The sequence below is a fragment of the Variovorax sp. 01T432 genome (assembly GCF_056398605.1).
Window position 1 is genome coordinate 1 of record NZ_JBFTPS010000007.1, and the last position, 54,066, is coordinate 54,066.

Consider the following 54,066-nt stretch of genomic DNA (forward strand, 5'->3'; position numbering starts at 1 on the left):
GCGCCCGATGCGCCGACCTTCGACATCGTCACCACCGCGCAGCCTCTGCATCAGCGCGCCCTCGCGCTCGCGCAGGCCATCACGCCGTAGACAGAAACCAGCCCCGCAAATTCAGGCAAGTGCTTGAATCACAAGGGAATCTCGTCTGATATGAAGGGGCGTGGAACTTCAGTCTAGCCGCCCGCCGCCAGCAGCTTGCGCACGGGAGCAGGCAGGCCCAGCGCAGACCATTCAGCGGCCGCGTACCAACCGCCGGACTCGGAGAGAACTCGCGTCATGTCGCAGACAAGGGAAACCGGATGCAGGTGAAGGTCCTTGTGCGTCAAGACATGCACGAAGGCTGCGTCATCGCGTGCCCTCAGGCGGTCCTCTGGCGTCAATGTGTGCAGAAGCAGAGCCCGGCTTTCGAAGATCGGCAGGCAGTAGAGGCCGGCCCAGATCCCTCGCGGTGGCCGCTTGCCAAGCCATACCCGGCCTTGTGGATCGCGCGCTTGCAGAAGCCAGAGCGACTGGGCGCTACGGCGCAGCTTGCGTGTCTTGACGGGGTACTTCTCCGGGGCTCCCTCGCGCATCGCCGCACACACGTCATTGAGCGGACAGATCATGCAACTGGGCTTTCGTGGAAGGCACACCGTGGCGCCCAGATCCATCAGGCCTTGCGTATAGCCTGCAATGGCGCCTCGCTGCGTTGTCGATGGCAACAGAGCCGTCGCCTCACTCCAAAGCACTCGTTCCTGCCGTGTCGACGACAAATCGCCCTCGAAGCCCAACGCCCGCGTGAGCACCCGCTTGACGTTGCCGTCGAGGATCGCGACCCGTTCGCCAAAGCAGAAGGCCGCGATGGCAGCGGCTGTGGAGCGGCCGATGCCCGGCAAGGTCTCGAGTTCGGCAGCCGTACACGGAAAGGCGCCGTCAAATCGCGCCACCACCTCCTGCGCGCAACGGTGCATGTTGCGCGCCCGGCTGTAATAGCCCAGTCCACTCCACAGCCCGAATACTTCGTCCTCGGTACCTGCCGCGAGCGCCTGCACGGAAGGAAACCGATCCAGGAAGCGAGCGAAATAGGCCAGCACGGTCGACACCTGGGTCTGCTGGAGCATCACCTCGGACAGCCAGACGCGATACGGGTCCTGCGTGTTCTGCCAAGGCAATTCGCTGCGGCCATGACTGCGTTGCCAGCCGACAACGCGCTCTGCGAAGGTCGGCGCGAGTTCCCTCGCTGCCGACCGCAGCTCTTTAGACGGCACTGAGTTCTGTGCGCGGCGCCGGGGCGTTGGGCGCTTCGTTGCTCGCAAGCAGCATGGTGAGTTCGCCCAGCCGACGATGCAGCTCCGCGAGGCCGCTCTCCTGGGCGGCAAGCTCGGCAAGCCGCTCGTCAAGGTTTCCCGTCGCGCTCTGGATGCGCTCGACCGCCTCGATCCGCTTCGTGAAGTTGCGTCGGCGCTCCTTGAGCTGGGCGTCGAGTTGGGCGCCGGCGCCCTTGCTCCAGCGCTCCACCTCGGTCATGGCGGCTTCATTCACAACGCGCAGCCGACTCGCAAGCGCGCGCACGAGCTTGTCGCAGAAATCGGGCTGCGCGAGCTTAAGCATGTTGCCGACGCCGAGATAATGAATGTGGCTGCGTTCGATCTGGCTCAACTGCTGCTCGAAGCCCAGCAGATCGGGTTCCGCGGGCGCCTGCAGCGTAAATCCATGTTCGGCGTTGAGTTGCCGAAAAGTCGCGTGCAGCATCGACTGGATCTCGGCAGTGGTCGCTTGCACCTCGTGCAGGTTGTTGCGCAGCGAATCGAAGGTTTCGGCATAAACCTTGCGCACGTTGAACTTGATGCCCCGACGCTTCAGCGCCGCAGACAGCCGACCCATGTCCGCCTTGAGAGCGGTGCTCCCAAGCACCGCATACACCTCGCGCAGCAGCTTGCCCTGCACCGAGCGCAAGGCAAGAATGCGGGTGTTGCTACCCTCGAACTCCGCCTGCTCCTGCTCGATGCGAGCGCGCATGTGGCGGATCACCGAGCCGTTCTTGCCCCGCAAACCCTGGAGCTCCAGCGCTTGTTCCGACAGGTCGCGCTGACGCACACTGAGGATGCGCGCCGCCTCGACGCGCAATGAAGCAATGCCCGAGTCCACTGCAAGGCGCAGCATCTTCTCGCGCTTGCCGAGCAAGCCCTCGCCCAATACGGCCTCCAAGGCAGGGAGCTTGCTCGCCTGCAAGAGCGGCGCGTCACGACGGATCTTGGCCTGCAGGCCCTTTTGGGCAGACACCGGTAGTACTTGCGCCAGCGGAACCCCCAGGAGTTCCGCCGCACCCTTGCGCTGGCGCTGGATCTGCAAGTCGATCTGCGCGGGCGTGCTCAGGATGTCCCACATGGTGTCGATCTTGTTGAGCACCACGATCCGGGTATCGCCAGCGTCGCTTTCCGTGATCAGATGCTCGCGCCAGATGGCGAGGTCGGAACGGGTCACGCCCGTATCGGCCCCCAGAATAAACACGACCGCGTGAGCCTGCGGGATGAGGCTCACGGTCAATTCAGGCTCCGCGCCGATCGCGTTCAACCCGGGGGTATCCAGGATCACGAGCCCCTGCTCAAGAAGCGGGTGAGGCATGTTCAGCAACGCATGCCGCCAGCGGGGAATCTCCACGCGCCCTTCGGCATCAGGCACGGGGTTGTCATCGGGCGTGTCGTCGCTCCAGAACCCGAGCGAGCGGGCTTCGTCCAGAGAAACCCAGCGGACTTCGGCCACCTTGCCCATCACCTGGGCCAATTGCTCGGCGTTCTCGACGTCGATCGTGTGTTCGGTCCAACGGTCCGGCTCGTCGCGCCAGTGCGCAAGCGAATGCGGCTCCAGCCGCGTTTCGATCGGCAGCAGCCGCAGGCTGGGCGGGAATGCGGCGTCATACCCCAGTTCAGTCGGGCACATGGTCGTACGCCCGGCACTCGCCGGCATGATCCGACGGCCGTAGCCGGCAAAAAAGATCGCATTGATCAGCTCGGACTTGCCGCGCGAGAACTCTGCGACGAAAGCGACCATCACCTTGCTCGTCCGCATCTGCGATTCAAGATCGCGCAGCCGCTCTCCCACGGCCTGATTCAACAGTTCGTTTTCATTCAGCCAGCGCGAAAGCCACTTCAGGCGATGCGCGAAGTTGCGCCGCCAAGCGCCGTGCTGGTCGAATTGCTGATTAAAGGAGCGCGTCAAGGGGAATGTAAGGATGATTTACAAAATATAGCATTGGGCTGGCATCGCGACGTCATCTGATTTCGGCCTTTCAGCACTTTTGGCAGTTCGGGCAGAAATATGTGGAACGTTGGCCCTGACGCAGCTGTCGTATGGGTGTCGCGCACACCCTGCATGGTTCCCCGGCGCGACCATAGACCGTCGCCTCCAACTGGAAATACCCGCTTTGCCCATCGATATTCGAGAAGTCGCGCAGCGTGCTTCCGCCGCGCTCGACCGCCCGAGCCAGGATGTCGCGGACCGCAGCGCGCAAGCGTCCGGCGCGCGGACGGCTGATGCGGTAGGCCGCCAGCGTGGGCCGGATGCCGGCAAGAAAGAGCGCTTCGGAAGCGTAGATATTGCCAACCCCCACAACGACGTCGCCTGCGAGCAACACCTGCTTGATTGGGGCGCGTCGGCGCCGCAGTCCCGCATGAAATTCATCGAGATCGAAGGCGTCGCCCAGCGGCTCCATGCCGAGCCCCCCCAGAAGCTTGACAGCCAACGGAGCGTCCTCGCTCTCGGCATAGACCACGGCGCCGAAGCGCCGAGGGTCGTTGAGACGAAGCGTGCCACGGCTCGTGACCAAATCGAAGTGATCGTGCGTGCCAGGCGAAGGCAATGCGGAACTGAAGCGCAAGCTGCCCGACATTCCCAGGTGCACCAACAGCAAGCCGGCATCCAGGTCGACAAGCAGGTACTTTCCACGCCGACGCACGGCCCTCACCATTCGCCCGATCAACTCGGCGGGCTCAACCGCCAACGCCCAGCGCAGCGGCTTGCCTACGCGGACTGCGTCAATGCGCGCGCCGGCAATGCGATCGGCGAAGCCGAGGCGGGTCACTTCAACTTCGGGTAGTTCTGGCATGAAAGAAGACGGACATGAAGAGAGTCGGCATTGAAGCCCCACGACGCAGTCGTTCGAAAGCCTTGGATTATTATGGTCCGATGACCTTTCCGCCCCGCCGAACCCGCCTTGCGGCGGCCGCGTTCCTGGCCCTAATCGCACTCGCCGCGCAGGCCCAGACTGACCCACCAGCGGCCGCGCCCACCAGCCCGGCCCCCATCATCGAGTCCGCGCCGCCGACGGAGACAAGCCCTCCGGCCGCTGCTCCGAACGCCGAGCAAGCCCCTGCTCCACGAGCTTCCGCCATGACGGCGGAGCTGTTCTACGAGGTGCTGATGGGCGAACTGACCGCTCGATCCGGAGACCCGGGGGCCGGCTATGCACTGGTCCTCGATGCGGCACGCCGGACCCGTGATGACGCGCTCTTCCAGCGCGCGATCGAAATTGCGCTGCAATCGCGTTCCGGCGATGCCGCGTTGGCTGCGGCCCGTGCCTGGAAGGACACATTGCCGCAGTCGCGCGAAGCGAGGCGGTTCGAACTCCAGATCCTGATCGCGCTCAACCGCATTGGCGAGACGGCCGAGCCGCTGCGAGCGGAGGTCGCCGCCACGCCGCCGGTTGAACGCCCGCTCCTGATGGCGACGATCGCGCGCACCTATGCCAGGGCGACCGACAAGAAGCTCGCAGCATCGGTCGTTGAACAAGCGCTTGCGGAGGATCTGAAGAACCCCGCGACCAGCGCCCCGGCCTGGACCACGGTCGGCCGCCTGCGGCTGGCGGCGGGCGACACCTCGGGGGCGCTCGATGCGGCACTCAAGGGCCAGGAAGCAGACCCGTCGGCCGACGGCCCCGCCATCCTCGCGTTGGAGTTGATCGATCCCAGCCAGCCCCTGGCCGAGCCTATCGTGAAACGCTACCTCGCCGGCTCCAAGGCCCAGCCGGAATTTCGCATTGCCTATGCGCGGGTGCTGGTCGAGGGGCACCGCTACGCGGATGCAAGCGCGGAACTCGCTGCCCTCACGGCGGCTCGTCCCGAGTTGCCCGAACCCTGGCTGTTGCTGGGCAGCCTGCAATCGCAGGCACGTCAGGACGCGGCAGCCGAGGCCTCGCTGAAGCGCTATCTCTTGCTCGCCGGCGCAGAAAAGGACGCCGACGGCGGCAATCGCGGGCCCACGCAAGCCTACCTGTTGCTCTCCCAACTGGCCGAACGCCGCAAGGATTTCGTGGGGGCCGATACATGGCTATCCCGCATCGACAACACCGAGGACTTGGTCGCCGCACAGACACGCAGAGCAGCACTACTCGCGCGCCAGGGCAAGCTGCCGCAAGCCCGGGAGCTCGTCCGCGCCCTGCCGGAACGCAACGAAGAGGAAAAGAAGCAGAAGTTTCTGGCCGAGGTTCAGTTGCTGCGCGATGCGAAGCAGTACCAACCCGCTTATGACATGTTGGCGCAGGCCAGCGCAGCAACGCCATCCGACACCGACCTGATCTACGACCAGGCGATGGTCGCCGAGAAGCTCAACCGCCTGGACGAAATGGAGCGCCTTCTACGCCGCCTGATCGAGCTCAAGCCCGACAACCAGAACGCATACAACGCACTCGGCTACTCCTTCGCCGACCGGAAGATCCGGCTGGACGAGGCCCGCACCCTGATTCAGAAGGCGGTGCAACTGGCGCCCGAAGACCCATTCATTGCCGACAGCCTGGGTTGGGTCGAGTTTCGGCTCGGCAATCTGGATGAAGCGAAGCGGATTCTGGAGGACGCCTACAAGCGCCGACCGGACCCCGAAATCGGCGCCCATCTGGGCGAGGTTCTGTGGGCCCAGGGCCAGCGCGACCGCGCGCTTTCCGTCTGGAAGGAAGCATCCCTGGCCGATGCTGACAACGAGACGTTGCAGGAAACGCTCAAGCGTCTGCGGGTCAAACTTTGACAAACCAGTCTTGGGGAACATCAAACGCGGAAGTGTCCCGCCGCAGTGCGGCGATGCTTCTTGGGGGGATCGCCCTCGTTCTGGCATCAGGTTGTGCGACGCCGACGGCTCCGAGCTCCCAGACAGGCACGGGCAACTTCGATCTCTGGAGTGGCCGCTTGTCGCTGCGAGTGGATAGCGACCCGGTGCAGACCTTCTCCGCGCTGTTCGATCTGCGCGGAAATCCTCAGGCGGGCGATCTAACGCTGACCAGTCCGCTCGGCAACACGCTGGCGCAGCTCCATTGGGCGCCTGGCACGGCGCTACTCAGGAACGGAGGCGAGACCAGACGCTTCGACTCGGTCGAAGCGTTGGCCGAGGCGGCAACAGGCGCGGCCATTCCCGTAGGCGCTCTTTTTGCGTGGCTGGCGGGTAGAGACGAACACGTGCCCGGATGGCGTCCGAACCTGACCCAAGTGAGCACCGGGCGGCTGCAGGCCACGCGCGAATCACCCCAGCCCCGCGCCGACCTGCGCATCGTGTTTGAACGCGCATGAAGGCGATCTACGATCTTCCCGCACCGGCCAAGCTCAATCTCTTTCTTCATATCAACGGCCGGCGTGTGGACGGCTACCACCTGCTGCAATCTGTGTTCATGCTCATCGACTGGTGCGATACGCTGCACGTGGAGCGCCGCGGCGATGGAGCGATCACCCGCGAAGACTTGACGACCGAGCTGCCGCCCGACGATCTTGTGCTGCGCGCCGCCAAGGCGCTGCAGGCTGTGGCGCAAACGCCCATGGGCGCACACATCGGGATCGCCAAACAGGTACCCGTCCAGGCGGGCATGGGTGGCGGCTCCTCGGACGCGGCGACCTGCCTCCTGGCGCTCAATCGCCTATGGGATCTGAACTTGCCGCTGGCAAGACTCGAGCAGATCGGACTCCAACTGGGCGCGGACGTGCCGTTCTTCCTGCGCGGGCGAAACGCCTGGGTCGAAGGCATCGGGGAAAAGATCACCCCTGTCACCCTGCCGCCCGCGCGCTTCGCGGTGGTCAAACCGCCCGACGGACTCGATACTCGTCTCATTTTTGCAGCACCCGACCTCCAGCGCGCCACGCCCGCTGCTATAATCTCGGGCTTTGCTGCACATAGCGAAGTTGAGGTCGATGACTTCAACTTTGACTTCGGTCATAACGACCTGCAGCCGGTTGCGCAACGGCTCTGCCCCGCGGTCACCGATGCCATTGAATGGCTCGGTCATCAAGGACTCAAGGCTCGCATGACCGGCTCGGGAAGTTCGGTATTCGCAGTGATGCCGCACGAAGCGGAACTCGCCAAGGCACCTCGGGGTTGGCAGGTTCGCAAGTGCAGCAACTTGGCCATTCATCCCCTCGTGGGCTGGGCGGCCTAGATTGTCAGATTGCTCTGCGATCTGATGCGACGTATATCGGTTGGAGGCATGAGCCGCCGACCCGTGTAGGGGAGTCGCCAAGCTGGTTAAGGCACTGGATTTTGATTCCAGCATGCAAAGGTTCGAATCCTTTCTCCCCTGCCAAATCTTTATTCACGAGATTTTTGGCGGCTCCTCAAAGAGCCATTTCGCATTGCCGGATGCATTTTGCCGGGACGCTCATGCAGGCTCACCACCCTGATTTCATGGTTTTCACCGGCAATGCCAATCCCGGCCTTGCTGCGGAAATCGCGCAACACCTGGGGACATCGCTGGGTGCCGCCCGCGTCGGCCGCTTCTCGGATGGCGAAGTCACAGTCGAGATCAACCAGAACGTCCGGGCGCGCGACGTGTTTGTCGTCCAGTCGACCTGCGCGCCGACCAACGAGAACCTGATGGAACTGCTCATCATGGTCGACGCGCTCAAGCGTGCGTCCGCCGAGCGCATCAGTGCCGTGATCCCTTACTTTGGGTACGCGCGCCAGGACCGCCGCCCGCGCTCCAGCCGGGTGCCCATCTCGGCCAAGGTCGTGGCCAATCTGCTTGAAACCGTGGGCGTCGCGCGCGTGCTGACCATGGACCTGCATGCCGACCAGATCCAAGGCTTCTTCGACATTCCGGTCGACAACATCTACGCATCTCCGGTTCTTCTGGGCGATCTGCGCCAGAAGAATTACGAAGACTTGATCGTGGTCTCGCCAGACGTGGGTGGCGTGGTCCGTGCCCGCGCCCTGGCCAAGCAACTGAATTGCGACCTCGCGATCATCGACAAGCGACGCCCGCGCGCCAATGTGAGCGAGGTCATGCACGTGATCGGCGAGATCGACGGCCGCAACTGCGTGATCATGGACGACATGATCGACACGGCCGGCACGCTGGTCAAAGCGGCCGAAGTCCTCAAGGAACGCGGCGCCAAGAAGGTCTATGCCTATTGCACCCATCCGATCTTCTCGGGCCCCGCGATCGAGCGGATCGCCCAAGGATCCGCGCTCGACGAGGTGGTCGTGACCAATACGATCCCCCTCACAGACGGCGCCACGGGTTGCACCAAGATTCGCCAGCTCTCCGTGGCCCCGCTGATCGCCGAGACGATCCAGCGCATCGCCAAGGGTGAGTCGGTCATGAGTTTGTTCTCGGATCAGGAGAATCTCTTCTAAGAGATTTCGACAAGAGCTCTTCGGGGTTCAATGACCCTTCGGGCTCGACGAGCCTGTTCCGAGCAAAAAGCCGGGCTTTCTCCAGAGAGTCCATGTTGAAACCGGAGTCGCACTGGTCGCGGTCGACTTCCACAGGAGCCAGTTATGAAATTCGTCGCCTTTGAGCGCGCAAAGCAGGGTACGGGTGCGAGCCGCCGTCTCCGCATCTCGGGCAAGACGCCCGGTATCGTCTACGGTGGTGAAGGCAAGCCCCAGCTGATCGAGCTCGATCACAACGCGCTTTGGCATGCCCTCAAGAAGGAAGCCTTCCACTCGTCGATCCTCGAAATGGATCTTGCCGGCACAACCAGCAAGGTGCTTTTGCGCGACGTGCAATACCACCCGTTCCGCCAATTGGTGCAGCACATCGACTTCCAGCGTGTGGATGCCCGCACCCGCATGACCATGAAGGTGCCGCTGCACTACAAGGGTGAAGAAGAGTCCACGGCCGTCAAGCTGGACCACAACCTCGTCAACCACGTCATGACGGAAATCCAGATCAGCTGCCTGCCTGGCGATCTGCCCGAGTTCATCGAGGTCGACCTTTCCGGCCTGACGAAGAACGCCACGGTGCACGTCAATGACATCAAGCTGCCGAAGGGCGTGAAATTCGTGAGCCACGGCAAGCTCAACCCGGTACTGGTGTCGGCTGTGCCGCCGCTGGTGGCCGAAGAGCCCGTTGCGGGCGCCGAAGGCGCTGCTGCGGCTGAAGCTGCTGCCGCCCCCGCCGCTGGCAAGGCTGCCGGCAAGGGCGCACCCGCCGCCAAGACCCCTGCCGCCAAGGCACCGGCTGCGAAGAAGTAATTCGTCGCCTCCAGTCCGCAAACGGCCCGCCTTGTGCGGGCCGTTTTTCTTTTCAGAGGCCACGGATAATCCCGCCCCATGATCAAGTTGTTCGTCGGCCTGGGTAACCCGGGCCCGGAGTATGAAGCCACGCGGCACAACGCGGGCTTCTGGTGGATCGACGCGCTTGCGCGGGACCTGAAGCTCAACCTCGTGCCGGAACGCAGCTACCACGGCCTGGTCGCCCGCACGCATGTCAACGGGCATCCCGTCTGGCTGCTCGAGCCTCAGACCTTCATGAACCTGTCCGGCAAATCTGTAGCGGCGCTCGCGCGCTTTTTCAAGATCGACCCGGGCGAGATCCTGGTGGTGCACGACGAGCTCGACGTGGTGCCAGGACAAGCCAAGTTGAAATTGGGCGGCAGCCATGCCGGCCACAACGGCCTGCGCGACATCCATGCGCAGCTCGGCACCCCCGACTACTGGCGCCTGCGTCTGGGCATCGGCCATCCGGGAGTGAAGTCGGAAGTGGTCAGCTGGGTGCTGAAGAAGCCTCTCAAGGAGCAGCGCGAGGCGATCGAGGATGCGATCGTGCGCACCCTGCACGCCGTGCCTGCGCTGGTGGCCGGTGAAATGGAAAAGGCGACCATGCTCATTCATACGAGCAAGCCGCCGCGCCCCAAGCCAACGCGGCGAGAGCCGGGCGAGGGGGGCGCACCCGCCGCGGGTTAGCGGAGAGAAGAAGGGGAGCTAGAAAACAATGCAGCTATCACGTTCATCCATCGCCCGGCGGGCCGCCATCGTTCTGGCGGCAGCCTATGTCCAGCCGGCCGCGGTTGCGGTCGAGTCCGCTCCCGGCACATGGCGCTGCGGCAACACGTACACCGACCAACCCTGCAAGGGCGGAAAGGTCCTGAGCGTCGACGATGCCCGCCACGCCACGCCACGCCACGCAGAAGCATGAAGCCGACAATACAACACGAGAAGCCCAGGCGAGCGCGGACCGGATGGAGCGCGATCGCATGCGCCTGGAGTCCACTTTGGGGCAACGGCACGCGACGTTGATCGACAACAAGCCGCGCCCGGTGGGTTCGTCATCCGGGTCAGGCAGCGCCCTGAAAAAGAAGAAGGGGTCGAAGAGGCCCGAGGAATTCAGCGCGCACAGCCCGGCGTCAACGCCGAAGAAAGCGGTCCGAACCAGCAGCAAGCGCGCCGCAAGAAGCTAGGGGGCCGGCGCAGTGGCCGGCGGGCCGCCCTCTCCACCGGGCATGCTCCCGGTCTTCGACGCCTTCGCTGCCGTGAGTCGCTCGAACTTCTGCCACAAGGTCTCCCGCGTCTCGACATGTGCGGGATTCGTGGGGATGCAGGCAACAGGACACACCTGCACGCACTGCGGCTCGTCGAAGTGGCCCACGCATTCGGTGCACTTGTGAGGGTCGATCTCGTAGATCTCCACACCCATGTAGATCGCGTCATTCGGGCACTCGGGCTCGCACACGTCGCAGTTGATGCATTCGTCCGTGATCATGAGGGCCATGGGTGGCATTATCGGCCGGCCGACACACAAGCGCCGCGTGTGGGGGCAAACGCTAGGCATGGTCGTTGCGTCTGTCGGGTTATGCTGCGCCCCGCCCTATGAGTCTGTTTCTATTCAAGCGTTTTGCAACGCTGGTCGCCACCCTGATCGGCGCCTCCATCATCGTGTTCCTCGTGCTCGAGATCTTGCCCGGCAATGCCGCGCAGATGCTACTGGGGCCCGACGCAGCACCCGACGCCGTGGCCGCGCTGGCCGCCAAGCTCGGACTCGACCAACCGGCCTGGGCCCGCTACTGGCACTGGATCGGCGGCCTCCTGACCGGCAACCTGGGCGATAGCTACGCCTACAGCTCACCGGTGCTCGACCTCATCCTCGAGCGCCTTGCGCTCACTGTGCCGCTGGCGCTGCTGGCGATGACGTTCACCACCGTGCTCGCGCTCGCGGTGGGCGTGACCGCCGCTGCCCGCCACAACAAGCTCGGCGACGTCGGCCTGATGGGCCTGACGCAGGTAGGCATCGCGATCCCCAACTTCTGGTTCGCGATCCTCCTGATCCTCGTCTTCTCCGTGCAGCTGCAGTGGTTCTCGGCCGGAGGATTCGAGGGCTGGGGCGAAGGGGTCTTCGCCGGGCTCAAGGCACTGCTCCTGCCTGCCCTGTCGCTGGCGGTCGTGCAGGCCGCGATCCTGGCGCGCATCACGCGCTCGGCCGTGCTGGAGGTGATGCGCGAGGATTTCGTGCGCACCGCGCGCGCCAAGGGCGTGTCGCAGCGCGCCGTGCTCTGGAGCCATGTACTGCGCAACGCGCTTATTCCCGTCATCACCGTGATGGGCATGCAGTTCTCCGAACTGCTGGCCGGCACCATTGTGGTCGAGAACGTGTTCTACCTGCCGGGCCTCGGCCGGCTCATCTTCCAGGCCATCAGCAACCGAGACCTGATCGTGGTGCGCAATTGCGTGATGCTCCTGGCCGCGATGGTGGTCATCGTCAACTTCGTGGTCGACGTGCTCTATGCCGTCATCGACCCGCGCATCAAGGCCTCGGACATATGAGCGCAATCCCCGCAGTACCCAGCGCAGCCGCCTTCACGGTGCCTGGCTTCTGGCGCCGTGCGTTGCACCATCGCAGTTTCGCCATCGGAGCCGTGCTGACGCTGCTGCTGCTCCTGGCAGCCGCCGTCTCGCTGGTCTGGACACCCTGGTCACCCTACGAAATGGACATGGCGAACAAGCTGCAGGCTCCCAGCGCTTCGCACTGGCTGGGCACCGACACCTTCGGGCGCGACGTCGCTTCCCTGTTGCTGGTCGGCGCGCGCGCTTCGATCCTGGTCGGCGTGATCGCCGTCGGCATCGGCCTGACCGCCGGCACCGCGCTCGGCCTGCTCGCGGCAGCGCGGCGCGGCTGGATCGAGGAGGCGATCATGCGTTTCACGGATTTCTCGATGGCCTTTCCCGCGATCCTGTCGGCCATCATGATGACGGCGGTCTTCGGCGCCGGCATCGTCAACGCGATCGTCGCGATCGGCATCTACAACATCCCGACCTTTGCGCGCATCACGCGCGCCTCGGCCAACGCGATCTGGTCGCGCGAGTACGTGGCGGCCGCGCGCGCCTGCGGCAAGGGGGCTTTCGCCATCACCATGCAGCATGTGCTGCCCAATATCTCGGCGGTGCTGATCGTGCAGATCACGATCCGCTTCGCGGTCGCGATCCTCGCGGAAGCCGCCCTCTCCTACCTGGGCCTCGGAACGCAGCCACCCCAGCCCTCCTGGGGCCGGATGCTCAGCGAAGCGCAGACCATCATGTTCCAGGCGCCCCTGCTCGCGGTGTTCCCCGGCATGGCGATCGCGCTCGCCGTGCTCGGCCTCAACCTGCTCGGCGACGGCCTGCGGGACCTACTCGATCCGCGCCTCGCGCGTGCCCGTTGAACCCGACATGTCTCTTCTCGAAGTCAACAATCTCCACGTCCAGCTGCGGACCCAGCGCGGCCCGGCCGAAGCCGTGCGCGGCATCGGCTTTACGCTGGGGCGCGGCGAAACGCTCGGCATCGTGGGCGAATCCGGCTGCGGCAAGTCGATCACCGTTCAATCGCTGATGGGCCTGCTGCCGTCGAGCGCGAAGGTGACCGGCAGCATCCGATTCGACGGCACCGAACTCGTGGGGCTGCCCGAGCGCGACATGTGCGAGATCCGCGGCAACCGCATCGGCATGATCTTCCAGGAGCCGATGACAGCACTGAACCCGGTCCACACCATCGCGCGCCAGGTCGGCGAGCCGCTGCGGCTGCACCGCGGCCTGTCGAAGAGCGACACGCGCAAGGAAGTCCTCGCGCTGCTCGAACGCGTCGGCATCCCCGATCCTGCTTCGCGGCTCGATGCCTACCCGCACCAGTTCTCGGGCGGCCAGCGCCAACGCATCGGCATCGCGATGGCGCTCGCCTGCGGACCCGACCTCCTGATCGCCGACGAGCCGACGACCGCGCTCGACGTCACGATCCAGAAGCAGATCCTCGAACTCATCCGCGGCATCGTCGCGGAACGCGGCATGGCCTTGATCCTGATTTCGCACGACCTCGGCGTCATCGCGCAGAGCGTCTCGAAGATGCTCGTGATGTACGGCGGCAGCGTGGTCGAAAGCGGCCCGACGGCGGCCGTCTTCGCAGAGCGCGCCCACCCCTACACACAAGGGCTGTTCGCGGCCAGGCCGGCCCTGGGTGCGCCGCGCGGCGTGAGGCTCGCCACCATCAGGGGGAGCGTGCCCGAACTGGTTGACCTTCCAGCCGGGTGCCCGTTCGCGGGCCGTTGCGCCTTCACGATCGACGCCTGCCACACGGTGCGTCCGCCGGCCACCCTGCTGCCGCACGACCATCAGGTGCGCTGCCTTCGGCTCGACGAAATCGCCGAGCAAGGGCTGGCCGCATGACCGATCGCTTCGACCCCGATCCGCAATCCGCCCCGCTTCTCGAAGTGACGGAGCTCGTGCGCCACTACACGCTCCCGCGCGAGCGCCTGTTCGGCGCGCCACCCTGCGTCAAGGCGCTCAATGGTGTGAGCTTCAGCATCCGTCCCGGGCAGAGCCTGGGCATCGTTGGCGAATCGGGCTCCGGCAAGTCGACCATCGCGCGCCTGGTGATGGCGCTCGACAGGCCCAGCTCGGGCAGCGTGAAGCTGCTCGGACGCGATCTTCATGCGTTGCCCAAGGACGAGCTGCGCGCCGCGCGACGAGACGTGCAGATGGTGTTCCAGGACCCCTACGGCTCCCTCGACCCCCGACAGACGGTGGCGCGCATCGTCGCCGAGCCGCTCGAAGCGCTGGCCGAAACCAGCCGCGCGGCACAACGGGAACGCGCCGGCGAATCGCTCGCCGCCGTGGGTCTGCGCGCCAGCGACCTCGACAAGTATCCGCACGAGTTCTCCGGCGGTCAGCGCCAGCGCATCGCCATCGCCCGTGCACTCATCACACGGCCGAGGCTGATCGTGGCCGACGAGCCCGTGAGCGCGCTTGACGTCTCGGTGCAGGCCCAGGTGCTGAACCTGATGCAGGACCTGCAGCAGCAGTTCGGCATCAGCTACCTGCTGATCAGCCACGACCTCGCGGTGGTGAACCACCTCTGCGACGAGGTCTGCGTTCTGCACCGCGGCCTTGTCGTCGAGCGCGGGGTTCCGCAACAGCTCTTCGCACATGCGCAGCATCCCTATACGCAGGCCCTGCTCGCGGCGGTGCCGCGCGCGGAGCCCGCGACGACGCCATAAGCAAATGCTTGCAGCGAACCGACCGGCTCGCGCATGATGTAACGTTGTATTTCTTTCTTACAGCTTTCCCTGGAGCCCTGACCATGTTGAAACGCCGCACCCTTTTGACCACCGCCGCACTCGCCACGATGCCGCTCGCGCTGCCGCAAGGCGCGTTCGCCCAGGGCCGCAAGGATTCCATGGTGCTCGGGATGACGCTGGAGCCCACCGGCCTCGACCCGACGACCAGCGCTGCGGCCTCGATCGCGGAAGTCACGCTCTACAACATCTTCGAGACGCTGACCAAGATCAACGTCGACGGCAGCGTGACTCCTCTGCTGGCGGAAAGCTGGGACGTTTCGCCCGACCTCAAGACCTACACATTCCGCCTGCGCAAGGGCGTCAAGTTCCAGAACGGCGAGCCCTTCAATGCGCAGACCGTCAAGTTCAGCTTCGAGCGCGCGGGCGGAGAGAAGAGCACCAACAAGGACAAGCGCACCTTCGCCAACATCGGCGTGCAGGTCATCGACGACTACACGGTCGTCATCCTCAACAAGGAGATCGATCCGGATTTTCCCTTCGTGATCGGACAGGCGACGGCGATCATCGTCGAGCCGAAGAGCGCCGAAACCAACGCGGCCAAGCCGATCGGGACCGGCCCCTACAAGCTCGATGCCTACAACAAGGGCTCTTCGATCATCCTGAGCAAATGGGACGGCTTCCGCAATCCCGGCGCGGCCAAGCTCCAGAAGATCACCTTCCGCTTTATTTCCGATCCGGCCGCTCAGGCGGCCTCGCTGCTTGCCGGCGATGTCGACGCGTTCCCGCGCATCGCCACGCGGGTCGTGGCGCAGTTCAAGAACAACCCGCAGTTCCAGGTGATCCTGGCCGGCTCGCGCGCCAAGACCATCCTCTCGATCAACAACAAGAAGAAGCCGCTCGACGACGTGCGCGTGCGTCGCGCAATCCTCGCCGCCATCGACCGCAAGGCCGTGATCGAAGGCGCCGCCGACGGCTTCGGCACGCCGATCGGCAGCCACTACGTGCCGGGCGCCCTGGGTTATGTCGACACCACGAACATCAACCCCTTCGACATCGAGAAGGCCAAGAGGCTGCTCGCCGAAGCGGGTGTGAAGACGCCGCTCGAACTCACCATGACGCTGCCGCCGCCCCCCTATGCCCGGCAGGGTGGAGAGGTTATCGTCGCGGAACTCGCCAAGATCGGCATCGTGGTGAAGGTGCAGAACGTCGAATGGGCACAGTGGCTGAGCGGCACCTACGGCAACAAGAACTACGACCTGTCGATCATTTCCCACGTCGAGCCCTTCGATCTCGCCAACTACGCCAAGCCCGATTACTACTGGGGCTACGACTCCAAGGCCTTCGATACCTTGTTCGACAAGATCAAGAACACGTCCAACGCCAGCGAGCGAGCCAAGCTGCTCGGCGACGCTCAACGAATGCTCGCGCAGGACGCGGCCAATGGCTTCCTGTATCAGCCCCAGTTTCCGACCATCGCCAAGAAGAACGTCAAGGGCTTGTGGAAGGAACTGCCGATCTTCGCCAACGACCTGTCGGCGCTGTCTTGGTCGTGAGCCGCACCCTTCACGAGTTGTCGGCGCAGGAACTCGTCACCGCCTACCGCGCAAAAGAGCTCTCGCCGGTCGAAGTCACGCAATCCGTGCTCGATCACATCGCGCGATGGGAGCCCCACCTGCAGGCCACCTGGCTGTTGCGCCCCGATGCCGCGCTCGATCAGGCGCGCGCCTCGGAAGCGCGCTGGCGGCGCGACGCTCCGATCGGGCCGCTCGACGGCGTGCCCACCACGATCAAGGAAAACATCGCAACACGCGGCGACCCGATGCCGGCCGGTACGGCGGCCGTCGAACTCCGGCCCGCCGCAGTCGACGCGCCGCCGGCCGCGCGGCTCAAGGAAGCCGGCGTCGTGATCGTCAGCAAGACCACCATGCCCGACTACGGCATGCTGTCCTCCGGGCTGTCGAGCTTTCACAAGCTCGCCCGCAACCCCTGGGATCTCTCGAAGACGCCCGGCGGCTCGAGCGCCGGCGCCGGTGCAGCCGCAGCGGCCGGCTATGGTCCCCTGCACATCGGCACGGACATCGGCGGTTCTCTGCGGCTGCCGGCTGCCTGGTGCGGCATCTTCACCCTGAAACCCAGCCTGGGCCGCATCCCCATCGATCCGCCCTACATGGGCCGGGCGGCGGGGCCGATGACGCGCACCGTCGGCGACGCCGCTCTGATGATGGCGACGCTGGCGCGAGCCGACGCGCGAGACAGCATGAGCCTGCCGCCGCAGGACATCGCATGGTCGACCTTCGATGTGGCCGGCGAGCATCTGCGCGGCCTGCGCATCGGGCTCCTGCTGGATGCTGGGTGCGGTCTCGCCGTCGAGCCGGAGATCCGGTCGGCGGTCGAGCACGCGGCGCGCGTGTTCGAACGCGCGGGCGCCATCGTCGAGCCGATGCAGCCCTTCATGTCGCAGGCGATGCTGGACGGCATGGACCACCTCTGGCGCATGCGCTCGCTCGTGGACATGAACGCCCTGAAGGCCGAGCAGCGTGCCAAGGTATTGCCCTATATCCGGGCATGGGCCGAAAGCGCGGCCGGCTTCAGCGGCGAGCAAGTCTTCCGCGCATTCAGCCAGTTCCATGCCACGCGCGTGGCGACGGTGGCCGCCTGCGCGAGATACGACTACGTGATCTCGCCGACCTCGCCCAACATGCCGGCGGCCGCGGAGCTGCCTTCTCCCACGAACGATCCGCTGCGCCCGCTCGAACACATCGGCTTCACGGTGCCGTACAACATGTCCGAGCAACCGGCGGCATCGATCAACTGCGGCTACAGCACCAGCGGCATGCCGATCGGACTGCAGATCGCGGGACAGCGCTTCGACGACCTGGGCGTGCTGAAGGTCTCGCGTGCCTTCGAGCTGATCCGGGAAGCGCAGCGGCCCTGGCCCGAGCCTCCCGGCGCCTGACGCGGCATCCCGGCGCTCGCATCTCAGACGAGATGCGATGCCAACAAGTCGCGAGCACGCGTCACGAATTCAGGCTCGCCGCGACGTGCCGGCAGGAAGTGGAAGGCTACGCGCGGCAGCGCCGGCAGGCCATGCGGCGGAGCCAGGCGTGCCACACCCTCGCACAATGCCGATTCATTGAGACAGGCCACGCCCAGGCCGGCCGCCAACGCCGACTGCAGGCCCGCCACGCCCGACGCCACATGTGCCACCGCATAGGCCACGCCCCGCTCGCGCAACAGCTTGACGGCGAACTGGTGCAGGGAGCAGGTGTCGGGCAACACCACCAGCCTCAAGGTCTCCCCGCGAGCGACGCGCATGCCCGGCGCACCCATCCAGCCCAGTGACTCGCGCCGCAGTACCGGCGCATGGGCGGCCCCATCGGCCGAGCCGGCAATGCGCATCGACAAGCCCACGTCGAAATCGCCCTGCGCATAGCCTGCTTCGATCGCACCGCTCTTGAGCACGCTCACGTTCAGGCGCACCTGCGGATAGCCTTCACCAAGGCGCGCCAGAAGCCGCGCAAGGTCGCCAGGCCTGAAGTAGTCGGTGACCGCGAGACGCAACTCGCCCTGCAAAGCCTCGCCGCGCAGGTCGCGAAATGCCTCGTCGGACAGCGCAAGCATCCGGCGCGCATAGGCGATGAGCCGAAGGCCCGCGGGCGTCGGCGACACGCCCGCCTTGCTGCGCGTCAGAAGCGCCTGGCCTGCCTTTTCCTCGAGCTTGCGCATCTGCTCGCTGACGGCGGACTGGGACAGGAAGACCAGTGGCGCCGCCGCCGTGAGACTGCCGGACTCCACGACCGTGACGAAAGTCCTCAGCTGCTCCAGATTGAAGGCCTGCATCGGTTATCCATTCCTTAATCCGATGGTTTCCATCATATCTTCCCGCTTTTTAGATGGATTTCCAATTTCCACAATGCCACCTCATTCATCGCAGGAAAGGAACGAACCATGCCTCACATCGTCATTCACCTCTCGGGCCAGCCCGATTCGCAGCTCACCAGGAAGACTGTCGACACGGTCGCAGAACTGACGCAGAGCGTGCTTGGCAAGACGCTGCCGGTGATCGCCATCACGGTCCAGTACATCGCGGACGAAGCCTGGTTCATCGGCGGGCAGTCGCTGTCGGAACTCGGCCAATCGGCCTTCCACCTCGACATCAGCATCACGGACGAGACCAACACCAAGGCGGAAAAGGCGCGCTATCTGCGCGAGATTCATGCGGCCATGGCGGCGTTGCGAAAGAACCTCCATGAGGTGTCCTATGTCCACCTGATCGATGCGCGCGCGGCGGCGTACGGATACGGCGGCCTGAGCCAGGAGTACCGCCACCAAAAGGCTGGCGTTTGAATATGCCGTGACTCAGGCGTGGCAACATAGGGGCTTGCGCCTGCCCCGGCCCCGACCCCGCGCGGAAATCTACTTGAGTTCATCGCCTTCATTCACTGACAGCCTCGGCAACCCGATCAGCCTCACCGAGGCTGCCAGCCAGCGTGCGGTCAACGAGTTCGTCGAGGGCTTCATCTCCTGCGAAGCGCGCGCGGTCGACATCCTTTCAGCCGCTCACGATGACAGCCCCATCGTGCAGGCCTATTGCGCCACGCTGCACATGTTCGCCGAGTCGCGCGATGCGGCGCCCCATGCGCGGCCGTTCATCGAGCGGGCCCAAACCGGGGCTCGGCGCGCCACTGCGCGTGAGCGACGCTACATTGCCGCGGTCGCAGCCTGGGTGGACGGCGACATCGCCCGCGCGATCTCGCTGCACCAGGAGCAGGCGCGTGAGCATCCGCGCGACCTGGCGTCGCTCAAGCTCGGGCAATACCACTGCTTCAACACCGGCGACTGCCCGGGCATGCTCCGGCTCGCCCTGGCAGGACTGCCGGCTGCCGCCGACGTGCCTTACCTGCACGGGATGGCGGCTTTCGGCTACGAGCAATGCCATTTGATGCGCCAGGCCGAGGACAGCGCGCGACGGGCCATCGCCATGGTGCGCAAGGAGCCGTGGGCACACCATGCGCTCGGCCACGTGATGCTGACCGAGGGCCGGCTGCGCGAGGGCCTGAGCTTCATGCGCGAGGTGAGCGACACCTGGGTGGGGCTCAACTCCTTCATGGTCACGCACAACTGGTGGCACGTCGCGCTGTTCCTGATCGATCTGGGGCGGGACACCGAAGCGCTGGAGGTCTACGACCGGCACGTGTGGGGTGTGGCGAAGGAATACTCGCAAGACCAGATCGGCGCGGGCTCGCTGCTGGCGCGCTTCGAGCTTGCCGGCATCGATGTCGGCGACCGCTGGCAGGACCTGGCCGGCCGTCTGGCGCTTCGGCTCGACGACCATGTGCTGCCCTTCCTGGATCTGCAGTACCTCTATGGCCTCGCGCGCGCCAGCCGACCCGAAGCCGGCGCACTTCTGCGCAACATCGAGGATTTCGCGCCGTCCGCGCCGCCCTCGACGCGCATGGCGTGGCAGCGTGTCTGCGTGCCGGCCGCGCAAGCCTTGCTCGCTCACGCGCGCAGCGATTTCGCGGCCGCGATCGACGGCCTCGGCCTCGCATTGCCGAGGCTCATGGAAATCGGGGGCAGCCATGCGCAGCGCGACCTGTTCGAGCAGGTGTACCTCGACGCCCTTATTCGCAGCGGCAGCGAGGCAACGCTCGCCAGCGCGCAGGGTATCCTGCAGCAACATCTCAACCAGCAGCCGGAATCGCTGCGTCTGCGCCGCCAGGCCAATGCCGTCTATGCAGCCCTGGCCCTGAGCGTCTGACGCCTCTTCACTTCTTCAGATGACGGCTCTGGTCGTAGGTGGGTTGGGCCGGCAGGTCCGCCAGGTGGCGCGTGTCGGCCCAATCGAGAATCTCGATCTGCTCGGGCATCGCAGGATCGGCGATCCGGATGCGGTTGAAGCCGGCGTTGGGGATCTCGCTCTGCCGCGGACCGTTCAGACCCAGGCCGCGCGCGGTGCGCCAGACCATGTCCAGCACGCCGCCGTGCGTGACCACCAGCAGCTTCTGCCCCGCGTGTTGCGTCGCGATACGGCCCAGTGCCGCGATGATGCGGCCATGGAACTCCCGCGCCGACTCGCCCTCGGGCATGGCATGGTCCTCGCGGAACTGGAGCCAGTCTTCCCAGGCGCGCGGATGCAGCGCCTGGATCTCGTCGGCGCGCATGCCTTCGACCACGCCGAAGTGCTGCTCCCGCAGCGCTGCCGAGGTGACGATGTCGAGTTCGAGCTGCACCGCCGCGGGTGCCGCCGTCTGCTGCGCGCGCATCAGGTCGCTGCTAATCAGGTGCTGGACGGTCTCGCCCGCCAGCCGCAGGCCCAGGCGCCGCGCCTGCTCGTGACCGATGTCGTTGAGGGGAACGTCGACGTGGCCCTGGAAACGGAGTTCGCGGTTCCAGTCGGTTTCGCCATGGCGAATCAGGATGAGGTCAGTGATGGTTGGCATAGGCACCCCTATTGTGTGCGCAGGACAAGTCAGCCGTCCGGCGCCGCCGATCACGGAGAATTCACCCATGCCAAGTCTTGTCCTGCTCCCTGGTCTTGCCTGCGATGAGCGCCTTTGGGCGGCCCAACTGCTTGCCCTGCCCCCAAACCTCGACGTACGGGTGACCGATGTCCACATGCGCCATGACCGCATCGAAACCATGGCCGAGGCCCTGCTACGCGAGCACGAGGGGGATCTGATCCTCTGCGGCGCCTCGATGGGCGGCATGATCGCGATGGAGGCCGCGCGCCAGGCACCCCAGCGCGTTGCCGGCCTGGCACTGCTAGGCACCAACGCGCGTGCGGAGACGCCCGACATGCTCAAGCTGCGCGAGTCGGCCATCGAGCTCTTCGAGCGCGGCGAGGCGCGCGACGTGATCGAATTCAATGCCGGCTTCGCCTTTCACCCGGATCAGGCTGGCGATGCGGCGCTGGTGCGCCGCTACGTCGATCTCGTGATGGACGCGGGCGCCGCGCAGCTGATTCGCCAGAACCGGGCCCTGATGCAGCGGCCCGACGCGCGTGCCCACCTGCCCGAACTGCGTTGCCCCGTGCTCGTCGTCTGCGGCGACGGCGACCGACTGACGCCGCCCGACTGCTCGCGTGAAATCGCGACGCTGGTGCCCCACGCCGAACTCGTGTGGGTCGCCCACTGCGGCCACATGCTGACGATGGAAAAGCCTGCCTTCGTCAATGCGACGCTCGGCCCCTGGCTGCGGCGCCTGCTGTAATTCGCGCAGGCTTCAGGCCGTCGCCATCACGGCGATTCCCTCCATCACCAGACGCTCGCGGATGCGGCGCGCGAAAGCAAGCGCATGTGCCCCATCGCCGTGGAGGCAGACGGTCTGCGCGTTGACAGCCACCACGCTGCCGTCGATCGCCGTCACCTGGTGGTCGCGCACCAGCGACAGGGTCTGCGCCAGCGACTGTTCCTCGTCCTCGATCAAGGCACCAGGTCGGCTGCGCGGCACCAGGCTGCCGTCGGGTTGGTAGCCCCGGTCCGCGAACACTTCCTCGACCGGCCTGAGCCCGGCGCGCTCGGCGGCGGTGATCATGCCGCTGCCAGCGAGCCCGAAAAAGAGCAGACCTGGATCGAAGTGCCGCACAGCCTCGCAGAGGGCCTCGGCCAGCGCCGGGTCTTTCACGGCCTGGTTGTAGAGCGCGCCGTGCGCCTTGATGTGGGCCAGCCGTCCGCCTTCGGCCTTCACGATCGCCGCGAGCGCGCCGATCTGATAAAGCACGCCGGCGATGACGTCCTCGCGCGGAAGGTTCATCTCGCTGCGGCCGAAGTTCTCCCGATCCGGAAAGCTCGGGTGCGCGCCGATGGCGACGCCTTTGTCGATGGCCCAGCGCACGCACTGCCGCATGGTCCGGGCGTCGCCCGCATGCCAGCCGCAAGCGATATTGGCCGAACTCACCAGACCGAGCAGCGCTTCGTCGTTGCCGCAGCCTTCGCCGAGGTCGGCGTTGAGGTCAATCTGCATGGTTTTCTCCTTCGACGGAATTCTGCGCCGGCGTGACCCAGCCTGCGGATGCAAGGCCTTGCCCAACATGCGCGAGATAGGCTTGCTGCTCATCCCACGCGGAGAGCGCCGCGGCCACGTCCACCTGCACGAGCCGCAACCGACCGTTGAGCGGCGCCCGCGCCAGCTTCCATAGATCGGCGCGGATCACGACACCGATGCGCGGGTAGCCGCCTGTCGTCTGGGCATCTCCCATGAGGATGATCGGTTGCCCCGACGGGGGGACCTGGATCGTGCCGGGGATCACGCCTGACGAGAGCATGTCACCGCTGCGCTTGCGTTTGAGTTCAGGCCCCGCCAGACGGCTGCCCATGCGGTTGCTCTGCGGCGTGAGCCGCCAGGACTCGCCCCACAGCAGCTCGCGCGAAGCGATCGTGAATTGTTCGAACTCGGGGCCGGACATGACACGCAGCACGGTCGCACGCTCCTGCGCCCCACCGCCTTGCAGATCCCAATCGGGCATTCGCACGCCGAAAGGACGGCGCGCCAGCTGGTCGGCGGCCAGCGCCGGCATGCCGAGCGCCAGCTTGTCGCCCTTCTTCAGCGCCCGGCCCTGGTAGCCCCCGAAGCCTGCCTTGAGATCGGTGCTGCGCGAACCGAGGATCACGGGTACGTCGATGCCTCCCGCAACCGCGAGCCAACTGCGCAAGCCTTCCTTCGCGGTCCAGCGATTGCCGCGCTCCAGCTTGAGAACCTGGCCCGCGGCCACCGGAAAGCTCCATCCCGGCCACAACGGTTCGCCATCGAGCCGGGCGCCGAAGTCATCGCCCGTGAGGGCGATTCGCGTTGGCCGCTCGAAGCGGAACTCGCAGGCGCCCATCGTGAGTTCGAGACCAGCGGCGCCCTCCGCGTTGCCCACGAGCCGGTTGGCCAGCGTCAGCGCCAGGGCATCGAGCGCCCCGCCCGGGCAGATGCCCCGCTGGCGGTACCCGTAGCGGCCCAGGTCCTGGACCGAGGCCATCATGCCCGGCCGCAAGACAGTGATGCCGGCATTCGACACCGTCATGTCTTCAGGCTTTCCACGACGAAGCGCACGCGATCGCCCGGGCGCAGCAGCGTCGGTTCGGCGGCGCTCGGATCGAAGAGCGTGAGGGAGGTCCGGCCGATCAGTTGCCAGCCGCCGGGGGACACCAGCGGATAGACACCGGTCTGCTCGCCGCCGATGCCGACAGAGCCGGCAGGCACCGCCGTGCGGGGCTCCGGGCGCCGTGGGGTTGCCAGCTCGGGCGGCAGGCCGCCCATGAAAGCGAAACCGGGCAGGAAGCCGAGCAGATAGACCACGTACTCGCCGCTGCTATGGCGCCGCACGACCTCGGCGGGCGTAAGCCCGGCGTGCGCGGCGACGTCGGCCAGGTCGGGGCCGGCCTCGCCGCCATAGACCACGGGAATCTCTATCTCCCGACCCTGGATCGACGCGGCGGACAGTTGCGGCCAGGCGGAGAGCACTTGCATCTCGAGTTCAGTGGCATCGATCTGCGCGGGGTCGAAAAGCAGGCTCAGGTTGTTCATTCCGGACAGCACCTCATGGACGCCGCGCCACTGCAGCGCTTCCGTCGCCAGCGCCCAGATCCGCTGCTGCTGGGCCAGGGTGGCCGGCGGGGGCAGCTCACACAGGAGCGCCGCATCGCCGAGGGCATGCAGCCGAAGCGACGCAGACGCACTCATTCGCGGCCGAGACTGCGGACCTTGGCCATCAGGCTGTCCTGCACATTGGGCGAGACGAACTTGTCGACTTCGCCGCCGAGCATCGCGATCTCGCGTACGAAGGTGCTGGAGATGAACTGGTACTTGTCGCTCGGCGTGAGAAACACGGTCTCGACCTCGGGCATCAGCGAGCGGTTCATGCCGGCGAGCTGGAACTCGTAGTCGAAGTCTGTCACGGCGCGCAGGCCGCGCACCATGGCCTTGCCGCCGCGCGCGACGACGAAGTCGCGAAGAAGGCCCGAGAAACTCTCGACCGTCACCTGGTCGCTATAGGGGCGCACGGCCTCGCGGGCCATGTCGATGCGCTCCTGGAGCGTGAACAACGCCTTCTTGTGGTGGCCCGCCGCGACCGCGACGATGACCTTCGAGAACAGCTGGGTCGCCCGCCGCACCACGTCTTCGTGGCCGAGCGTCATGGGATCGAAAGTGCCGGGATAGACCGCGATGACGGTGCTGGACATGGTTGCTTCCTCCTGTGCAGCCGATGCGGCTTGATTCGGCGGATTATGCAGCCCCGTCCGATGCGCGCTGCAACAGGTGTGCATGCACGGCCCCTGCCTTCAGGTAGCGATAGGCCGCGAGCCCCAGCGCGGCCAGCTCGTCGTCGCTCCATCGGCGCGCCGCTTCGAGATAGACCACGCCGTCGGGCCGCAGGGCGCGCGCGGAGGCGCGCAATGCGGGCTCATACAGGGTCGCGTTCTCGAAGGGCGGATCGAGAAAGACCACGTGCAGGCTGCCGGCCGGTGTGCGTTCCAGCATGGTGACGCCATTGCCGCGCTCGATGCGAACAGTGTCGGCGCCAAGCTTCGTCTTTTGCGCCTGCAGCTGCGCGACCAGCGCGGCGTCCTGCTCGCAAAGCAGGACCGAGGCCGCGCCGCGCGACGCTGCTTCGAGGCCGAGTGCGCCGGTGCCGGAAAAGGCATCGACGCAATGCCAGCCGGGCAGCTCGCCGCCGCCGACGCCCGCCATGCTGGCCAGCCAGTTGAAGAGGGTCTCACGCACGCGGTCGGGTGTGGGCCGCAGGCCGACCTTGTCGGCGACCGCGAGGCGCGTTCGCTTCCACCGGCCGCCGATGATGCGCACGAAATGCGGCACCTTGGCGAGATTGACCGGCTTGGACGGTTTGGCCGCCTTGGTTGCGGCGGAGGGCGTGGGGGTTCGGGACGTTGGTTTCACGCGCAGAGCTTAACGGCACCCACGCCTTTCCGACGAGGCCTCAGGGCTGCTTGCCGCCCACGACAACAGTCACCATCCGGTCCGGATGCAGCTTGCGCGCAAAAGCCGCCTTGACTTCGGCCGCGGTAATCGCGTTCACGCGCGCGGTCCAGGTGTTGAGATAGTCGAGGGGCAGATCGTTCCAGGCGATGTTCGCCACATTGCCGAGCAGCTTGCGATTGCTGTCGATCAGAAGCGGGAAGCCGCCGATCAGATTGTCTTTCGCGGCCTTCAGTTCGGCAGCGGTCGGGCCTTCGGCGACGAATTTCGCGAGCACGTCGCGCGAGACCTTCACAGCCTCGTCCGCCTGGTCAGGCCGCGTCTGGAAGCCGATGCGGAATGCGCCGGCATGAAGACCGGGCGAAAAATAGCTGTAGACGCTGTAGGCCAGACCGCGCTTCTCACGCACCTCCTCGGTCAGCCGCGAGACGAATCCCCCGCCCCCCAGCACATAGTTGCCGAGCGTGAGCGCGAAATGGTCCGGATCGGCGCGGCGGTAGCCCGGCTCGCCGATGAACACATGCGCCTGGGCGGAATCGAAGGGAACGCGCTCATCCTTGGCTGCGTCGAGCGGCGACACCTCAGGCACTGCCGGGAGATCGGCACATGCGGTCGATGACGGCAGGCGAGACAACAAGGTGCTGGCGATCGACTCGGCCTGCTGGCGCGTGACGGCCCCGACGATGCTGAGCTTGGCGCGGCAGGGCACGATGAACTGCTCATAGCGCTTGCGCATCGCGGCGACGTCGATTCTGGCCAGGGTCGCCTCGGTCGCCTCCTGGCCGTAAGGATGCGTTCCATAGACGGCATGGGCGAAGGCGCGTCCCGCGACGGTGGCAGGCTTGGTGTTGGCCTCCTTGATGGCGGCATTCAAGCGCTCGCGGTCGCGGGTCCATACGTCTTCGGGGAAGGCGGGCTCGCCGATCTCGCGCGCCGCGAGTTGCACCGCCTTGCCGAGCAGCGCCGGATCGGACAGCGAGCGCAAGGTGAAGCTGGTGCGATCGACGCCGGCGCTGACGTCGAAGTTCGCACCCAGATCAGCCCAGGCTTCGCCGAGGGCGTTCTCGTCCATCGCGGGGTCCTTGCCGCTCGCGCGGATGCCCTTTTCGACGATGTCGGCGGTCACGTCGGCAAGTCCGGCCTGGTCGGCCGGGTCGCGCCGGCTGCCGGCGTCGAAATCGACCTCGACATCGACGATCGGGAGCGCATTGGTCGAAACGAGATAAACCTTCGCCCCGCTCGGCAGCGTCCAGTGCTCGATCGGAATGGCGGCTTGGGCGCTCGCGCCGAAGAGGGCCGCGGCGCCGGCCAGCATGGCGTGCAGCGCAATCTTTTGGATCTTGAACATGAAGATGCAGTCTTTCAGCGCAGATCGCCGACCGGCGCTGCAAATCCGCGCGCGCGGCGGTTGGGTTCGGGCGGCAAGGGATGCAATGTGGCGACCGTCAGTTGGTCGTCGCCGAAGTATTTCGCGGCAACTGCCTGGACCTGTTGCGCGGTGACCGCCTGCAGCCGCGCGATGATGCGCGCGCTGGCGTCGAGCGGCAGCCCCTGCACCCAGTTGCTTCCCAGTTCACGCGCCTGAGCCATGACGGAGTCGAGCTTGTAGGTTTCGCTTGCGACCCACTGGGTCTTGACGCGCGCGAGTTCGGCGGCGCCTACCCCGTCGCGGGCTACGCGCGCGACCTGTGCGCGCAGCGCCGCCTCGACGGCCTCGACACTCTTGCCCGCGCTGGGAACGCCATCGAGCACGAAAAGCTGCGGCCCGCGGCCGACGAAGCCGCTGTAGGCACCGGCCGAGTCCGCCACACGGTCCGGCCCCTGGGTCAATGCCCGATCCAGTCGCGCGCCTGAGTAGCCGTCGAGTACGGCGGACAGCACCACCAGTGCGTAGGCATCGCTGTCGCTTTCGAGCTTGGCCTGGGCGTCGATCTGCGGAACGCGAAAGGCGAGGGAGACATAAGCCTGCTCGGCCGGCGCCTTGAAATCGACACGGCGCATGCCGCGCTGCGCCGGCTCGACACGCGGCTTGCGCGCCGGCACCGCGCGCGCCGGAATGCTGCCGTAGTACGTCTCGGCCCAGGCATGCACCTTGGCGACGTCGACATCACCGGCCACCACGACAGCAGCGTTCGCGGGCACGTACCACTCCTTGTAGAAGGCGCGAGCGTCATCGGGTGTCATCGATTCGATGTCGCTCATCCAGCCGACCACGGGCCGGTGATAGGGCGATGCGGTGAAGACGGCGGCGTTCTGCTGCTCGCCGAGCAAGGCGCGCGGCTGGTCGTCGGTGCGCATGCGGCGCTCCTCCTTGACCACCTCGAGCTCGCGCTTGAACTCCTCGTTCGGCCACTGGTTGTTCGCGAAACGGTCTGATTCCAGCGCCATCACCTGCTCGAGCTTGTCGGCAGGAATCTGCTGGTAGTAGCCGGTGTAGTCGCGCGTCGTGAAGGCGTTTTCTCGCCCACCCAGCGCGGCGACGCGGCGCGAAAATTCGCCGGCCTTCAAGGTCTTGGTGCCCTTGAATAGCATGTGTTCCAGCACGTGAGCAACACCCGAGGTGCCATCGACTTCGTCGATCGAGCCGACGCGCACCCACACCATCTGCACCGCCGTCGGCGCGCGCCGGTCGGGCTTGACGATCAAGGTCATGCCGTTGGCAAGCGTGAATTGTTCGGCTTGGGTTGAGGGAGCGGCGACCGGCGAAGCGGCAACGGCAGGCGGGAGACTCTGGGCAAGAGCGGGCAAGGCCCAGGGCGCCAACAGCACCGAGGCCAGCACCGCACCGGACGCAGCGCGGCGTGGCGAGGGGTGTTTCATAGAATGGGTCCGATTGTAAAAAGCGCCCAATGTTCAGTTTCTTCAAGAAAAAGCCGCCGGCCGAGGCCCCTGCCCCGGCATCCACACCCGCGGTTGCACCGGTCGAGGCGCCCGTGGAACCCCCGATGCCGACCAAATCGGTGTTCTCGCCATCGAGCTGGTTTGGTGGCAAGCCTGCCGTGGAACCGCCACCTCCGCCGGCGCCACCGCCGCCGGCCCCCATCGCTGCACCGGCAATCCAGCCCGCGCCAGCCTCGCCGCCGCCCCCTCCGCCCGCCGCGCCCCCGGAACCCGAACGCAGCGGCTGGCTCAGCAAGCTGAAGACCGGCTTGCGCAAGACCGGCAACAGCATCACCGCCGCCTTCGTCAACGCGCAGATCGACGATGCGCTCTACGAGGAACTCGAGACAGCCCTGCTGATGGCCGATACCGGCGTCAAGGCCACGGAACATCTGCTCGAAGACCTGCGCCGCCGCGTCAAGAGCAGCATGGCGACCGAGGCTTCGCAAGTGAAGGCGCTGCTGGCCGATGCCATCACAGACCTTCTGCGCCCGCTGGAAAAGGCCCTGGTCATCGGAGAACACACGCCGACGGTGATCATGGTCACCGGCGTCAATGGCGCGGGCAAGACGACCTCCATCGGCAAGCTCACCAAGCATCTCGCCAACGAAGGCGCCTCGGTACTGCTGGCCGCGGCCGACACATTCAGGGCCGCGGCGCGCGAGCAGTTGCTGGTCTGGGCAGACCGCAACACCGTCGAGATCGTGAGCCAGGAGGGCGGCGACCCCGCCGCCGTGAGCTTCGACGCGGTCAACGCCGGCAAGGCCCGCGGCAAGGACGTGGTGTTGGTCGACACCGCCGGACGCCTGCCGACTCAACTGCACCTGATGGACGAGTTGAAGAAGATCAAGCGTGTGGTCAACCGCGCCGATGCCACCGCGCCGCACGAGGTGCTGCTGGTAATCGACGGCAACACGGGCCAGAACGCCCTGGCGCAGGTCAAGGCCTTCGACGAGACCCTGGGGCTCACCGGCCTGATCGTGACCAAGCTCGACGGCACGGCGAAAGGCGGCGTGCTGTGCGCCATTGCGCGGGAGCGGCCGATCCCGGTCTATTTCATCGGCGTCGGCGAGAAGCTTGAGGACCTCGAGACCTTCAAGGCTCGGGAGTTCGCCCAGGCACTGCTGGGGTAGCGGCTTCCTCCAACGGCGATTTGCGCCCACCGCCGCTGTTCTGGCATCATCTTTCGGTCCGCACGGCCCACAGGAGACAGCCATGCACACCGCAGCCGCTCCCTTGACCGGCACCGATCGGAAGATCGATCGCCTGCTCGCCCATTACGGCGAAAGCCATCGGAATCCCGCCAACGAGGCAATCCACATGGCCGCCATTCCCGCAATCATGCTGAGCATCGTCGGACTGTTGTTCGCGCTCCATCCCTGGGCTGCCTATGCCTTCGTGGCGGCCAGCCTCGTCTACTACGCCACCCTGCGCTCGCCCGCCTTCCTGATGACCATGGCGACCGGTAGCGTGCTCCTGGTGGCCGTCGTCCACGCGATGGGCGCGCTTGTATTGCCCATCTCCGCCGCTATATTCATCGTTGCCTGGGTCTTCCAATTCGTGGGCCACAAGATCGAGGGGAAGAAGCCGTCGTTCTTCGAGGATATCCAGTACCTTTGGGTCGGCCCGTTGTTCGTGCTGTCGAAGGTGTTTGGGCGGCTTGGCCTGCGCTGGTGAGTGAGCAAGCGCTAGCTTGAAGTTGTTCCCGGCCCATTCGGGGAACCCCAGACGGCCTCTTGGCCGACAGGTTTGGCTATCGAGGCGATAGATACTGGTGGGAACCCTTAGCTTAGCACTCCCTCTAACCGAGTGCTAATATGCCACGAACCAAGGAGTTTCCCTCAATGACAACACTGTCTGGAGCCTCTGCCAACCAGCTCGCCGTCGCCAATCCGTGGTCGATGGTGCCTCCGCTGGGCAACCTGGACGCCTATATTTCCGCAGCCAATCGGCTGCCGATGCTGACGCTCGAAGAGGAGCAGGGTTTCGCTCGCCGCCTGCGCGAGCACAACGATCTCGATGCCGCTGGTGCGCTGATCCTGTCGCACCTGCGCCTCGTGGTTTCCATTTCCCGCCAGTACCTGGGCTACGGGCTGCCGCACGGCGACCTGATTCAGGAAGGCAATGTGGGCCTGATGAAGGCTGTGAAGCGCTTCGACCCCGACCAGGGCGTTCGGCTGGTCAGCTATGCGATGCACTGGATCAAGGCTGAGATTCACGAATACATCCTGAAGAACTGGCGCATGGTCAAGGTCGCGACGACCAAGGCCCAGCGCAAGCTGTTCTTCAACCTGCGCTCGATGAAGCAGGGTTTCAAGGCCGATGCAGCCGCGGGCGATGGCGACACCCACCGTGAGACGCTGAGTCCCGATGAGGTGACGCAAATGGCGACCCGGCTCAACGTGAAGCCCGAAGAAGTGCTCGAGATGGAAACCCGGCTTTCGGGTGGCGACGTGCTGCTTGATCCGAGCCCGTCGGACGACGGCGACGAAGGATTCGGCCCGATCGCCTATCTGGCGGACGCGACGCAGGAGCCGACGGCCCAGCTCGAATCGCGGCAGCGCGATCGCCTGTCGAGCGACGGCATTTCGACCGCACTGGAGGCGCTGGACGACCGCAGCCGCCGCATCGTGGAAGAGCGCTGGCTCAAGGTCAACGATGACGGTTCGGGCGGCATGACGCTGCACGACTTGGCCGCGGTGTATGGCGTGAGCGCGGAGCGCATTCGCCAGATCGAAGTGGCGGCCATGAAGAAGATGAAGAAGGCGCTGGTCGACTACGCTTGAAGCGTGCTCGCCCTTGCTCTGATCGAACCCGGCCTCGCGCCGGGTTTTTCTTTTGTCCGGACGGCTCGATGATCAGAGTCGGGCCGGCGCCTTCTTCGAGAGCGTGCGCATCGCCCTCCGCGCGATGTATCGGGTCTCGGGCACATCGCTGCGCGCCAGCCAGTGGGCGCATGTATCTTCCACCCACCCCGGCTGCGTCCTGCTGGCGTCGTTGAGCCAATTCGCCACCGAGTTCTGGACGTAGCGGCTCGGGTCCGCACGCAGGCGCTCCAAAAGTGGCAGCGCCAGCCAAGGCTCGGCCTTCAACCGCTCGATCTGCGCGCACCACACGCCGCGAGGACGCGTGAGTTCGCTGGCGAATCGGCGGATGTTCGGGTCGGCATCCGCCACCCAGGGAAACAGCAGCGTCAACGCCTCATCGAGCGAGCGAATGGTGGCGTCGCGGACCGCCATCCAGGCCATCTCCCGCACGCCGAAGTGCGGGTCGGCCGCAAAGCGCCGGACGGCGTCCAGCTGCTCGGCCAATGCAAGCGCTGACAGCGGAATCCACTGCGTCGCCCAGCAACGCGCCACGTCGCTCGGATGGGTGGCAAGCTGATGCGCCACCGCGTCGCGATCCGGGTGCAGCGCAGTCATGTCGTGGAGCGCCCGCGCAATATGACCATGGCGCTGCATCGGCTTGAATGCCGCCAGCATGGCCAGCGTGTCGGTCAGGCGCTCGCTGGCGGGGTCGAGGCCCACATGGCCGGCGACGCTGCGCGCCAGGCGCGGCAGTTCAAGCGCCATGAATTCGTTGAGGTTGACGGTCTCGAGCAAGCCGTCATTGAGTGCATCCAGCACCTCGGCCGGAATCAGCGCGATGCGGAATGCACCCTTGCGCTGCCTGAGATGGTCGACTCCGATGCCCAATTGCGCGCGCCTCTCCACCGAGCGGCTAGGACTGCAGCAAGGTCTTCACGTCCGACACCATCGCCGGCACGCCCGCGCCGTAGCGCGCGTAGAGCCGCAGGCGGCCTTCCCGGTCATAGACGAAGCTGGCGGCCGAATGGTCCATCGAATAGCTGGTTGGCGTCTTGCCTTCGACCTTCTTGTAGTAGACCTTGAAGTCCTTCGCCACAGCGGCCAACTGGTCTTGCGTGGGAATGAGCGCGACGAATGTCGGATCGAATGCGCCCATGTAGGCCTTCATGACCTCCGGCGTGTCGCGCGCAGGATCCACAGTCACGAAGAGCACCTGGAATTTGTCGCCGTCGGCGCCGAGCTGCTGCTTGACCTGGGCCATCTCGGTCATGGTGGTGGGGCAGACATCAGGGCATTGGGCATAGCCGAAGAACAAAACCACGACCTTCCCTTTGAAATCGGCCAGTGTCCGGACCTTGCCGTCGGCATCGGCCAGCGAGAAGTTCTTGGCGTAGTCGGCGCCGGTGATGTCGACCGCATTGAAGCTTGGCTTGGGCTCGGTGCAGGCCGCGAGGCCAGGTCCCAGGGTGGCGGCAACGCCAGCCCAGGCAGCCGACCTTGCCATCAGATGAAGCGCTTGTCGCTTGTTCATGGAATGAATTACCTGAGGTAGTGATCGACCAGCAGTGCGGCGAAAAGCACACTCAGATGGATCAGTGAAAAGCGAAAGGTCTTTCGCGCAAGCGCATCGGAATAGTTGCGCCACAACGCGAAGGCGTACCCCGTGAAACCGATGCTCACCCCGACGGCGACCAGGAGGTAGAGCCACCCGCTCATGCCGTAGATGAAAGGCATCAGGCAGGCCGCGAACAGAATAAAGGTGTAGAGCAGCACCTGCAGGCGCGTGAACTCGTTGCCGTGCGTCACCGGCAGCATCGGCAGGCCGGCCTTGCGATAGTCCTCCACGCGATAGAGCGCAAGCGCCCAGAAGTGCGGCGGCGTCCAGAGGAAGATGATGAGGAACAGGATGAGCGCTTCGGGGCCGACGTCACCCGTCATCGCCGCCCAGCCCAGCACAGGGGGCATTGCGCCGGAAGCGCCGCCGATCACGATGTTCTGCGGGGTCAGAGGCTTGAGGATCACGGTGTAGACCACCGCATAGCCGACGAAGGTCGCGAAGGTGAGCCACATGGTGAGCGGGTTCACGGCAAACCACAGCAAGGCCGAGCCGGCGGCGCACAGTGCGGCCGAGAACAGCAGGGCCTGCCGGTCGCTCAACTGTCCCCGCGCGGTAGGACGCCAGGCCGTACGCTTCATCTTGGCATCGATGCCCTTCTCGACCAGGCAATTGAAGGCTGCCGCGGCGCCGGCCACCAGCCAGATGCCAATGCAGGCGAGCGCGCCCTGTTGCAGGTCGGCCAGGCTCGGCACGCCGGGCACGGCGAGCACCATGCCGATCAGCGCGCAGAACACAATCAACTGGACGACCCGCGGCTTGGTCAACGCGTAGAACTGGCGCAGGACGCTGGCCATCGTTTCGGGGTGGATCGAAATCGGGGTGCTCATGCGACCTCCATGTTGCTTCGCCGGGCCGCCGAAGCCGCTGTCGACGCGGTGCGCGCGCGGCGGCTCTCGCACAGCGTCCAGGTCAGCACCACCGCGAGCGCGGCGGCGCCGCCAGTGTGAAGAAGAGCGGCGGCGAGCGGCCACCCCAGGAGCACGTTGCCCAGGCCCGTGGCGAGTTGCAGCAGCGCCAGGCCGCCAAGCCACCGGGCCTGCACGCGCAGCGGCGCGATACGATGCAGCCGCCAGGAGAGCAGGCCGATTGCGAGGAAGACGACATGGGCCATCAGACGGTGAGCATAGTGAATGGCGGTCAGCGCTGTGAAGTCCACGGGTGCGCCGACGGCCGTCTTGCCGAGCGAACGCCAGATCTGGAAGCCCTGGGCGAAATCCATTGGCGGCCACCAACTGTTCTGACAGGTTGGGAACTGCGTGCAGGCGAGCACCGCGTAATTGGTGCTGACCCAGCCACCCAGGGCGATCTGCAGCGCCAGCAGCGCCGTCGCCACAACGAGCAAGGTTCGAAGCGAGGAGCGAATGCCCGTGGGCAGGCGCTGCGCCGCGGCCTGCCGGTAGCGGACGGCCTGGATGCACAGCAGCGCCAGCAGCACGACGGCGCCCATGAGGTGCAGCGTGACGATTGCCGGATACAGTTTCCACGTCACGGTCAGGGCGCCGAAAGCGCCTTGCAAACATACCCACGCCAGCGTGACGGCTGGCCACCATGCGCTCAACGGGCGTTCACCGCTGCGTTGCGCAAAGCGCTGGCGCCGCCGCGCGACCCAGGTCGCGATCGCCAGCACCACAATCAGGAAACCCACCCCGGTCGCCAGATAGCGATGGACCATCTCCACCCAGGCCTTGCCGTGCGTGACCGGGCCGGTCGGCTGCGCCGCCTGCGCCATCGCGATGTCATGCCGCGCGCCGACCGGGCTGGCATTTCCGTAGCAGCCGGGCCAGTCGGGACAGCCCAGACCCGAATCGGACAGGCGAGTGAAGGCGCCAAAGAGCGTGAGATCGAAAGTCAGGAAGAGCGTGAGCACGGTCAGCGCATGCAGGCGCCGCGCCGGCCCCGAACCGGCGTTGCGCCGCCAGACCCAGAGCAGCGGCCCCAGCGCGATCAGCGCGCCCGCAGCCAGAAGCCAGGCGATCGGCGAGAGATCGTAAAGCGAGGTCGTGTCCATGCATCAGCGACCGGGTTCGTCCCACGACGCCGAGGCGCGCAGCAGGCGGTCGAGGTCGCGCTTGGCCTTGCTGGCACCCGCCGCGTCCATTCGGGCAGGGAAACGCATCATCCAGTTGCCGAGCGGGTCGACAACGTAGAGATGTTCCGACAGCGCATGGCCGGCAGATGGCTCGAGCCATTGTGCGAGTTGCGCCGCCGGCACGCGCAGCACGGTCGCGCCGCGCAATCCGTTGTTGAGGCGCTCGGGCACAGGCGCGGAGTCGCTGATGAGCCAGACACGATCGATCCGATCCTTCTCGCGGCCCAGGCTTTCGCGCAATTGGCGCTGCAGATAGAGCTCCTGCTCGCACAGCGCATCGCAGGCAGCGTCGCCCACGGCAATCAGCAGCCACTGCCCCTTGAGCGCCGTGAGCGGAGTGGTCGTACCGTCGGGCAGTGTCGCGGCCGTGCCGGGCAGCGGACGCTGGGGATCGATGAGTTCCCCGTAGGCGGCCTTCTTGCCCTCCGGCCGGATGACGTAATACGTGAAGTACGACGCGATCACGGGCGCGGCACAACACAGCATGACGATGACCATCTTCCATCGGCCCAGGGCCTTGCGCCGTGTCTCGGATCCGTCGAGCGCCTGGCGCGGCGACGGCATCGAATGCACGGTCAGGCCGAGCGGCTCGTCATTGGCGGCGTGCAAGGCGTGCGCGGCGGAAGGGGGCGATGAGTTGGAACCAGACATAGAGGATCACGACAAGGGCTGCGAGGCCGAACCACTGGAATGCATAGCCGTAGTGCTTTTCGACACCCAGCGCGGGGGGCGGCCAGTCGCGCTTCACTCCTTCGGAGGCCGCGCCGGTTTCCTGCACGGAGATATCGGTCCGCAGTGGCAGACCGGTCTCGGCGCGAAACGCCTCGAGATCCAGATTTTGCCGGATGAGCGAAGACCCCGCGACCGCCGGCGTTGGCGCCGAAGGGGCTTTGCCCAGATCGAGCAGGTGCCCCGGCGGGGGCGCGATGGTTCCGGTCACCTCGACCAGGCCCGCGGGCGTCTCGACCGGCTGCAAGCGGGTGCGATCGTTGAAGTCACGTTGGATCCAGCCTCGCTGGACCATCACTGTCTGGTTGCTGCCTTCGAGCGCCAGCGGCGTCAGCACGTAGAAGCCCTGCAGGCCGTGCATCTGACGGTTGTCCAGGTAAACGGTCTGCGTGGTCAGCCAGAGGCCGCGCAATCGGACTGGCCGATGCATCGCGTCGGCGGCATCTTCGAGCGCCACAAAGGCCGATTGATCGAGCGGAGGCAAGGTCTTGCGCGCCTCGATCTCGGCCTGGATCGCCTCCTTTTGCGCGGCGCGCGAGAGCTGCCAGCGGCCCAGCGAAAGAGTCGCGGCGATGGTAAGCACGGCGGCAACCGTGATGAGCCAGAAATGGCCGCCACGCGCTGCGCGAGAGGCGCGCGCGGGAGGCCGGAAGTCATCGTTCAAAGCATGGGGCGGCGCTGGCGGCCGATAATGTGCATCATGAAATACCTTGTCGCCCTCGCCTTCCTGGGCATCCTGGCGAGTCTCGGATTCGCGCTGTTCTTCATGTTGCGGGACGGGCGCGACGGCCGTGCGAAGAGTGGCGGCATGGCGCGCGCGCTCACCTTTCGGATCGGCCTTTCGGTGCTTTTGTTCCTCTGTCTCCTGCTGGCCTGGAAACTCGGTTACATCCAGCCGGGGGGACTGCCGGTCGGCAAGTAGGTGGTGCTCGTTCCACAGCAACCATGAAAAAAGCGCCTTCCGGCGCTTTCTTGTTGTGCCGTCCCCTACGCTCAAAGCCAATAGACCAGGGTGTACAGACCGAGCCACACCACGTCCACGAAGTGCCAGTACCAGGCGGCGCCTTCGAAACCGAAGTGGCGCTCCGGCGTGAAGTGGCCGCTGCGCAGGCGCAAGGTAATGAACAGCAGCATCAGCATGCCGATGAACACGTGCAGGCCGTGGAAGCCCGTCAGCATGAAGAAGGTCGACCCATAAGCACCGGAGCTGAGCTTGAGGTTCAGTTCAGTGTAAAGGTGATGGTATTCGTAGCCTTGAACGCCAAGGAAGGTGGCGCCGAGCAGCACGGTCAGCCACATGAAGCGGATCGTCTGCGCACGGTGACCGGCACGCAGGGCGTGGTGGGCGATGGTGAGCGTGACGCCGGAACTCAGCAGCAGAGCCGTATTGATGGTCGGCAGCCAGAAGGGGCCTACCGTCTGGAAGGGCTCGACGATGTCGGCCGGCGAACCGGTCGCGCCAACGGCCACGCTGGGCCACACGGCCTTGAAGTCGGGCCACAGCAAGGCGTTGTCGAGACTGCCGAGCGATGGCAGCGCGTGCGTGCGCGTCCACCACAGGGCGGTGAAGAAGGCGCCGAAGAACATCACTTCCGAGAAAATGAACCAGCTCATGCTCCAGCGGAACGAGAGGTCGACCTTGTGGCCGTACTGGCCGCTCTCGCTCTCGGCGATCGACTGCCGGAACCAGACGAAGAGAGTGGCGAGCCACATCACCATGCCGACCAGGAGCGACCAGGCGCCCCATTCGTGGCCGTTGATCCATTGCGCGGCACCGAAGATGACGAACAACAGGCCGGTCGCAGCCATGACCGGGTAGGCCGATGGCCCGGGCACGAAATAGTAGGGCGTGGTGCCGTGGGTGGTTGAACTCATATCAGGTCCTGGCTTTCTTCTCTCGATTCAAATTCCGTGGGAGTGCTTCTTCTCAGTGCGCGACAACCCAGCGCACAAGCAGGATCAGGCCGCCGACAAACAATGCGACACCGACAAAGGCGACCGCGATGATGTGCAGGGGATTGAGCTTGCCGAGATCGTCCTGGTAGGCGCTGTTCTTGCGCACGCCAAAAAACGACCAGCCTACAGCCTTCACTGTCTGCCACAGCGACCCCTTTCGCATGGCGCCTTGCGCGCTCACGAACGCGGCTCCGTGGATGCGGGCACAGCAGTGTTCGCCGCCACCGGCGCCGGCGGCGTCTTGCCGCCCACCTCGAAGAAGGTGTACGACAGCGTGATCGTCTTGACGTCCTTGGAGATCTTCGGATCGATCACGAAGGCGACCGGCCACTCCTTCTTTTCGCCGGAATCGAGCGTGTACTGGTTGAAGCAGAAACACTCGACCTTGTTGAAATACGCGGCCGCCTGCTGGGGCGCATAGCTCGGGATCGCCTGCGCCGACATGCGGCGGTTCTGCACGTTCTGGAACTCGTACATCACCGTATTGAGCTGGCCTGGATGCACTTGCATCGAATTCTGCGCGGGCTTGAAGTCCCAGAGCCCCCGCACGTTCGAGTCGAACTCGACCGTGATGGTGCGGCTCATGTCGACCTGCGTGTTGCCGGGTAGGCGCACGTCCTTGCCGCCGCTCGCGCCGCCGGGCACTTCGAGTTCCGACAGCGCAAGAATATTGATGCCGGTCATTTCGCAGATGGCGCGATAGAGCGGCACCAGCGCATAGCCAAATCCGAACATGCCGGCCGCGACGACTGCCAGCTTGCCGACCATGCGGACGTTCTCGCGACGAATGCGTTGACCGATGCCCATGGGGACTCCTAGTGACCGAACCAGACCATGCGGACGATGAAACCGATGAAGAACAGCAGCGCGATGGAGGCCAGTGTCAGCCCCATGCGTCGGTTGCTTTTCTTTTGTTCAGGTGTCATCACGCGATGCGCTTCAGCCGATGACCTTGGTGGCGGTGACGTCCAGCCGCGGCGGGTTTTCGAATGTATGGAACGGTGCGGGCGAAGGCACTTCCCATTCGAGGCCTTCGGCGGCTTCCCAAGGCTTCTGTGTCGCCTTCTCACCCTTGCCAAGCATGGTGGGCAGCACGATGAACAGGAAGAAATAGACCTGCGCGAAACCGAAGAAGAACGCACCGATCGACGCCACGGCGTTGAAATCGGCGAACTGCATCGGGTAGTCCGCGTAGCGCCGCGGCATGCCGGCCAGGCCCAGGAAGTGCATCGGGAAGAAGGTGACGTTGAACGAGATCAGCGACCACCAGAAGTGGATCTTGCCCCGCGTTTCGTTGTACATCACGCCGGTCCACTTGGGCGACCAGTAGTAGAAGCCCGAGAACATCGCGAAGAGCGAACCCGCCACCAGCACGTAGTGGAAGTGGGCCACGACATAGTAGGTATCCTGCAGCTGCGTGTCGATCGGCGCGACCGCAAGGATCAGACCCGTGAAGCCGCCCATGGTGAACACGAAGATGAAGCCCACGGCGAACAACATCGGCGTCTCGAAGGTCATCGAGCCCTGCCACATCGTCGCGATCCAGTTGAAGATCTTCACGGCCGTCGGCACGGCGATCAGCATGGTCGCGTACATGAAGAACAGCTGACCGGTGAGCGGCATGCCGGTCGTGAACATGTGGTGCGCCCACACGATGAAGGACAGGATGGCGATCGACGAGGTCGCATAGACCATCGACGCGTAGCCGAACAGGCGCTTGCGGGCGAATGCGGGCACGACCTGGCTGATGATGCCGAAGGCCGGCAAGATCATGATGTAGACCTCGGGGTGGCCGAAGAACCAGAAGATGTGCTGGTACATCACCGGGTCGCCGCCGCCGGCGGGGTTGAAGAAGCTGGTACCGAAATGGCGATCGGTCAGCGTCATCGTGATGGCGCCGGCGAGCACCGGCATCACGGCGATGAGCAGATAGGCGGTGATGAGCCAGGTCCAGCAGAACATCGGCATCTTCATCAGCGTCATGCCAGGAGCGCGCATGTTGAGGATGGTCACGATGATGTTGATCGAGCCCATGATCGACGACGCGCCCATGATGTGCATCGCGAAAATGCCGGCGTCCATCGACGGCCCCATCTGCAGCGTGAGCGGCGCATAGAGCGTCCAGCCCGCGGCCGGTGCGCCGCCGGGCATGAAGAACGAGCCCACCAGCATCAGCGCGGCCGGGATCAGCAGCCAGAAGCTGAAGTTGTTCATCCGCGCGAAGGCCATGTCGGATGCGCCGATCTGCAGCGGGATCATCCAGTTCGCGAAGCCGACGAAGGCCGGCATGATCGCGCCGAACACCATGATCAAGCCGTGCATGGTGGTGAACTGGTTGAAGAGCTCAGGGTTCACCAGTTGGAGCCCCGGCTGGAACAGCTCGGCGCGGATCATCAGCGCGAGCACGCCACCCACCATCAGCATGGTGAAGGAGAACAGCAGGTACAGCGTGCCGATGTCCTTGTGGTTGGTCGCGAACACCCAGCGGCGCCAGCCGTGCGGGGCGCCATGGTGATCGTCGTGCACGTCGCCGTGGACGTGGCCGTGGGGGTCGAGGACTGCGCTCATCTTGGTATTCCTTGCAAACTCTTCGTCGTGCGTCGTGGGGCGGCCGGCTTACTTGCCGCGCTGCGCCAGCACTTCAGCCGGCTGCACCAACTGACCCGTCTTGTTCGACCAGCTGTTCTTCGTGAAGCTCACCACGGCTGCGATGTCGGTATCGCTCAGCTGCTTCCACGAAGGCATGGCGCCATTGTTCTGGCCGTTCAGCACCACATGGATCTGCCTGTTGTGATCGGCGTCCAGCACGGTCGGCGAACCGTCAAGCGGCTTGATCGGGCCGCCGCCCTTGCCGTTCGCCTGGTGGCAGGCCGCGCAATTGGCCGCATAGACCTTCTCGCCGCGCGCCAGGATCTCCGGCAGCGCCCAGACCTTGTTCGGGTCGTCCTGCTTGGCGGCTGCTTCCTTGCGCTTGCCGTCCACCCAGGCGGTGTAATCCGCGGCGGCGACCACCTTGACATGGATCGGCATGTAGGCATGTTCCTTGCCGCACAGCTCCTGGCATTGGCCGTAGTAGTCGCCCACCTTCTCGGCGCGGAACCAGGTGTCGCGCACGAAGCCCGGGATCGCGTCCTGCTTCAGGCCGAGTTGCGGCACGGCGAAGGCGTGGATCACGTCGTTGGCCGTTGTGATGATGCGAACCTTGGTATTGACCGGCACGACCAACGGGTTGTCGACCTTGAGGAGGTAGTCGTCCGGCATGTCGCCCTTGGCGCCGTTGTCGGACATTGCACGCTGCGAGCTGTCGAGGGTGGAGATGAAGGAGAGGCCCTCGCCTTCACCCTTGAGGTAGTCATAGCCCCACTTCCACTGGTAGCCCGTGGTCTTGATCGTGAGGTCGGCGTTGGTGGTGTCCTTCTGGGCCACCAGCACCTTGGTGGCTGGTAGCGCCATCAGGATGACGATGAGGAAGGGCACGATGGTCCAGATGACCTCGACCACCACCGACTCGTGGAAGTTCGCGGCCTTGTGGCCCACCGACTTGCGGTGCTTCCAGATCGAATAGAACATGACCGCGAACACGGCCACGAAGATCACGGTGCACAGCACCATCATCACCGTGTGCAGGAAATGCTGTTCCTGCGCGATCTTGGTGACACCGACCGGGAGATTCAACTGACGCACCGACGGGCCGCCAGGCAGATCATTGACTGCGTGCGCCGCGCCGCTGAACGCCGCGCCGGCCGCCAGCAGCAGATTCGCCGGCTTGTACCAATTGCTCTTCATCGTGTTCACTTCTTCAATTTTCAGTTAACCCCACCGGCCCCACCCTCGGTGCGGCACTTCGCAGCCGCTCAGGCACCGCGCAATGCCATGCGAATCTCGCGCGCCAGCGCCGCGCGCAATTCCGGGCGCACATAGCGCCCCACCCTGACCGAACGACCCTGACCCGAGACCTCGATCAGCGAACGATCGCTGGCCTGGGGCTCTACCCGCACCTGGTGCGGCAAGAATTCCGTGCGTTCATAGTGCCCACCGTTCTCGAGCTCGACCACCAGCCGGCCGCCTTGCAGGGCGATCTTCTCGCCGTCGGTCGCGTGCCGCGCATACAGCACGAACGCAAAACCAACCGCGGCGAGTTCGAGCCAGGCAAATGGCAGGACGAGCCGTGCGCCATGCCACCAAAAAACGGTTCCGATGCCCAGCGACAACACACACAGCGACACGTACAGCCAGCCGAGCTGGCTCGGCGTGACCGAGCAGTTGCGCTTCAGGAACCAGTGGATGTTCTGGCCTGAAACAGTGGCAAAACGAAACACGGAATTCGACACAGGCGAGTTCAGCAAATCGGTGCGTCGAAACGTTGTCAAACCAAAGTCGGACAGGCCTCGATCACGGGACAATACCCGGGAGTTCACGCAGCGCCGGATTGTAGCGGGTCAAGGAGGCCCGGCTCAGCCGCCCGGGCGACCGCGTTGAAGCATGGAGCGCATCTCTCGCAGCGAGACCGCGCTTTCCGCCGAAAGAGCGACGCGCGGCGCGGGCTTGAACGCATGTCCGTAGATGATTTCGAAGGTCAGCGCGATCCGGCCTTCGCCCTCGTCGGCGGGGGCGAGTTCCGGCAATGCATTGCCCAGCGCGCGGCGCCAGGCCTTGCCGCGCAGCGCAGGGAAGCGGCCGGGATGGAGGTTGCGCCCGAGTGTGCGCAATTCGGCCAGCGCCGCATCCGCGCTGGCCCAGGTGAGAACGATGCGCTCCATGTCCATCACCGGCTCCGCGAAGCCCGCGCCCACCAGCATGTCGCCCCAATCGTGCATGTCGGTGAACTCATGGCTGGCGGGGGGCCATCCCAGGCGCTGGTGCAGCGCGCGCAATTCCATGAGGGTGTCGGGCCCGAAGCACGAGAACATCAGGAAACCGTCAGTCGCGACCAGGCGGTGCCAGCGCCCGATCAAGGCCTGCGGGTCGGCGGCCATGTGGAGTGCCATGTTGGCCCAGAGCAGGTCCACGCCCTCTTCGGGTGGCGGGGTGAAGCTCGGCTGCGAAGCCTGCCAGCGCCGCGCGGACCACCAGGGCGCGGCGAGTGCCTTGTCCGTGGCCGGAACGAGCGCCGCCTCCGGCTCGATCACGAAGGGCTTCGCGTCGCGATAGCGGCGCGCGACCAGCGCATGCGCCTCCAGGCCACCGCGCAGCGGCGCCCAGTCGGCCCAGCTGCGCGGCTGGGCCTTGATCCATTGCAGGCGGTCCTCCATGCGGCGGCCGATTTCCTCGTGCAGCCATGGAGAGACGGACGCAGGCGCGAGCCGCTCCCAGCGGGCGGCCGCCGTGGCATCGATGGTCGGCGGACGCTGGGCGGGATCGGTCGGCATGGGGCGCTCAGTATATTGAGGGATGCCCAACCCCTGGATTGAACGGCCTTACTCATCCTTGCTCGCGCGGCTGCCGAGCCAATGCGCCGTATGCCGAGCCTGGCCCTCGCAGCCCGTATGCAACGCCTGCGTGGCGCGCTTCGCTCCGCCGGCCTCGCGCTGCGCCACCTGCGCGCTTCCGGTACCGGTCGAAGTGACCCGGTGCGGAGATTGCACAGGCATCCGCCGCCGCTCGACGCCTGCCTGGCGGCCTGTCCCTATGCATGGCCGTGGCCCGAGGCCATCGCCGAGTTCAAGTTTCGCGGCGATGCGGGGAGGGCGGCACCGCTGTCGACCCTGCTGCGGAGCGCGCCCTGGGTGGAACCGGCCCTCGAGCAGGCCGAACTCGTGCTGCCGATGCCACTGGCCCCGGCGCGGCTGCGCGAACGCGGCTTCAACCAGGCCCACGAACTCGCCCGACGCCTGGCACCCCGCAAGACCGATGCCACGCTGCTGCTGCGCACCCGCGAGACGCCGGCGCAAAGCGGCCTCACACGCGCGCAGCGGCTGATCAACCTGCGCGGCGCTTTTGCCCTGGACCCCTTGCGCGCGGCGGCGGTGCGCGCGCGGCGCGTCGTGCTGGTCGATGACGTGATGACCAGCGGGGCTTCGCTCTTTGCCGCAGCGCAGGTGCTGCGCACCGGTGGCGCCGCGCACATCACGGCCATCGTGCTGGCGCGAACGGAGCTGCCCGCCTGACCGCGACAATCGACGCCATGTTCCACATCGTCCTGGTCGAGCCCGAGATTCCACCCAACACCGGCAACGTGATCCGGCTGGCGGCCAATACCGGCTGTACGCTGCATCTGGTCGAACCGCTCGGTTTCTCGATGGATGACAGGCTGCTGCGCCGCGCTGGACTGGATTATCACGAGTACGCCGAGGTGCGACGCCACGCGGATTGGCCCGCACTCATCGAGACCGAAGCGCCGGCACCCGACCGGATGTTCGCGCTGACGACGCACGGCACGCGCGGCGTGCACGACGTGGCTTTCCGCCCTGGCGACTGGCTGGTGTTCGGCTCGGAAACGCGGGGACTGGCGCCCGCATTGCGAGAGCGTTTTCCGCCGCAGCAACGCTTGCGACTCCCGATGCGCGAGGGCCAGCGCAGCCTGAACCTGTCGAACGCGGTGGCCGTGACCGTGTTCGAGGCATGGCGGCAAAACCGGTTTGGATGACCCTCAGGCGCCGCCGGTATTGCCCCCCAAGAGGGTAGGCGTACCGACACGAAGTGCGGGACGCCTGGGTGGCTACCTGTACCGCCTGACGACCGACTCCGCCACGCACGCCGGCTTGGGCGAGCCCTCGAGTTCGATGGTCGTTTCCCAGATCATCTGGATGCCGTCGTCGGCAATCGGCTCCGAGCTCAGGAGCTTCATGCGACCCCGCAGGCGAGCGCCCACCGGGACGGGCGCCATGAATCGAACACGGTTGAGCCCGTAGTTGACGCCCATGCGCGACTCGGTGACCGTGAAGGCGGTCTCGTAGAACTTCGGCAGCAGCGACAGGGTCAGGAAGCCGTGGGCGATCGGGCCGCCGAAGGGGCCGGTCTTCGCTCTCTCGACATCCACGTGAATCCACTGATGATCACCGGTCGCCTCGGCGAACTGGTTCACCTGCTGCTGCGTGATCGTGATCCAGTCGCTCACGGCGACTTCCTGGCCGACGCAGGCGGCGAGATCCTGAAGGGTCTGGAATGTCTTGGTCATGCGGCCACTCTAGCCGCGCGAAAGCGCCGCGCGTGTCGATGCCGGGACATCCGGACCCAGGGAAAACCTTAGGCGTCGAGCCACTCGCGGATCGGCTCCCATTGCTCGAGATCCCGCTGCACCCGCCCCGGCGCGATATCGAACAGCGTCAGCCCGCGGGCCGCGAGTTGCACGTAGTTCTGCGTGTCGCGCAACTCGCCCAGCACCGGCACGTCCAGTCCGGCGACGAACTCCCGCAAGCGATCGGCCGCCAGGGTACGGGCATCCACGCGCATGCCGACCAGCGCGATCTTCGTCTTGCCGGCGTGCCGGTTGGCGAGCAGCTTATCCAGGAAGTCCCGGGTGGCGTAGATGTCGAAGATGCTGGGCTGCAGCGGCACCAGGACCTTGTCGGCCACCGCCACCACTTCCTTAAAGCGCGCGCCATGCAGCCCGGCCGGCGTATCGAGCACGGCGTGCGTGGTGCCGCGCGGCGGCCGCGCCACGGTCCCGTCGTCCGCCGTCTCCCAGGTCCTGATCTCGCGCGCCTGCGGCGAGCGCAGGTTCAGCCAGAGCCGCGCCGATTGCTGCCGATCGACGTCCCCCAGCATCGCCGCATGACCCCGGCTCGCGAAATAGCCCGCGATATTGGTTGCGAGCGTGGTTTTTCCAACTCCGCCCTTTGGATTGGCGACCAGGACCACCGGCATGAGAGGCTCCTCGGATGCTGAAGACAGGCGCCATGGTAGCCGTGTACGGAGTGCGATATGTTCGCGGCATGCCGACAACAACAAGCCCGGGGAGCATTCCTCGCATCTATCTGCTCGCCGCACACCCGCACTGGCGTGACTCGCGCGTCAACCGCCGGTTGCTGAGGGCCGCGCGTGATCTGCCCGGCGTCGACGCCAACGACCTCTACGCCAGCTATCCCGACTACGCGATCGACGTCGAGGCCGAACAGGCGCGCCTGGCCCGCGCCGACCTGCTGGTGCTGCTGCACCCGATCCAGTGGTATTCCATGCCGGCGCTCCAGAAGCTCTGGGTCGACGAGGTGCTGGGCTACGGCTGGGCCTACGGTCACGGCGGTCATGCGCTGGAGGGCAAGGACTGCTGGCTGGTCGCGACCACCGGCGGCCCCGAAGGCAGCTACCACCCGCAGAGCTACAACCGCTATTTCTTCGACGCCTTTCTTCCGCCCTACGAGCAGACCGCCACGCTGTGCGGCATGCGATTTCTGCCGCCTCTGCTCTTCCATGGGGCGCGCAGCGCGCCCGAAAGCGACGTGGAGGCGCACGTGGACATGTTCCGGAGCCGGCTCTCGTCCTATCCGGAGTGGCCCGAGCTCGAAGAGCTGGAAGCCTGCATGAGTTGCGACGTGCCCGAAGCCGACAGGCCCGGCGAGAGCGCGGAGGCCTGAGCATGGAGCACGCACCGGCCTGGCTCGTCAATTCCCTCATCTACCTCGGCGCCGCGGTGCTGGTGGTGCCGTTGTCGAAGGCCCTCGGCCTGGGCTCGATCATCGGCTACCTCGCGGCCGGCATCGCCATCGGGCCGTGGGGCCTCGGCCTCGTGACCAACGTGGAGGACATCCTGCATTTCGCCGAGTTCGGCGTGGTGCTGATGCTGTTCCTGGTCGGTCTCGAACTGGAGCCCAAGCGCCTGTGGAGCCTGCGCCGCCCGATCTTCGGCTGGGGTTCGGCCCAGGTCCTGGCTTGTGCCGCCGTGCTGTTCCTGGTCGGCTGGGCCGGCGGCGCCAGCTGGCGCATTGCGCTGGTGGCGGCCCTGGGGCTGGCCCTGTCCTCGACCGCGATCGCGCTCCAGGTCCTGGGCGAGCGCAACCTGCTGCCAACGGCGAGCGGGCAGGCCGAGTTCTCGATCCTGCTGTTCCAGGATGTGGCCGCCATCCCGATCCTGGCGCTGCTGCCGCTGCTGGCGGTCGGCCCCGACGCGGGCCAGGGGCTCACGGGCGAGGGCCGCGCCCTCGAGGGCCTGAAGATCGTCGCGGTCGTCGGCGGCATCGTGCTCGGCGGCCGGTTGGCAATCCGCCCGCTGTTGCGCTGGATCGCGCGCAGCAACACGCCCGAGATCTTCACCGCGGCATCCCTCCTGCTGGTCGTCGCCATCGCCGCGCTGATGCAGTTCATCGGCCTGTCGATGGCCCTGGGCGCCTTCCTGGCCGGCGTGCTGCTGGCGGAGAGCGAATACCGGCGCGAGCTCGAAACCGACATCGAACCTTTCAAGGGCCTTCTGCTGGGCCTGTTCTTCATCGCGGTCGGGATGAGCATCGACTTTGGCGTGCTCATCGCGCGGCCCGGGCTCATGGCGCTGGTTGTCATCGGCTTCCTCCTGTTCAAGTTCGTGGTGATCTACGCGCTCGCCACGCTGATGGACGTGCCCAAACAGGAGCGACCGGTATTCACCCTGCTGCTGGCGCAGGGCGGCGAATTCGCCTTCGTCGTGTTCCAGGCGGCCGGGCCGGATGTACTCTCGCCCGGTGTCGCCTCATTCCTGATCGCAGCCGTCGCGCTGTCGATGCTTGTGTCGCCACTGCTGCTGGTGGCCATCGACAAATGGGTCACGCCGCGCTTCAGCGCCTACGACGCCGTGACGATGAAGGAGATCTCGGAGCAGCAGGATGCGAAGGTGCTGATCTGCGGCTTCGGGCGCTATGGCCAGATCATGGGACGCATGCTGAGCGCGCAAGGCCTCAAGCTCACCGTGCTCGACCACGACCCCGACACCATCGAGAGCCTGCGCGAGTTCGGCTTCCGGGTCTTCTACGGCGACGCGACCCGGCTCGACCTCCTGCGCACGGCCGGCGCCGGCACCGCCGAAGTGCTGGTGGTCGCGGTCGACGGCATCGAGCAGTCGCTCGCGATCGTCGACCTCGCGCGCGAGAATTTTCCGAACGCGCGCATCGTGGCACGGGCGCGCAACGTGGGCCACCTGTTCCAGCTGCTCGACCGCAAGGTGGAGTTCGTCGAGCGCGAGATGTTCGAATCCTCGCTGCGCAGCGCCCGCTCGGTGCTCGAGGGATTGGGCTGGCCGGCACACGAGGCGCGCGAGGCCGCGATGCGCTTCCGGCGTGGCAATATCCAGCTCATGTACGACATCTACCCTCACTACAAGGACCGCGCCAAGCTGATTGCGGTCTCCAAGGAAGGCCGGCAGCAGTTCCAGGAGCAGTTAGAGCGCGAGCGCGCACAGCGGGCGCAGCGGCGCTCCGGCAGCGACTGGAACCCGGGCACGGACGAAGAACAGCCTCGGCCCTGAGGCCGCTCAGGGCCGGGTGCGGCCTCTACTCTAGGCGTCGAGCTTGAGCAGCCGCACTGCATTGCCCTTGAGGATGCCGGGCATCACCTCGGGTTTGAAACCGGCGTCCTCAAAGTCCTTCATCCAGCGATCGGGCGTTATCAATGGGTAGTCGCTGCCGAAGAGAATGCGGTCCTTCAGCAGCGTATTGGCGTATTGCACCAGTTGCTTCGGAAAGTACTTGGGACTCCAGCCCGACAGGTCGATCCAGACATTGGGTTTGTGCGTCGCGACGCTGAGCGCCTCGTCCTGCCACGGGAAGCTGGGATGCGCCATGACGATCTGCATGTCCGGGAAGTCGATCGCCACGTCATCCAGGTGCATCGGATTGCTGTACTCGAGCCGCAAGCCGCCGCCGCAGCGCATGCCCGAGCCGATGCCGCTGTGGCCGGTGTGGAACACCGCCGGCAAGCCATATTCGTTGATCACCTCGTAGATCGGCCAGGCCATCTTGTCGTAAGGGTGGTAGCCCTGCACCGTCGGATGGAACTTGAAGCCCTTGACGCCGTGCTCCTCGATCAGGCGCCTGGCCTCGCGCGCACCCATCTTTCCCTTGTGCGGATCGATGCTGGCGAAGGCGATCATGATGTCGCTGTTCTTCCGCGCCGCCTCCGCGATCTCCTCGTTCGGGATGCGCCGCCGACCCATGTTCGACTCGGCATCGACCATGAACATCACCAGGCCGATCTTGCGTTCCCGGTAGTAGTCGATGCTTTCCTGGATGGTCGGCCTGCGGCCCGACTTGAAATATTTATCCGCCGCGCGATCGTATTCCTCGCCATAGTTGTCGAAGGGATTCCAGCAACTCACCTCGGCGTGCGTGTGGGTGTCTATCGCGATCAGGTTCCGATGGTCCATGGCGTGTCTCCGAATGAATTCGAGCTAGGGTAAATCCTCATGCCGGGCAAGCTCGCGCGGCTTGAATTGATTATTTTATATAACCATAATCGATCGTACTCCGGAATGCAATCATGAACTCAACCGATCTCCAGCTCGAGCTTCGCGACGACATCGCGATCATCCGCCTCACGCGTGCGGCCAAGCGCAACGCGCTGTCGGATTCATTGATCCTGACGCTGCGCAACACCTTCGAGAGCCTGCCCTCCACGGTGCGCGCGGCGGTGATCGACGGCGAGGGTCCGCACTTCTGCGCCGGACTGGACCTGTCCGAACTGAAGGAGCGCGATGCCGGCCAGGGCATGCAGCATTCGCGCATGTGGCATGCGGCGCTGGAACTGGTACAGCACGGCCCCGTGCCGGTCGTCGCGGCGCTGCACGGCGCGGTGGTCGGCGGCGGGCTCGAACTCGCCAGCGCCTGCCACATCCGCGTTGCCGACACCACGACCTTCTATGCGCTGCCCGAGGGCTCGCGCGGCATCTTCGTCGGCGGCGGCGGCTCAGTGCGCATCCCCAAGCTCATCGGTGCCGCGCGCATGACCGACATGATGATGACCGGCCGCGTCTACAACGCCGAGGACGGCGAACGCGCCGGCTTCGCGCAGTACCTGGTGGCCGAAGGCACGGCCTTCGACAAGGCGGTCGAGCTCGCGCAGCGCGTGGCCACCAACGCGCCGTTGACCAACTACGCACTGATGCATGCGCTCCCGCGCATCACCGAGCAGTCGGCGGACCACGGCTTTTTCACCGAGGCGCTGATGTCCGGCATCGCCCAGAGCGCGCCCGAAGCCAAGGAACGGGTGCGCGATTTCCTGGAAGGCAAGGCGGCCAAGGTGCAGAAGAGCTGACCCGGCGCCGAGAGATCCCCATGCAAGTCCACACCTCTGCCGCAGCCCCGCCCCGATACCGCCCGCTGACCTTCGGCGTGCGTCAAGTCCGCATGCGCGAAGGCGCATCCGGCGCGCGTTACCTGGAAGCGGCCGAACCGCTCAATGACTATGCGCAGCGCATCACCGACCGCCTGCTGCACTGGGCACAGGCCGCGCCGGACAGAAGCTTCATGGCGCGCCGGGAGCAGCACCCCGACGGCAGCACCGGCGACTGGCAACATCTCAGCTACGCGCAGGCTTTGCAGGGCGCCCGCCGCATCGGCCAGGCCCTGCTCGAGCGTGGCCTGAGCGCCGAGCGGCCGGTCGTCATCCTGAGCGAGAACAGCCTCGAGCACGCATTGCTGTCGCTCGGCTGCATCTACGCCGGCATTCCCTACTGCCCCGCCTCGCCGGCGTACTCGACCATCAGCCAGGACTACGACAAGCTGCGCCACATCTTCGAGACGCTCACGCCGGGCCTCGTGTTCGCGAGCGACGCGTCGCGATTCGGCCGCGCGATCGATGCCGTCGTCCCACCGGGGATCGAGGTCGTTCTCCACCAGGGCGAAATCGCGGGCCGTGCCGTCACGGCCTTCGACAGCCTGCTGGCGACGCCGGCCACACCGGCCGTGGACGCCGCGATGGAAGCCACCGGGCCGGACACCATCACCAAGTTCCTCTTCACCTCGGGCTCGACCAAGATGCCCAAGGCGGTCATCAACACGCAGCGCATGTGGTGCGCCAACCAGGTGCAGATCGCCCAGTCGATGCCGGCGCTGGCCGAGGAGCCGCCGGTGCTGGTCGACTGGCTGCCCTGGAACCATACCTTCGGCAGCAACCACAACGTCGGCATCACGCTCTACCACGGCGGCACGCTCTATATCGACGACGGCAAGCCCACCCCCGCGCTCATGGGCGAGACGCTGCGCAACCTGCGCGAGATCGCGCCCACCGTCTACTTCAACGTGCCGACCGGTTTCGAAGCCATCGCCCACGCGATGCAGGACGACGCGCGGCTGCGCAAGACCCTGCTCTCGCGCGTGCGCATGTTCTTCTATTCCGGCGCTGGGTTGGCGCAGCCCATCTGGGACCTGCTGCACGCCATCCAGGAGGCCGAGATCGGCGAGCGCATCGTCATGGCGACCGGCCTCGGCATGACCGAGTCCGGCCCTTCCGCGATGTTCGTCAACAGCCCCGACGTGCGCGCCGGCGACGTCGGCGTGCCGACGCCGGGCATGACGCTCAAGCTGGTCGACGTCGACGGCAAGACCGAAGTGCGCTATCGCGGCCCCAACGTCACGCCCGGCTACTGGCGCGCACCGGAAGCCACCCGCGAAGCCTTCGACGACGAAGGCTTCCTGTGCACCGGCGATGCGGTGCAATGGATCGACGAGGCGAACATCCATCGCGGCCTGCGCTTCGACGGCCGCATCGCCGAAGACTTCAAGCTCGCCACCGGCACCTTCGTCAGCGTCGGTCCGCTGCGCGCGAAGATCATCGCCGCGGGCGCGCCCTACGTGCAGGATGTCGTCCTCACCGGCATCAACCTGAAGGAAGTCGGCGCGCTGATCTTCCCGACGCAGAAGGTGCGCGAACTCGCCGGCCTTGCGCCCGACGCCCCGCTGCGCCAGGTGGTTGAAAGCGCCCCCGTGCAGGCCTACTTCCAGCGCCTGCTGGACACGCTCGCGGCCTCGAGCACCGGCAGCGCCAACCGCATCGCCCGCGCGCATGTCGTGTTCGAGCCGCCGTCCATTGACCGGGGCGAGGTCACCGACAAGGGCTCCATCAACCAGCGCGCCGTGCTGAAGCACCGCGCCGCGCTGGCCGAGGCCCTGCACACAGACGCCCTGCCTTTCACATTGAAGCCCCGATAACCCCCGAGGAGACACAGCATGAAGATCGAAGGACAAGCCGCACTCGTGACCGGCGGCGCATCCGGCCTGGGCGAAGCCACGGCGCGCGAACTCGCGCGGCTCGGCGCCAAGGTGGCCGTGCTCGACGTCAATGCCACCCTGGCAGAGAAGGTCGCGGCCGAGATCGACGGCATCGCGTGCGTCTGCGACATCACCAATGCCGACAGCGTCAACGCCGCACTCGACAAGGCCGGCGCCGCGCACGGCCCCGCGCGCATCCTGATGAACGTCGCGGGCATCGGCAGCGCCAGGCGCATCGTCGGCAAGGACGGCAACGCCGCGCCGCTCGAAGACTTCGCGCGCGTGGTGAACGTCAACCTGATCGGCGCCTACAACATCAGCCGGCTCTATGCCGCGCGATGCGTCAAGCTCGACCCGCTGGAAGGCGGCGAGCGCGGCGTGATGATGTTCACCGCCTCGGTCGCGGCCTTCGACGGCCAGGTCGGCCAGCAGGCCTACAGCGCCTCGAAGGGCGGCCTGGTCGGCATGACACTGCCGATGGCGCGCGACCTGGCGCAGCACGGCATCCGCGTCTGCACCATCGCCCCGGGCCTGTTCGCGACGCCGCTGCTGAAGGAGCTGCCGGAGGCGGTCCAGCAATCGCTGGCCGCCTCGATTCCCTTCCCGCCGCGCCTGGGCAAGCCCTCCGAGTTCGCCGAACTTGCCTGCCACATCGTGACCAACGGCCACCTCAACGGCGAAGTGATCCGGCTCGACGGCGCGCTGCGCATGGCGCCGCGCTGAAGTCCGGGCGCGCGCCGGTGCCCCCCCGTTTCTTGTCCGTCCTACCTGGAGACCTGTCCTCATGAAATTCACAAAAGCGACCCTCGCCGCCGCATTGGCCCTCGCCCTTTTCGGCGCCGCGCATGCCGACATCACCGTCGGCGTCGTGCTGCCGCTCACCGGCCCCGCGTCGGGCCTGGGCATCCCGATCAAGAACCAGCTCGCGCTGTGGCCGAAGACCCTGGCCGGCGAGAACCTCAAGCTCGTGGTGCTGGACGACGCGACCGACCCGACCACCGGCGTCAAGGACACGCAGCGCCTGGTGACCGAGGACAAGGTCGACGTCATCATCGGCTCGGCGGCCACCCCGGTGGCCATCCCGATGGCCGACGTGGCGGCGGAATCGGGCACCGTGCAGCTCGCCGCATCGCCGGCGGGGCTGCCGCCCGGCAAGGACAAGTGGACCTTCCGGCTGCCGCAGTCCAACGATGTCATGGCCTACGCCGTGGTGCAGCACATGAAGAAGGAGAAGATCAAGACCATCGGCTTCCTCGGCTACACCGACGCCTACGGCGAACTCTGGCTCAAGGCGCTCACGGCCGAGGCCGAGAAGAACGGCATGAAGGTGGTCGCCACCGAGCGCTTCGGTCGCGCCGACACCAGCGTGACCGCGCAGGTCCTCAAGCTCACTTCGGCCAATCCCGACGCCATCCTCATCGTGGCCTCGGGCAGCGGCGCGGGCATGCCGCAGAAGGCGGTCGTCGAGCGCGGCTTCAAGGGCAAGATCTACCAGACCCATGCCGCGGCCACCCAGGACCTGATGCGCACCGCCGGCAAGGACGCCGAGGGCACCTTCGTCGTCTCGGGCCCGGCCACGGTGGCCGAGCAACTGCCTGATAGCCACCCGTCGAAGAAGATGGCGGTCGCCTTCGTGCAGCAGTACGAAAAGGCCTACGGCCCGGGATCGCGCAACCAGTTCGCGGGCCACGGCGCCGATGCATTCACCGTGCTCGAAAAGGCTGTGCCGATCGCGCTCAAGAAGGCCAAGCCCGGCACGCCCGAGTTCCGCGCGGCGCTGCGCGATGCGATGGAGACCATGGGCCGCACGGTGCTCGCGCACGGCGTGCTCAACTGGACCGCGCAGGACCATTGGGGCTACACCAACGAAACGGGTGTGATGCTCAAGGTGGTGGGCGGTCAGTTCAAGGTCGAGCAATAGGCAGGTCGAAGAACCCCCACGCGCGCCGCAAAGCCCTGCCATGGATTTCTCAATTGCCGGCATCCTGACGCTGGACGGACTCACGAACGGGGCGATCTACGCGCTGCTGGGCGTGGGCATCGTGCTCGTGTTCACGGTCACCCGCGTCATCTTCATTCCGCAGGGCGAGTTCGTCGCCTATGGCGCGCTCACGCTCGCCATCTTCCAGACCGGCAAGGTGCCCGGCACGGTGTGGCTGCTGCTGATCCTTGCCGCGGTCGCGGCGGCGATGGATTTCGCCACGACCTGGCGCCACCGCGGCAGCGCCGCCGCCGGGCTCGCGGC

Annotated in this window: 58 protein-coding genes, 1 tRNA gene and 1 pseudogene (1 of these 60 only partly in view); 30 read left to right on the forward strand and 30 right to left on the reverse strand. The window is 65.9% G+C overall.

Annotated features, from left to right (window positions below; genetic code table 11):
- Positions 1 to 173 precede the first annotated feature (173 nt).
- The 3 genes from mutY to mutM all read right to left on the reverse strand — a co-directional run bounded on the left by mutY (position 174) and on the right by mutM (position 4,084).
- Positions 174 to 1,232: an A/G-specific adenine glycosylase gene (gene mutY / locus AC1DNF_RS07720; protein ID WP_478148150.1), complete on the reverse strand. Its 1,059-nt coding sequence runs from the start codon at positions 1,230 to 1,232 to the stop codon at positions 174 to 176.
- A 4-nt stretch (positions 1,233 to 1,236) separates the two neighbouring features.
- A complete protein-coding gene (locus tag AC1DNF_RS07725) occupies positions 1,237 to 3,198 on the reverse strand; it encodes a dynamin family protein (RefSeq protein WP_478147986.1) in 1,962 nt (653 codons plus the stop codon).
- 70 nt (positions 3,199 to 3,268) lie between these two features.
- Entirely contained in the window at positions 3,269 to 4,084 is an 816-nt protein-coding gene (gene mutM, locus AC1DNF_RS07730; protein ID WP_478147987.1) for a bifunctional DNA-formamidopyrimidine glycosylase/DNA-(apurinic or apyrimidinic site) lyase, read from the reverse strand.
- An 80-nt stretch (positions 4,085 to 4,164) separates the two neighbouring features.
- On the opposite strand from mutM, the gene AC1DNF_RS07735 reads away from it, so the two are divergent.
- The 8 genes from AC1DNF_RS07735 to AC1DNF_RS07770 all read left to right on the forward strand — a co-directional run bounded on the left by AC1DNF_RS07735 (position 4,165) and on the right by AC1DNF_RS07770 (position 10,631).
- Complete coding sequence (locus AC1DNF_RS07735) at positions 4,165 to 5,994, forward strand: tetratricopeptide repeat protein (RefSeq protein WP_478147988.1); 1,830 nt, start codon at positions 4,165 to 4,167, stop codon at positions 5,992 to 5,994.
- 158 nt (positions 5,995 to 6,152) lie between these two features.
- Positions 6,153 to 6,530 (forward strand): lipoprotein insertase outer membrane protein LolB, encoded by a 378-nt coding sequence (locus tag AC1DNF_RS07740; RefSeq protein ID WP_478147989.1) that lies wholly within the window; start codon positions 6,153 to 6,155, stop codon positions 6,528 to 6,530.
- Positions 6,527 to 7,387 carry a 4-(cytidine 5'-diphospho)-2-C-methyl-D-erythritol kinase gene (gene ispE, locus AC1DNF_RS07745; RefSeq protein ID WP_478147990.1) on the forward strand — a complete coding sequence of 287 codons (861 nt, stop codon included), beginning with the start codon at positions 6,527 to 6,529 and terminating at the stop codon, positions 7,385 to 7,387. Before AC1DNF_RS07740 ends, ispE begins: the two co-directional genes overlap by 4 nt.
- A 67-nt stretch (positions 7,388 to 7,454) precedes the next feature.
- A tRNA-Gln gene (locus AC1DNF_RS07750) sits at positions 7,455 to 7,531 on the forward strand.
- Between the two features lie 77 nt (positions 7,532 to 7,608).
- On the forward strand, positions 7,609 to 8,583 hold the full coding sequence (locus tag AC1DNF_RS07755) for a ribose-phosphate pyrophosphokinase (protein WP_478147991.1): 975 nt from the start codon (positions 7,609 to 7,611) through the stop codon (positions 8,581 to 8,583).
- 144 nt (positions 8,584 to 8,727) lie between these two features.
- On the forward strand, positions 8,728 to 9,426 hold the full coding sequence (locus AC1DNF_RS07760) for a 50S ribosomal protein L25/general stress protein Ctc (RefSeq protein ID WP_478147992.1): 699 nt from the start codon (positions 8,728 to 8,730) through the stop codon (positions 9,424 to 9,426).
- A gap of 78 nt (positions 9,427 to 9,504) precedes the next feature.
- Positions 9,505 to 10,137 carry an aminoacyl-tRNA hydrolase gene (gene pth / locus AC1DNF_RS07765; RefSeq protein WP_478147993.1) on the forward strand — a complete coding sequence of 211 codons (633 nt, stop codon included), beginning with the start codon at positions 9,505 to 9,507 and terminating at the stop codon, positions 10,135 to 10,137.
- Positions 10,138 to 10,331: 194 nt separating this feature from the next.
- On the forward strand, positions 10,332 to 10,631 hold the full coding sequence (locus AC1DNF_RS07770) for a hypothetical protein (RefSeq protein ID WP_478147994.1): 300 nt from the start codon (positions 10,332 to 10,334) through the stop codon (positions 10,629 to 10,631).
- Here the strand turns inward: AC1DNF_RS07770 and AC1DNF_RS07775 are convergent.
- Positions 10,628 to 10,942 carry a YfhL family 4Fe-4S dicluster ferredoxin gene (locus tag AC1DNF_RS07775; RefSeq protein WP_478147995.1) on the reverse strand — a complete coding sequence of 105 codons (315 nt, stop codon included), beginning with the start codon at positions 10,940 to 10,942 and terminating at the stop codon, positions 10,628 to 10,630. The two genes, AC1DNF_RS07770 and AC1DNF_RS07775, sit on opposite strands and share 4 nt — an antisense overlap.
- Before the next feature lie 98 nt (positions 10,943 to 11,040).
- Here AC1DNF_RS07775 and AC1DNF_RS07780 point away from each other — a divergent pair, with 98 nt between their 5' ends.
- The 6 genes from AC1DNF_RS07780 (at position 11,041) to AC1DNF_RS07805 (ending at position 17,667) form a co-directional block, all read left to right on the forward strand.
- Positions 11,041 to 11,991 (forward strand): ABC transporter permease, encoded by a 951-nt coding sequence (locus AC1DNF_RS07780; RefSeq protein ID WP_478147996.1) that lies wholly within the window; start codon positions 11,041 to 11,043, stop codon positions 11,989 to 11,991.
- A complete protein-coding gene (locus tag AC1DNF_RS07785) occupies positions 11,988 to 12,866 on the forward strand; it encodes an ABC transporter permease (protein ID WP_478147997.1) in 879 nt (292 codons plus the stop codon). Before AC1DNF_RS07780 ends, AC1DNF_RS07785 begins: the two co-directional genes overlap by 4 nt.
- Before the next feature lie 7 nt (positions 12,867 to 12,873).
- Positions 12,874 to 13,860, forward strand: coding sequence for an ABC transporter ATP-binding protein (locus AC1DNF_RS07790; RefSeq protein ID WP_478147998.1), 987 nt, complete (start codon positions 12,874 to 12,876; stop codon positions 13,858 to 13,860).
- Positions 13,857 to 14,690: an ATP-binding cassette domain-containing protein gene (locus AC1DNF_RS07795; protein ID WP_478147999.1), complete on the forward strand. Its 834-nt coding sequence runs from the start codon at positions 13,857 to 13,859 to the stop codon at positions 14,688 to 14,690. Before AC1DNF_RS07790 ends, AC1DNF_RS07795 begins: the two co-directional genes overlap by 4 nt.
- Positions 14,691 to 14,773: 83 nt before the next feature.
- Positions 14,774 to 16,264: an ABC transporter substrate-binding protein gene (locus AC1DNF_RS07800; RefSeq protein WP_478148000.1), complete on the forward strand. Its 1,491-nt coding sequence runs from the start codon at positions 14,774 to 14,776 to the stop codon at positions 16,262 to 16,264.
- Positions 16,261 to 17,667, forward strand: coding sequence for an amidase (locus tag AC1DNF_RS07805; RefSeq protein ID WP_478148001.1), 1,407 nt, complete (start codon positions 16,261 to 16,263; stop codon positions 17,665 to 17,667). The genes AC1DNF_RS07800 and AC1DNF_RS07805 overlap by 4 nt, the downstream gene beginning before the upstream one ends.
- A gap of 23 nt (positions 17,668 to 17,690) precedes the next feature.
- On the opposite strand, the gene AC1DNF_RS07810 is transcribed toward AC1DNF_RS07805, so the two are convergent.
- Entirely contained in the window at positions 17,691 to 18,551 is an 861-nt protein-coding gene (locus AC1DNF_RS07810) for a LysR family transcriptional regulator (RefSeq protein WP_478148002.1), read from the reverse strand.
- Positions 18,552 to 18,659: 108 nt separating this feature from the next.
- Between AC1DNF_RS07810 and AC1DNF_RS07815 the strand changes: the two genes are divergently transcribed.
- Together AC1DNF_RS07815 and AC1DNF_RS07820 are read left to right on the forward strand one after the other, a co-directional pair.
- Positions 18,660 to 19,058, forward strand: a complete 399-nt coding sequence (locus tag AC1DNF_RS07815; RefSeq protein WP_478148003.1) for a tautomerase family protein — start codon at positions 18,660 to 18,662, stop codon at positions 19,056 to 19,058.
- A gap of 73 nt (positions 19,059 to 19,131) precedes the next feature.
- Positions 19,132 to 20,472 (forward strand): tetratricopeptide repeat protein, encoded by a 1,341-nt coding sequence (locus tag AC1DNF_RS07820; RefSeq protein WP_478148004.1) that lies wholly within the window; start codon positions 19,132 to 19,134, stop codon positions 20,470 to 20,472.
- Positions 20,473 to 20,479: 7 nt separating this feature from the next.
- Here AC1DNF_RS07820 and AC1DNF_RS07825 read toward each other — a convergent pair whose 3' ends face one another.
- Entirely contained in the window at positions 20,480 to 21,154 is a 675-nt protein-coding gene (locus tag AC1DNF_RS07825) for a histidine phosphatase family protein (RefSeq protein ID WP_478148005.1), read from the reverse strand.
- A gap of 67 nt (positions 21,155 to 21,221) precedes the next feature.
- Between AC1DNF_RS07825 and AC1DNF_RS07830 the strand changes: the two genes are divergently transcribed.
- A complete protein-coding gene (locus AC1DNF_RS07830; RefSeq protein WP_478148006.1) occupies positions 21,222 to 21,923 on the forward strand; it encodes an alpha/beta fold hydrolase in 702 nt (233 codons plus the stop codon).
- Positions 21,924 to 21,935: 12 nt separating this feature from the next.
- Here AC1DNF_RS07830 and pxpA read toward each other — a convergent pair whose 3' ends face one another.
- From pxpA to AC1DNF_RS07865, 7 genes are read right to left on the reverse strand one after another with little or no spacing between them, the layout of a single operon-like run.
- The gene (pxpA, locus tag AC1DNF_RS07835) at positions 21,936 to 22,676 is read right to left on the reverse strand and encodes a 5-oxoprolinase subunit PxpA (RefSeq protein WP_478148007.1); all 741 of its coding nucleotides are present in this window, start codon (positions 22,674 to 22,676) and stop codon (positions 21,936 to 21,938) included.
- Positions 22,666 to 23,721, reverse strand: a complete 1,056-nt coding sequence (locus AC1DNF_RS07840) for a 5-oxoprolinase subunit C family protein (RefSeq protein ID WP_478148008.1) — start codon at positions 23,719 to 23,721, stop codon at positions 22,666 to 22,668. The genes pxpA and AC1DNF_RS07840 overlap by 11 nt, the downstream gene beginning before the upstream one ends.
- Entirely contained in the window at positions 23,718 to 24,380 is a 663-nt protein-coding gene (gene pxpB, locus AC1DNF_RS07845) for a 5-oxoprolinase subunit PxpB (protein ID WP_478148009.1), read from the reverse strand. Before pxpB ends, AC1DNF_RS07840 begins: the two co-directional genes overlap by 4 nt.
- Positions 24,377 to 24,880 (reverse strand): pantetheine-phosphate adenylyltransferase, encoded by a 504-nt coding sequence (gene coaD / locus AC1DNF_RS07850; protein WP_478148010.1) that lies wholly within the window; start codon positions 24,878 to 24,880, stop codon positions 24,377 to 24,379. Before coaD ends, pxpB begins: the two co-directional genes overlap by 4 nt.
- A 43-nt stretch (positions 24,881 to 24,923) precedes the next feature.
- Positions 24,924 to 25,595: an RsmD family RNA methyltransferase gene (locus AC1DNF_RS07855; RefSeq protein ID WP_478148011.1), complete on the reverse strand. Its 672-nt coding sequence runs from the start codon at positions 25,593 to 25,595 to the stop codon at positions 24,924 to 24,926.
- A 40-nt stretch (positions 25,596 to 25,635) separates the two neighbouring features.
- Positions 25,636 to 26,982, reverse strand: coding sequence for a M16 family metallopeptidase (locus AC1DNF_RS07860; protein ID WP_478148012.1), 1,347 nt, complete (start codon positions 26,980 to 26,982; stop codon positions 25,636 to 25,638).
- Positions 26,983 to 26,996: 14 nt separating this feature from the next.
- A complete protein-coding gene (locus AC1DNF_RS07865) occupies positions 26,997 to 28,454 on the reverse strand; it encodes a M16 family metallopeptidase (RefSeq protein WP_478148151.1) in 1,458 nt (485 codons plus the stop codon).
- A 29-nt stretch (positions 28,455 to 28,483) separates the two neighbouring features.
- Here AC1DNF_RS07865 and ftsY point away from each other — a divergent pair, with 29 nt between their 5' ends.
- From ftsY to rpoH, 3 genes are all read left to right on the forward strand, one after another.
- Positions 28,484 to 29,647: a signal recognition particle-docking protein FtsY gene (gene ftsY / locus AC1DNF_RS07870; protein ID WP_478148013.1), complete on the forward strand. Its 1,164-nt coding sequence runs from the start codon at positions 28,484 to 28,486 to the stop codon at positions 29,645 to 29,647.
- Positions 29,648 to 29,729: 82 nt separating this feature from the next.
- Complete coding sequence (locus AC1DNF_RS07875; RefSeq protein WP_478148014.1) at positions 29,730 to 30,191, forward strand: Mpo1 family 2-hydroxy fatty acid dioxygenase; 462 nt, start codon at positions 29,730 to 29,732, stop codon at positions 30,189 to 30,191.
- Positions 30,192 to 30,358: 167 nt separating this feature from the next.
- Positions 30,359 to 31,300, forward strand: coding sequence for an RNA polymerase sigma factor RpoH (gene rpoH, locus AC1DNF_RS07880; RefSeq protein ID WP_478148015.1), 942 nt, complete (start codon positions 30,359 to 30,361; stop codon positions 31,298 to 31,300).
- A 72-nt stretch (positions 31,301 to 31,372) separates the two neighbouring features.
- On the opposite strand, the gene AC1DNF_RS07885 is transcribed toward rpoH, so the two are convergent.
- From AC1DNF_RS07885 to AC1DNF_RS07910, 6 genes are read right to left on the reverse strand one after another with little or no spacing between them, the layout of a single operon-like run.
- Complete coding sequence (locus AC1DNF_RS07885) at positions 31,373 to 32,209, reverse strand: DNA alkylation repair protein (RefSeq protein WP_478148016.1); 837 nt, start codon at positions 32,207 to 32,209, stop codon at positions 31,373 to 31,375.
- Between the two features lie 25 nt (positions 32,210 to 32,234).
- On the reverse strand, positions 32,235 to 32,852 hold the full coding sequence (locus AC1DNF_RS07890) for an SCO family protein (protein WP_478148017.1): 618 nt from the start codon (positions 32,850 to 32,852) through the stop codon (positions 32,235 to 32,237).
- 8 nt (positions 32,853 to 32,860) lie between these two features.
- Positions 32,861 to 33,766 (reverse strand): heme o synthase, encoded by a 906-nt coding sequence (gene cyoE / locus AC1DNF_RS07895; RefSeq protein WP_478148018.1) that lies wholly within the window; start codon positions 33,764 to 33,766, stop codon positions 32,861 to 32,863.
- The gene (locus AC1DNF_RS07900) at positions 33,763 to 34,947 is read right to left on the reverse strand and encodes a COX15/CtaA family protein (RefSeq protein ID WP_478148019.1); all 1,185 of its coding nucleotides are present in this window, start codon (positions 34,945 to 34,947) and stop codon (positions 33,763 to 33,765) included. The genes cyoE and AC1DNF_RS07900 overlap by 4 nt, the downstream gene beginning before the upstream one ends.
- A gap of 3 nt (positions 34,948 to 34,950) precedes the next feature.
- Positions 34,951 to 35,679 carry an SCO family protein gene (locus tag AC1DNF_RS07905; protein ID WP_478148020.1) on the reverse strand — a complete coding sequence of 243 codons (729 nt, stop codon included), beginning with the start codon at positions 35,677 to 35,679 and terminating at the stop codon, positions 34,951 to 34,953.
- On the reverse strand, positions 35,621 to 36,421 hold the full coding sequence (locus AC1DNF_RS07910) for an SURF1 family protein (protein ID WP_478148021.1): 801 nt from the start codon (positions 36,419 to 36,421) through the stop codon (positions 35,621 to 35,623). The genes AC1DNF_RS07905 and AC1DNF_RS07910 overlap by 59 nt, the downstream gene beginning before the upstream one ends.
- A 27-nt stretch (positions 36,422 to 36,448) precedes the next feature.
- Here AC1DNF_RS07910 and AC1DNF_RS07915 point away from each other — a divergent pair, with 27 nt between their 5' ends.
- The gene (locus AC1DNF_RS07915) at positions 36,449 to 36,679 is read left to right on the forward strand and encodes a twin transmembrane helix small protein (protein ID WP_478148152.1); all 231 of its coding nucleotides are present in this window, start codon (positions 36,449 to 36,451) and stop codon (positions 36,677 to 36,679) included.
- A 71-nt stretch (positions 36,680 to 36,750) separates the two neighbouring features.
- Here the strand turns inward: AC1DNF_RS07915 and AC1DNF_RS07920 are convergent, their stop codons facing one another.
- From AC1DNF_RS07920 to AC1DNF_RS07955, 8 genes are all read right to left on the reverse strand, one after another.
- On the reverse strand, positions 36,751 to 37,632 hold the full coding sequence (locus tag AC1DNF_RS07920; RefSeq protein ID WP_478148022.1) for a cytochrome c oxidase subunit 3: 882 nt from the start codon (positions 37,630 to 37,632) through the stop codon (positions 36,751 to 36,753).
- A gap of 52 nt (positions 37,633 to 37,684) precedes the next feature.
- A complete protein-coding gene (locus tag AC1DNF_RS07925; RefSeq protein ID WP_478148153.1) occupies positions 37,685 to 37,876 on the reverse strand; it encodes a DUF2970 domain-containing protein in 192 nt (63 codons plus the stop codon).
- 14 nt (positions 37,877 to 37,890) lie between these two features.
- Positions 37,891 to 38,520, reverse strand: coding sequence for a cytochrome c oxidase assembly protein (locus AC1DNF_RS07930; protein WP_478148023.1), 630 nt, complete (start codon positions 38,518 to 38,520; stop codon positions 37,891 to 37,893).
- Positions 38,521 to 38,528: 8 nt separating this feature from the next.
- Positions 38,529 to 38,639, reverse strand: a complete 111-nt coding sequence (locus tag AC1DNF_RS07935) for a cytochrome oxidase small assembly protein (RefSeq protein WP_478148024.1) — start codon at positions 38,637 to 38,639, stop codon at positions 38,529 to 38,531.
- Positions 38,640 to 38,652: 13 nt separating this feature from the next.
- Positions 38,653 to 40,281, reverse strand: coding sequence for a cytochrome c oxidase subunit I (ctaD, locus tag AC1DNF_RS07940; protein WP_478148025.1), 1,629 nt, complete (start codon positions 40,279 to 40,281; stop codon positions 38,653 to 38,655).
- Positions 40,282 to 40,329: 48 nt separating this feature from the next.
- Positions 40,330 to 41,499 carry a cytochrome c oxidase subunit II gene (gene coxB / locus AC1DNF_RS07945; RefSeq protein ID WP_478148026.1) on the reverse strand — a complete coding sequence of 390 codons (1,170 nt, stop codon included), beginning with the start codon at positions 41,497 to 41,499 and terminating at the stop codon, positions 40,330 to 40,332.
- A 68-nt stretch (positions 41,500 to 41,567) separates the two neighbouring features.
- Positions 41,568 to 42,044 carry a DUF2244 domain-containing protein gene (locus AC1DNF_RS07950; protein WP_478148154.1) on the reverse strand — a complete coding sequence of 159 codons (477 nt, stop codon included), beginning with the start codon at positions 42,042 to 42,044 and terminating at the stop codon, positions 41,568 to 41,570.
- 123 nt (positions 42,045 to 42,167) lie between these two features.
- Positions 42,168 to 43,082, reverse strand: a complete 915-nt coding sequence (locus AC1DNF_RS07955) for a methyltransferase domain-containing protein (RefSeq protein ID WP_478148027.1) — start codon at positions 43,080 to 43,082, stop codon at positions 42,168 to 42,170.
- Between the two features lie 22 nt (positions 43,083 to 43,104).
- Here AC1DNF_RS07955 and AC1DNF_RS07960 point away from each other — a divergent pair.
- Positions 43,105 to 43,820 (forward strand): annotated as a pseudogene (locus AC1DNF_RS07960) (phosphoribosyltransferase family protein).
- A gap of 17 nt (positions 43,821 to 43,837) precedes the next feature.
- Positions 43,838 to 44,299 (forward strand): tRNA (cytidine(34)-2'-O)-methyltransferase, encoded by a 462-nt coding sequence (locus AC1DNF_RS07965; RefSeq protein ID WP_478148028.1) that lies wholly within the window; start codon positions 43,838 to 43,840, stop codon positions 44,297 to 44,299.
- 72 nt (positions 44,300 to 44,371) lie between these two features.
- Here the strand turns inward: AC1DNF_RS07965 and AC1DNF_RS07970 are convergent, their stop codons facing one another.
- Entirely contained in the window at positions 44,372 to 44,830 is a 459-nt protein-coding gene (locus AC1DNF_RS07970) for a MaoC family dehydratase (RefSeq protein WP_478148029.1), read from the reverse strand.
- Between the two features lie 68 nt (positions 44,831 to 44,898).
- Entirely contained in the window at positions 44,899 to 45,519 is a 621-nt protein-coding gene (locus AC1DNF_RS07975) for a nucleotide-binding protein (protein ID WP_478148030.1), read from the reverse strand.
- A 68-nt stretch (positions 45,520 to 45,587) separates the two neighbouring features.
- On the opposite strand from AC1DNF_RS07975, the gene kefF reads away from it, so the two are divergent.
- Together kefF and kefC are read left to right on the forward strand one after the other, a co-directional pair.
- On the forward strand, positions 45,588 to 46,226 hold the full coding sequence (gene kefF / locus AC1DNF_RS07980; protein ID WP_478148031.1) for a glutathione-regulated potassium-efflux system oxidoreductase KefF: 639 nt from the start codon (positions 45,588 to 45,590) through the stop codon (positions 46,224 to 46,226).
- A gap of 2 nt (positions 46,227 to 46,228) precedes the next feature.
- A complete protein-coding gene (gene kefC, locus AC1DNF_RS07985) occupies positions 46,229 to 48,082 on the forward strand; it encodes a glutathione-regulated potassium-efflux system protein KefC (protein ID WP_478148032.1) in 1,854 nt (617 codons plus the stop codon).
- 30 nt (positions 48,083 to 48,112) lie between these two features.
- Here the strand turns inward: kefC and AC1DNF_RS07990 are convergent, their stop codons facing one another.
- Complete coding sequence (locus AC1DNF_RS07990) at positions 48,113 to 48,979, reverse strand: amidohydrolase family protein (protein ID WP_478148033.1); 867 nt, start codon at positions 48,977 to 48,979, stop codon at positions 48,113 to 48,115.
- 113 nt (positions 48,980 to 49,092) lie between these two features.
- On the opposite strand from AC1DNF_RS07990, the gene AC1DNF_RS07995 reads away from it, so the two are divergent.
- The 5 genes from AC1DNF_RS07995 to AC1DNF_RS08015 all read left to right on the forward strand — a co-directional run.
- The gene (locus AC1DNF_RS07995) at positions 49,093 to 49,866 is read left to right on the forward strand and encodes a crotonase/enoyl-CoA hydratase family protein (protein ID WP_478148034.1); all 774 of its coding nucleotides are present in this window, start codon (positions 49,093 to 49,095) and stop codon (positions 49,864 to 49,866) included.
- Positions 49,867 to 49,886: 20 nt separating this feature from the next.
- The gene (locus tag AC1DNF_RS08000) at positions 49,887 to 51,761 is read left to right on the forward strand and encodes a feruloyl-CoA synthase (RefSeq protein ID WP_478148035.1); all 1,875 of its coding nucleotides are present in this window, start codon (positions 49,887 to 49,889) and stop codon (positions 51,759 to 51,761) included.
- A gap of 18 nt (positions 51,762 to 51,779) precedes the next feature.
- The gene (locus AC1DNF_RS08005; protein ID WP_478148036.1) at positions 51,780 to 52,544 is read left to right on the forward strand and encodes an SDR family NAD(P)-dependent oxidoreductase; all 765 of its coding nucleotides are present in this window, start codon (positions 51,780 to 51,782) and stop codon (positions 52,542 to 52,544) included.
- A gap of 61 nt (positions 52,545 to 52,605) precedes the next feature.
- Complete coding sequence (locus tag AC1DNF_RS08010; protein WP_478148037.1) at positions 52,606 to 53,742, forward strand: ABC transporter substrate-binding protein; 1,137 nt, start codon at positions 52,606 to 52,608, stop codon at positions 53,740 to 53,742.
- Between the two features lie 40 nt (positions 53,743 to 53,782).
- Positions 53,783 to 54,066, forward strand: partial view of a branched-chain amino acid ABC transporter permease gene (locus tag AC1DNF_RS08015; protein WP_478148038.1) — the 5' portion only. Its footprint extends 754 nt past the window's final position; only the first 284 of its 1,038 coding nucleotides appear in the window; the start codon lies at positions 53,783 to 53,785; its stop codon lies beyond the right edge, outside the window.

Coding starts and splice junctions, on each gene's coding strand:
- mutM (WP_478147987.1), bottom strand. CDS start 4,084: ATGCCAGAACTACCCGAAGTTGAAGTGACCCGCCTCGGCTTCGCCGAT.
- AC1DNF_RS07735 (WP_478147988.1), top strand. CDS start 4,165: ATGACCTTTCCGCCCCGCCGAACCCGCCTTGCGGCGGCCGCGTTCCTG.
- ispE (WP_478147990.1), top strand. CDS start 6,527: ATGAAGGCGATCTACGATCTTCCCGCACCGGCCAAGCTCAATCTCTTT.
- AC1DNF_RS07755 (WP_478147991.1), top strand. CDS start 7,609: ATGCAGGCTCACCACCCTGATTTCATGGTTTTCACCGGCAATGCCAAT.
- AC1DNF_RS07760 (WP_478147992.1), top strand. CDS start 8,728: ATGAAATTCGTCGCCTTTGAGCGCGCAAAGCAGGGTACGGGTGCGAGC.
- pth (WP_478147993.1), top strand. CDS start 9,505: ATGATCAAGTTGTTCGTCGGCCTGGGTAACCCGGGCCCGGAGTATGAA.
- AC1DNF_RS07770 (WP_478147994.1), top strand. CDS start 10,332: ATGCCCGCCACGCCACGCCACGCCACGCAGAAGCATGAAGCCGACAAT.
- AC1DNF_RS07775 (WP_478147995.1), bottom strand. CDS start 10,942: ATGGCCCTCATGATCACGGACGAATGCATCAACTGCGACGTGTGCGAG.
- AC1DNF_RS07780 (WP_478147996.1), top strand. CDS start 11,041: ATGAGTCTGTTTCTATTCAAGCGTTTTGCAACGCTGGTCGCCACCCTG.
- AC1DNF_RS07785 (WP_478147997.1), top strand. CDS start 11,988: ATGAGCGCAATCCCCGCAGTACCCAGCGCAGCCGCCTTCACGGTGCCT.
- AC1DNF_RS07790 (WP_478147998.1), top strand. CDS start 12,874: ATGTCTCTTCTCGAAGTCAACAATCTCCACGTCCAGCTGCGGACCCAG.
- AC1DNF_RS07795 (WP_478147999.1), top strand. CDS start 13,857: ATGACCGATCGCTTCGACCCCGATCCGCAATCCGCCCCGCTTCTCGAA.
- AC1DNF_RS07800 (WP_478148000.1), top strand. CDS start 14,774: ATGTTGAAACGCCGCACCCTTTTGACCACCGCCGCACTCGCCACGATG.
- AC1DNF_RS07810 (WP_478148002.1), bottom strand. CDS start 18,551: ATGCAGGCCTTCAATCTGGAGCAGCTGAGGACTTTCGTCACGGTCGTG.
- AC1DNF_RS07815 (WP_478148003.1), top strand. CDS start 18,660: ATGCCTCACATCGTCATTCACCTCTCGGGCCAGCCCGATTCGCAGCTC.
- AC1DNF_RS07825 (WP_478148005.1), bottom strand. CDS start 21,154: ATGCCAACCATCACTGACCTCATCCTGATTCGCCATGGCGAAACCGAC.
- AC1DNF_RS07830 (WP_478148006.1), top strand. CDS start 21,222: ATGCCAAGTCTTGTCCTGCTCCCTGGTCTTGCCTGCGATGAGCGCCTT.
- pxpA (WP_478148007.1), bottom strand. CDS start 22,676: ATGCAGATTGACCTCAACGCCGACCTCGGCGAAGGCTGCGGCAACGAC.
- AC1DNF_RS07840 (WP_478148008.1), bottom strand. CDS start 23,721: ATGACGGTGTCGAATGCCGGCATCACTGTCTTGCGGCCGGGCATGATG.
- pxpB (WP_478148009.1), bottom strand. CDS start 24,380: ATGAGTGCGTCTGCGTCGCTTCGGCTGCATGCCCTCGGCGATGCGGCG.
- coaD (WP_478148010.1), bottom strand. CDS start 24,880: ATGTCCAGCACCGTCATCGCGGTCTATCCCGGCACTTTCGATCCCATG.
- AC1DNF_RS07860 (WP_478148012.1), bottom strand. CDS start 26,982: ATGTTCAAGATCCAAAAGATTGCGCTGCACGCCATGCTGGCCGGCGCC.
- AC1DNF_RS07865 (WP_478148151.1), bottom strand. CDS start 28,454: ATGAAACACCCCTCGCCACGCCGCGCTGCGTCCGGTGCGGTGCTGGCC.
- ftsY (WP_478148013.1), top strand. CDS start 28,484: ATGTTCAGTTTCTTCAAGAAAAAGCCGCCGGCCGAGGCCCCTGCCCCG.
- AC1DNF_RS07875 (WP_478148014.1), top strand. CDS start 29,730: ATGCACACCGCAGCCGCTCCCTTGACCGGCACCGATCGGAAGATCGAT.
- rpoH (WP_478148015.1), top strand. CDS start 30,359: ATGACAACACTGTCTGGAGCCTCTGCCAACCAGCTCGCCGTCGCCAAT.
- AC1DNF_RS07890 (WP_478148017.1), bottom strand. CDS start 32,852: ATGAACAAGCGACAAGCGCTTCATCTGATGGCAAGGTCGGCTGCCTGG.
- cyoE (WP_478148018.1), bottom strand. CDS start 33,766: ATGAGCACCCCGATTTCGATCCACCCCGAAACGATGGCCAGCGTCCTG.
- AC1DNF_RS07900 (WP_478148019.1), bottom strand. CDS start 34,947: ATGGACACGACCTCGCTTTACGATCTCTCGCCGATCGCCTGGCTTCTG.
- AC1DNF_RS07905 (WP_478148020.1), bottom strand. CDS start 35,679: ATGTCTGGTTCCAACTCATCGCCCCCTTCCGCCGCGCACGCCTTGCAC.
- AC1DNF_RS07915 (WP_478148152.1), top strand. CDS start 36,449: ATGTGCATCATGAAATACCTTGTCGCCCTCGCCTTCCTGGGCATCCTG.
- AC1DNF_RS07920 (WP_478148022.1), bottom strand. CDS start 37,632: ATGAGTTCAACCACCCACGGCACCACGCCCTACTATTTCGTGCCCGGG.
- AC1DNF_RS07925 (WP_478148153.1), bottom strand. CDS start 37,876: ATGCGAAAGGGGTCGCTGTGGCAGACAGTGAAGGCTGTAGGCTGGTCG.
- AC1DNF_RS07930 (WP_478148023.1), bottom strand. CDS start 38,520: ATGGGCATCGGTCAACGCATTCGTCGCGAGAACGTCCGCATGGTCGGC.
- AC1DNF_RS07935 (WP_478148024.1), bottom strand. CDS start 38,639: ATGACACCTGAACAAAAGAAAAGCAACCGACGCATGGGGCTGACACTG.
- ctaD (WP_478148025.1), bottom strand. CDS start 40,281: ATGAGCGCAGTCCTCGACCCCCACGGCCACGTCCACGGCGACGTGCAC.
- coxB (WP_478148026.1), bottom strand. CDS start 41,499: ATGAAGAGCAATTGGTACAAGCCGGCGAATCTGCTGCTGGCGGCCGGC.
- AC1DNF_RS07955 (WP_478148027.1), bottom strand. CDS start 43,082: ATGCCGACCGATCCCGCCCAGCGTCCGCCGACCATCGATGCCACGGCG.
- AC1DNF_RS07965 (WP_478148028.1), top strand. CDS start 43,838: ATGTTCCACATCGTCCTGGTCGAGCCCGAGATTCCACCCAACACCGGC.
- AC1DNF_RS07970 (WP_478148029.1), bottom strand. CDS start 44,830: ATGACCAAGACATTCCAGACCCTTCAGGATCTCGCCGCCTGCGTCGGC.
- AC1DNF_RS07975 (WP_478148030.1), bottom strand. CDS start 45,519: ATGCCGGTGGTCCTGGTCGCCAATCCAAAGGGCGGAGTTGGAAAAACC.
- kefF (WP_478148031.1), top strand. CDS start 45,588: ATGCCGACAACAACAAGCCCGGGGAGCATTCCTCGCATCTATCTGCTC.
- kefC (WP_478148032.1), top strand. CDS start 46,229: ATGGAGCACGCACCGGCCTGGCTCGTCAATTCCCTCATCTACCTCGGC.
- AC1DNF_RS07990 (WP_478148033.1), bottom strand. CDS start 48,979: ATGGACCATCGGAACCTGATCGCGATAGACACCCACACGCACGCCGAG.
- AC1DNF_RS07995 (WP_478148034.1), top strand. CDS start 49,093: ATGAACTCAACCGATCTCCAGCTCGAGCTTCGCGACGACATCGCGATC.
- AC1DNF_RS08000 (WP_478148035.1), top strand. CDS start 49,887: ATGCAAGTCCACACCTCTGCCGCAGCCCCGCCCCGATACCGCCCGCTG.
- AC1DNF_RS08005 (WP_478148036.1), top strand. CDS start 51,780: ATGAAGATCGAAGGACAAGCCGCACTCGTGACCGGCGGCGCATCCGGC.
- AC1DNF_RS08010 (WP_478148037.1), top strand. CDS start 52,606: ATGAAATTCACAAAAGCGACCCTCGCCGCCGCATTGGCCCTCGCCCTT.